The 57,671-nt window shown below is 47.9% G+C and carries 55 protein-coding genes, 1 other RNA gene and 2 other annotated features (2 of these 58 running past the window's edge); of the genes, 45 read left to right on the forward strand and 11 right to left on the reverse strand.

Annotation, left to right across the window (positions count from 1 at the left end):
- Positions 1-292, forward strand: partial view of a helix-turn-helix domain-containing protein gene (locus EKM71_RS04115; protein WP_125573392.1) — the final stretch only. It extends 569 nt beyond the left edge of the window; the window shows 292 of its 861 coding nt (coding positions 570-861); the start codon falls outside the window, past its left edge; its stop codon occupies positions 290-292.
- Positions 293-352: 60 nt separating this feature from the next.
- Here EKM71_RS04115 and EKM71_RS04120 read toward each other — a convergent pair whose 3' ends face one another.
- The 5 genes from EKM71_RS04120 to EKM71_RS04140 form a co-directional block, all read right to left on the reverse strand.
- Complete coding sequence (locus tag EKM71_RS04120; RefSeq protein ID WP_125573393.1) at positions 353-832, reverse strand: universal stress protein; 480 nt, start codon at positions 830-832, stop codon at positions 353-355.
- 96 nt (positions 833-928) lie between these two features.
- A complete protein-coding gene (locus EKM71_RS04125) occupies positions 929-1,216 on the reverse strand; it encodes a hypothetical protein (RefSeq protein WP_125573394.1) in 288 nt (95 codons plus the stop codon).
- Between the two features lie 68 nt (positions 1,217-1,284).
- Positions 1,285-1,475, reverse strand: a non-coding RNA gene (ssrS, locus tag EKM71_RS04130) — 6S RNA.
- A gap of 37 nt (positions 1,476-1,512) precedes the next feature.
- Positions 1,513-2,763 (reverse strand): replication-associated recombination protein A, encoded by a 1,251-nt coding sequence (locus EKM71_RS04135; RefSeq protein ID WP_125573459.1) that lies wholly within the window; start codon positions 2,761-2,763, stop codon positions 1,513-1,515.
- A 44-nt stretch (positions 2,764-2,807) separates the two neighbouring features.
- Positions 2,808-3,266, reverse strand: coding sequence for a YueI family protein (locus tag EKM71_RS04140; RefSeq protein ID WP_125573395.1), 459 nt, complete (start codon positions 3,264-3,266; stop codon positions 2,808-2,810).
- Between the two features lie 74 nt (positions 3,267-3,340).
- Between EKM71_RS04140 and EKM71_RS04145 the strand changes: the two genes are divergently transcribed.
- Genes EKM71_RS04145 through EKM71_RS04155 form a run of 3 tightly spaced genes read left to right on the forward strand, consistent with a single transcriptional unit; the run spans position 3,341 to position 5,413 of the window.
- Complete coding sequence (locus EKM71_RS04145; RefSeq protein WP_125573460.1) at positions 3,341-3,940, forward strand: DUF1054 family protein; 600 nt, start codon at positions 3,341-3,343, stop codon at positions 3,938-3,940.
- Between the two features lie 46 nt (positions 3,941-3,986).
- Entirely contained in the window at positions 3,987-5,042 is a 1,056-nt protein-coding gene (locus EKM71_RS04150; RefSeq protein WP_125573396.1) for an AI-2E family transporter, read from the forward strand.
- Between the two features lie 23 nt (positions 5,043-5,065).
- Entirely contained in the window at positions 5,066-5,413 is a 348-nt protein-coding gene (locus tag EKM71_RS04155; protein WP_125573397.1) for a hypothetical protein, read from the forward strand.
- A gap of 107 nt (positions 5,414-5,520) precedes the next feature.
- On the opposite strand, the gene EKM71_RS04160 is transcribed toward EKM71_RS04155, so the two are convergent.
- Positions 5,521-6,480, reverse strand: a complete 960-nt coding sequence (locus tag EKM71_RS04160) for a hypothetical protein (protein ID WP_125573398.1) — start codon at positions 6,478-6,480, stop codon at positions 5,521-5,523.
- Between the two features lie 361 nt (positions 6,481-6,841).
- On the opposite strand from EKM71_RS04160, the gene EKM71_RS04165 reads away from it, so the two are divergent.
- Complete coding sequence (locus tag EKM71_RS04165) at positions 6,842-7,213, forward strand: hypothetical protein (protein ID WP_125573399.1); 372 nt, start codon at positions 6,842-6,844, stop codon at positions 7,211-7,213.
- Positions 7,214-7,339: 126 nt separating this feature from the next.
- Here EKM71_RS04165 and rpsD read toward each other — a convergent pair whose 3' ends face one another.
- Entirely contained in the window at positions 7,340-7,945 is a 606-nt protein-coding gene (gene rpsD, locus EKM71_RS04170; protein ID WP_057878082.1) for a 30S ribosomal protein S4, read from the reverse strand.
- 198 nt (positions 7,946-8,143) lie between these two features.
- Complete coding sequence (locus tag EKM71_RS04175; protein ID WP_125573400.1) at positions 8,144-8,614, reverse strand: GAF domain-containing protein; 471 nt, start codon at positions 8,612-8,614, stop codon at positions 8,144-8,146.
- Between the two features lie 186 nt (positions 8,615-8,800).
- Here EKM71_RS04175 and ezrA point away from each other — a divergent pair, with 186 nt between their 5' ends.
- The 3 genes from ezrA (at position 8,801) to thiI (ending at position 13,102) form a co-directional block, all read left to right on the forward strand.
- Entirely contained in the window at positions 8,801-10,534 is a 1,734-nt protein-coding gene (gene ezrA / locus EKM71_RS04180) for a septation ring formation regulator EzrA (RefSeq protein WP_125573461.1), read from the forward strand.
- A 185-nt stretch (positions 10,535-10,719) separates the two neighbouring features.
- On the forward strand, positions 10,720-11,865 hold the full coding sequence (locus EKM71_RS04185) for a cysteine desulfurase family protein (protein ID WP_125573401.1): 1,146 nt from the start codon (positions 10,720-10,722) through the stop codon (positions 11,863-11,865).
- Positions 11,866-11,884: 19 nt separating this feature from the next.
- Entirely contained in the window at positions 11,885-13,102 is a 1,218-nt protein-coding gene (thiI, locus tag EKM71_RS04190; protein ID WP_125573402.1) for a tRNA uracil 4-sulfurtransferase ThiI, read from the forward strand.
- 98 nt (positions 13,103-13,200) lie between these two features.
- Here the strand turns inward: thiI and EKM71_RS04195 are convergent, their stop codons facing one another.
- Together EKM71_RS04195 and EKM71_RS04200 are read right to left on the reverse strand one after the other, a co-directional pair.
- Positions 13,201-14,187 (reverse strand): D-2-hydroxyacid dehydrogenase, encoded by a 987-nt coding sequence (locus EKM71_RS04195; protein ID WP_191986170.1) that lies wholly within the window; start codon positions 14,185-14,187, stop codon positions 13,201-13,203.
- A 159-nt stretch (positions 14,188-14,346) separates the two neighbouring features.
- On the reverse strand, positions 14,347-14,802 hold the full coding sequence (locus tag EKM71_RS04200) for a TetR/AcrR family transcriptional regulator (RefSeq protein WP_263853561.1): 456 nt from the start codon (positions 14,800-14,802) through the stop codon (positions 14,347-14,349).
- A 561-nt stretch (positions 14,803-15,363) separates the two neighbouring features.
- On the opposite strand from EKM71_RS04200, the gene EKM71_RS04210 reads away from it, so the two are divergent.
- The 36 genes from EKM71_RS04210 (at position 15,364) to trxA (ending at position 56,404) form a co-directional block, all read left to right on the forward strand.
- Positions 15,364-15,873 (forward strand): thiol peroxidase, encoded by a 510-nt coding sequence (locus EKM71_RS04210; RefSeq protein ID WP_057878077.1) that lies wholly within the window; start codon positions 15,364-15,366, stop codon positions 15,871-15,873.
- A gap of 23 nt (positions 15,874-15,896) precedes the next feature.
- Positions 15,897-16,110 (forward strand) — a binding site (T-box leader).
- A 65-nt stretch (positions 16,111-16,175) separates the two neighbouring features.
- Complete coding sequence (locus EKM71_RS04215) at positions 16,176-18,842, forward strand: valine--tRNA ligase (protein ID WP_125573405.1); 2,667 nt, start codon at positions 16,176-16,178, stop codon at positions 18,840-18,842.
- A 268-nt stretch (positions 18,843-19,110) separates the two neighbouring features.
- Positions 19,111-20,430: a bifunctional folylpolyglutamate synthase/dihydrofolate synthase gene (locus EKM71_RS04220; RefSeq protein ID WP_125573406.1), complete on the forward strand. Its 1,320-nt coding sequence runs from the start codon at positions 19,111-19,113 to the stop codon at positions 20,428-20,430.
- Positions 20,431-20,473: 43 nt separating this feature from the next.
- Entirely contained in the window at positions 20,474-21,139 is a 666-nt protein-coding gene (locus EKM71_RS04225; protein ID WP_125573407.1) for a JAB domain-containing protein, read from the forward strand.
- Positions 21,140-21,290: 151 nt separating this feature from the next.
- Positions 21,291-22,295, forward strand: a complete 1,005-nt coding sequence (locus tag EKM71_RS04230) for a rod shape-determining protein (RefSeq protein WP_125573408.1) — start codon at positions 21,291-21,293, stop codon at positions 22,293-22,295.
- An 85-nt stretch (positions 22,296-22,380) separates the two neighbouring features.
- A complete protein-coding gene (mreC, locus tag EKM71_RS04235) occupies positions 22,381-23,232 on the forward strand; it encodes a rod shape-determining protein MreC (protein ID WP_125573409.1) in 852 nt (283 codons plus the stop codon).
- Positions 23,233-23,244: 12 nt separating this feature from the next.
- A complete protein-coding gene (mreD, locus tag EKM71_RS04240; protein ID WP_125573410.1) occupies positions 23,245-23,766 on the forward strand; it encodes a rod shape-determining protein MreD in 522 nt (173 codons plus the stop codon).
- An 18-nt stretch (positions 23,767-23,784) separates the two neighbouring features.
- Entirely contained in the window at positions 23,785-24,456 is a 672-nt protein-coding gene (locus EKM71_RS04245) for a septum site-determining protein MinC (protein WP_125573462.1), read from the forward strand.
- 2 nt (positions 24,457-24,458) lie between these two features.
- Positions 24,459-25,265 carry a septum site-determining protein MinD gene (minD, locus tag EKM71_RS04250; protein ID WP_057878069.1) on the forward strand — a complete coding sequence of 269 codons (807 nt, stop codon included), beginning with the start codon at positions 24,459-24,461 and terminating at the stop codon, positions 25,263-25,265.
- A gap of 74 nt (positions 25,266-25,339) precedes the next feature.
- Positions 25,340-25,566, forward strand: a binding site (T-box leader).
- A 164-nt stretch (positions 25,567-25,730) separates the two neighbouring features.
- Positions 25,731-26,372 carry an amino acid ABC transporter permease gene (locus EKM71_RS04255; protein WP_125573411.1) on the forward strand — a complete coding sequence of 214 codons (642 nt, stop codon included), beginning with the start codon at positions 25,731-25,733 and terminating at the stop codon, positions 26,370-26,372.
- Positions 26,373-26,391: 19 nt separating this feature from the next.
- Positions 26,392-27,027, forward strand: coding sequence for an amino acid ABC transporter ATP-binding protein (locus EKM71_RS04260; protein ID WP_125573412.1), 636 nt, complete (start codon positions 26,392-26,394; stop codon positions 27,025-27,027).
- Between the two features lie 12 nt (positions 27,028-27,039).
- Positions 27,040-27,888: an amino acid ABC transporter substrate-binding protein gene (locus EKM71_RS04265; RefSeq protein WP_125573413.1), complete on the forward strand. Its 849-nt coding sequence runs from the start codon at positions 27,040-27,042 to the stop codon at positions 27,886-27,888.
- A gap of 176 nt (positions 27,889-28,064) precedes the next feature.
- Positions 28,065-29,345, forward strand: coding sequence for an EF-P 5-aminopentanol modification-associated protein YfmF (gene yfmF / locus EKM71_RS04270; RefSeq protein WP_125573414.1), 1,281 nt, complete (start codon positions 28,065-28,067; stop codon positions 29,343-29,345).
- Entirely contained in the window at positions 29,338-30,624 is a 1,287-nt protein-coding gene (gene yfmH, locus EKM71_RS04275) for an EF-P 5-aminopentanol modification-associated protein YfmH (RefSeq protein WP_164504720.1), read from the forward strand. The genes yfmF and yfmH overlap by 8 nt, the downstream gene beginning before the upstream one ends.
- A 112-nt stretch (positions 30,625-30,736) precedes the next feature.
- Positions 30,737-31,675, forward strand: coding sequence for a helix-turn-helix domain-containing protein (locus tag EKM71_RS04280; protein ID WP_125573416.1), 939 nt, complete (start codon positions 30,737-30,739; stop codon positions 31,673-31,675).
- Positions 31,676-31,752: 77 nt separating this feature from the next.
- Positions 31,753-32,340: a CDP-diacylglycerol--glycerol-3-phosphate 3-phosphatidyltransferase gene (gene pgsA, locus EKM71_RS04285; protein WP_125573417.1), complete on the forward strand. Its 588-nt coding sequence runs from the start codon at positions 31,753-31,755 to the stop codon at positions 32,338-32,340.
- Positions 32,341-32,456: 116 nt separating this feature from the next.
- The gene (locus EKM71_RS04290; protein ID WP_125573418.1) at positions 32,457-33,701 is read left to right on the forward strand and encodes a competence/damage-inducible protein A; all 1,245 of its coding nucleotides are present in this window, start codon (positions 32,457-32,459) and stop codon (positions 33,699-33,701) included.
- 92 nt (positions 33,702-33,793) lie between these two features.
- Positions 33,794-34,909, forward strand: coding sequence for a recombinase RecA (recA, locus tag EKM71_RS04295; protein WP_125573419.1), 1,116 nt, complete (start codon positions 33,794-33,796; stop codon positions 34,907-34,909).
- A gap of 191 nt (positions 34,910-35,100) precedes the next feature.
- Positions 35,101-36,660 carry a ribonuclease Y gene (gene rny, locus EKM71_RS04300; RefSeq protein WP_125573463.1) on the forward strand — a complete coding sequence of 520 codons (1,560 nt, stop codon included), beginning with the start codon at positions 35,101-35,103 and terminating at the stop codon, positions 36,658-36,660.
- A 216-nt stretch (positions 36,661-36,876) separates the two neighbouring features.
- Positions 36,877-37,674, forward strand: coding sequence for a TIGR00282 family metallophosphoesterase (locus EKM71_RS04305; RefSeq protein WP_125573420.1), 798 nt, complete (start codon positions 36,877-36,879; stop codon positions 37,672-37,674).
- A gap of 21 nt (positions 37,675-37,695) precedes the next feature.
- Positions 37,696-40,356: a DNA mismatch repair protein MutS gene (mutS, locus tag EKM71_RS04310; protein ID WP_125573421.1), complete on the forward strand. Its 2,661-nt coding sequence runs from the start codon at positions 37,696-37,698 to the stop codon at positions 40,354-40,356.
- A 21-nt stretch (positions 40,357-40,377) separates the two neighbouring features.
- Positions 40,378-42,378 carry a DNA mismatch repair endonuclease MutL gene (gene mutL / locus EKM71_RS04315; protein ID WP_125573422.1) on the forward strand — a complete coding sequence of 667 codons (2,001 nt, stop codon included), beginning with the start codon at positions 40,378-40,380 and terminating at the stop codon, positions 42,376-42,378.
- 75 nt (positions 42,379-42,453) lie between these two features.
- Complete coding sequence (gene ruvA, locus EKM71_RS04320; RefSeq protein WP_125573423.1) at positions 42,454-43,059, forward strand: Holliday junction branch migration protein RuvA; 606 nt, start codon at positions 42,454-42,456, stop codon at positions 43,057-43,059.
- Between the two features lie 21 nt (positions 43,060-43,080).
- Positions 43,081-44,100 carry a Holliday junction branch migration DNA helicase RuvB gene (ruvB, locus tag EKM71_RS04325; RefSeq protein ID WP_125573424.1) on the forward strand — a complete coding sequence of 340 codons (1,020 nt, stop codon included), beginning with the start codon at positions 43,081-43,083 and terminating at the stop codon, positions 44,098-44,100.
- Positions 44,101-44,208: 108 nt separating this feature from the next.
- Positions 44,209-44,628: a preprotein translocase subunit YajC gene (yajC, locus tag EKM71_RS04330; RefSeq protein WP_225417988.1), complete on the forward strand. Its 420-nt coding sequence runs from the start codon at positions 44,209-44,211 to the stop codon at positions 44,626-44,628.
- Between the two features lie 157 nt (positions 44,629-44,785).
- A complete protein-coding gene (gene dinB, locus EKM71_RS04335) occupies positions 44,786-45,901 on the forward strand; it encodes a DNA polymerase IV (protein ID WP_125573425.1) in 1,116 nt (371 codons plus the stop codon).
- Between the two features lie 97 nt (positions 45,902-45,998).
- A complete protein-coding gene (locus tag EKM71_RS04340; protein ID WP_125573426.1) occupies positions 45,999-46,964 on the forward strand; it encodes a DHH family phosphoesterase in 966 nt (321 codons plus the stop codon).
- The gene (locus tag EKM71_RS04345; protein WP_125573427.1) at positions 46,961-48,319 is read left to right on the forward strand and encodes a DEAD/DEAH box helicase; all 1,359 of its coding nucleotides are present in this window, start codon (positions 46,961-46,963) and stop codon (positions 48,317-48,319) included. The genes EKM71_RS04340 and EKM71_RS04345 overlap by 4 nt, the downstream gene beginning before the upstream one ends.
- A 495-nt stretch (positions 48,320-48,814) precedes the next feature.
- Positions 48,815-51,454 (forward strand): alanine--tRNA ligase, encoded by a 2,640-nt coding sequence (alaS, locus tag EKM71_RS04350; protein ID WP_125573428.1) that lies wholly within the window; start codon positions 48,815-48,817, stop codon positions 51,452-51,454.
- Between the two features lie 165 nt (positions 51,455-51,619).
- Positions 51,620-51,892 (forward strand): IreB family regulatory phosphoprotein, encoded by a 273-nt coding sequence (locus EKM71_RS04355; protein ID WP_024746979.1) that lies wholly within the window; start codon positions 51,620-51,622, stop codon positions 51,890-51,892.
- On the forward strand, positions 51,889-52,326 hold the full coding sequence (gene ruvX / locus EKM71_RS04360) for a Holliday junction resolvase RuvX (RefSeq protein ID WP_125573429.1): 438 nt from the start codon (positions 51,889-51,891) through the stop codon (positions 52,324-52,326). Before EKM71_RS04355 ends, ruvX begins: the two co-directional genes overlap by 4 nt.
- Before the next feature lie 8 nt (positions 52,327-52,334).
- Positions 52,335-52,646 carry a DUF1292 domain-containing protein gene (locus EKM71_RS04365; protein ID WP_057878051.1) on the forward strand — a complete coding sequence of 104 codons (312 nt, stop codon included), beginning with the start codon at positions 52,335-52,337 and terminating at the stop codon, positions 52,644-52,646.
- A gap of 143 nt (positions 52,647-52,789) precedes the next feature.
- Positions 52,790-53,047 (forward strand): cell division protein ZapA, encoded by a 258-nt coding sequence (locus tag EKM71_RS04370; protein WP_125573430.1) that lies wholly within the window; start codon positions 52,790-52,792, stop codon positions 53,045-53,047.
- A gap of 1 nt (position 53,048) precedes the next feature.
- On the forward strand, positions 53,049-53,576 hold the full coding sequence (locus EKM71_RS04375) for a CvpA family protein (RefSeq protein WP_125573465.1): 528 nt from the start codon (positions 53,049-53,051) through the stop codon (positions 53,574-53,576).
- 31 nt (positions 53,577-53,607) lie between these two features.
- On the forward strand, positions 53,608-55,971 hold the full coding sequence (locus EKM71_RS04380) for an endonuclease MutS2 (RefSeq protein ID WP_125573431.1): 2,364 nt from the start codon (positions 53,608-53,610) through the stop codon (positions 55,969-55,971).
- Between the two features lie 118 nt (positions 55,972-56,089).
- Positions 56,090-56,404 carry a thioredoxin gene (trxA, locus tag EKM71_RS04385; protein ID WP_125573432.1) on the forward strand — a complete coding sequence of 105 codons (315 nt, stop codon included), beginning with the start codon at positions 56,090-56,092 and terminating at the stop codon, positions 56,402-56,404.
- Positions 56,405-56,470: 66 nt separating this feature from the next.
- Here trxA and EKM71_RS04390 read toward each other — a convergent pair whose 3' ends face one another.
- Positions 56,471-56,986, reverse strand: coding sequence for a YslB family protein (locus tag EKM71_RS04390; RefSeq protein ID WP_125573433.1), 516 nt, complete (start codon positions 56,984-56,986; stop codon positions 56,471-56,473).
- Between the two features lie 189 nt (positions 56,987-57,175).
- Between EKM71_RS04390 and racE the strand changes: the two genes are divergently transcribed.
- On the forward strand, positions 57,176-57,671 hold the 5' portion of the coding sequence (gene racE / locus EKM71_RS04395; protein WP_125573434.1) for a glutamate racemase. 338 nt of this gene lie beyond the right edge of the window; only the first 496 of its 834 coding nucleotides appear in the window; the start codon lies at positions 57,176-57,178; its stop codon lies beyond the right edge, outside the window.

Here is a 57,671-nt window from a genome sequence, read left to right on the forward strand (position 1 = left end):
GCGACTCATCTGGGCCCGTTATCAGATTGCTCAGATGTATCTGAAGTTGGAACAGCCACAACTGGTGATTGATAACGTCGAAGCCGCTTTGCGGGCCGTTAAGCACCAAGGGTCACTGTACCTGATCGATGTCCTGTACGAAATGAAGGGGGAGGCTGAGAAGGCTCTCCTGGCAACGACTGCTTCCAAACGGAGTTTGAGTATCGCGCGGACTCTGGCACTGGTGACCCACAACGTTGCCTTGCAAGAACGGTTAACTCCTCAATTAGGAAGTACCATTATTGCTGATTAAATAGACACAAAAAAGTCGTTGCCCCGTTATGGGGCAGCGACTTTTACTGATTAATAAGGCTTATTTTTCTGGATGAGTCTTTTTGGCGGGCTGGTTATCTAAATCAGTCCGAACAACGATAACGTCGCAGACAGCCGTACGAGTAACATATTCGGTAACAGAACCAATCAAGAGACGTTCAACGGCATTTAACCCCGTTGCCCCAATCATGATCAGGTCTGTATCGTTATCCCGAGGGACATCACGGGCAATGATCGTCTTTGGCGCGCCATACTCAATCGCGTAATCGATGTTGTCTAGGCCAGCAGCCTTAGCATCGGCAACGTACTTATCAAGTGTCTTCTTCGCCGTTTCCGTGACTTGTTCAACCATGCTGGTATCAAAGCTGGAAATGTTTTGGAAAGCCCGCGTATCAACAACGTGAACGAGATGTAAATCAGCATCGTTACGCTTAGCCACAGCGACCGCTTTCTTGAAAGCTAATTCTGCTTCGTAGGAACCGTCGACTGGTACTAAAATGTGCTTATATTGTTGTAACATATTGTTCACCTCTCATTACTTTATACTCTTATCATACGTTATTTATGGCCAAATAAAAAGCAAAATGGCAGAAATTCTCGGAGAAAATGAAACCGGTTACGCTTTAGGCAACCAACGAACCATTAGAATTTGAAGAGCCAAAATGACGATAATGCCCGCTAAGAGGGCAATGATGATGAGGATCGTATTGTTCAGGGCGGTCGCTACTGCTGAGAGGATCCCAACGAGTAGAAGGATGATCCCGCCGACTTTCAGGATGTTACTGAGGACCGCGTTTTCTTCCGGATGAAAGACCAAAAATGGTCGGTTACGGTGACTATAGGCGCCCCAACCAATGCCGAGGGCCAGCACGGTGTAGCAGATCATTAAAATAGTTATGAGCACGAGGTGTTCCTCCTTTAATTTGAAAAGAAAAGGACCATTCAATGGAATGGTCCTCAAAGCTGAGCTTTGGTTGATCTAAGTGGTGCCGTTAATTGTCCAGTCATGTTGACCCGCGATGACAATGCAGGGGGGAATGTCTGTTGGAGCGTCTGACTTCCAAGTGAAAAGGCCTGCCATCTTCTCCACCATAGAACATTCCCATATATAAATTACTTGTTCGGCAACTTGTAGTGAGACAACGCGTACACCTTAGAACCACCTTGATATTAGCATATTATGGGGTGAAGTTCAATTTATCACTTTCGATTTGCCTGACGAAGGCGCTGGTATTGTTCGGCTAACTGACTTTCGAAACGGCCATTGGTCTTGGGGTGATAGTACTGTGCTGATTTGAGGCTGTCTGGTAGGTATTGTTGCTTGACCCAGTCATTAGGGAAATCATGAGGGAATTGATAACCATTCCCATGACCCAGCTTCTTAGCCCCACTGTAATGGGCATCCTTGAGGTGTTCTGGTACGGCCCCATTGTGGCCTTCCATGACATCTTCTAGGGCGCCGTCGATGGCAGCAATTCCAGAGTTGGACTTAGGAGACAAGCACAGCTCGATGACGGCGTCTGCGAGGGGAATTCGTCCCTCGGGCAGGCCCAGTTGTTGTGCGGCTTGTACGGCCTGTACGGTGCGTCCTGCGGCAGGGAGGTTAGCGAGGCCAATGTCCTCGTAAGCAATGACCATCAGTCGCCGACAGATTGACGGGAGGTCACCAGCCGCCACTAGTTGTGCCAGGTAATGTAGAGCAGCATCGGTGTCACTCCCTCGAATGGATTTCTGAAAGGCGGAAATGACGTCGTAATGGGCATCCCCGTTCTTGTCACCCACCAAGGCCTTACGTTGCAAGCAGGTCTCGGCAATCTCACGTGTCACATAAATTTGCCCGTCTTCGGCTGGGGGCGTAGATTGTGCGGCTAGTTCTAAGCCACTTAAGGCACTGCGGAGATCACCATTAGTAGCTCCAGCAATGAAGTCGAGAGCATCGGCATCAACTTGTAAAGGCAACCCGCCGAGGCCACGTTCCTTGTCGGTGATAGCCCGGTTCAAGGCCACTTTAATGTCGTCCAAAGAGAGGGGGTGAACTTCAAAAATCTGGGTTCGACTCCGGATAGCCGGGTTGATGTTGATGTAAGGATTCTCGGTGGTGGCGCCGATGAGGATGATACGACCGCTCTCTAGGTGAGGGAGTAAGAAGTCCTGCTTGGTCTTGTCTAGGCGGTGAATTTCGTCGAGTAACAGGATGACGGTCCCGCTCATCTTGGCCTCGGCCGCAACAACCTGAAGGTCTTTCTTAGTGTCCGTCGCAGCATTTAACTTGCGAAAAGCATATTTTGTGGATCCAGCGATTGCGCTGGCAATACTGGTTTTTCCTGTGCCTGGTGGGCCATAGAGAATCATAGACGACAGAAGTTTAGCCGCCACCATGCGGGCAATAATCTTGCCGGGGCCTACCAAGTCTTGTTGGCCCACGATATCTTCAAGGCGTTGAGGCCGCATACGGTAGGCTAATGGATGTTGTGCCAAAATAAAAGGTCCTTTCTTTAATGATGACCGAAGAGACGAGTAAGCCAACCCGACTTTTTTGTCGGTGGCGTGGCCTGAGTTGGTTTTGTTGGATATTTAGCAGTTAAGGTGATGGGATTCTGGTCGATCGCATGGTCACTGGCGACGACGAGACCCAGATCCGCGGCTTGATGGCCGTAGAAGTCATCTTGACGAATTGTAAATTTTAAGTTGTGTTGACCCGTGGCCTTCAGATAAGGGGCCAGGTCACTCTGGTCGATGTGGCCGTTAAAAATCACCTGCAGGTCTGGATGCGCGCTGATTTCACGCGTGAAGGTCCGAACATTCTGGGCATTGGTGACCTCAGCAATCGTCATGGCGAGGGAGACACGTTCGCGAAATGTTCCCAGGTAATGGCGTTGTTCATCGGGGTGAACCATCGGTGTGCCATAGACCGAATTCTGTAGATGTTGTTCCATTTGACTCTTCTCAGCCATGAGGATCCCTCTTTCCAAGTTAGTTCTATTAGTATAACATGGAATCAATTGAACGTTTAGAAGGGGGATTAGCGATGTACGAGGACCAAGACTTTCGCGTATTTGAGGATCAAACGTTGCCCGGACGGTTAGGAAAGATTAGAGAACAGATTGATCCGAAGTTCATGGCGACGGTGGCGGATCTCAAACCGGTTTTTGCCACACTGGCGGTGCCAATCTATGATCACGTCTCAAAACATTTACGACGGACCAAGAATCCGCCCACTGATACCTGGGTGGCTTTTAGTACGTCCAAGCGGGGCTATAAGATGTTACCGCATCTGGAGATTGGTTTCTGGGACGACCGGTTCTTTATCTGGCTAGCCGTGTTACAGGAGGCCAAGAATCGTCAGGCCTTGTTGCGCGGTCTGAAGGAAGATCTCGTCATGACATTGCCCAGTGATTTCGAATGTGGGGGCGATCATACGGACAAGAATTCCGGGGTTTCACTCACGCATGAGAATTATCAAGCATTGATGGCGACTCAGATCGATCGGCATGCTGAATGGCAGGTTGGCCGGCAATTCCATCGGGGGGATGCCTTCTTTACGTTGACACCAGAGGCGCAGGCGGCCACAATTAGAGAATGTGTGACAGCATTGCTCCCGGTGTATGACCAGTTGATTCAAATTTAATCCCACAAAGTGGGGTGTGCTTACCAAAATTAGAGGGGGATTTTTTTTGATTGCATTTTTAAAGCGGACTTGGCAAAATCCACTGACGATGACTTACATCGCCTTAGTCTTACTGATCTTTATTGCCTGGAAGGCCCAGTCGTTTCTGTCGCTGGCGTTGTTTACGGTGATTTTTATTTATCTGGGAAACGCGGCGATTGGTGGCATTGAACGGCACTTGCATCTGCATCACTTGTGGGCGACGTTGTTGGTTTATATCCTGTTCCTGGGAATTCTCGTGGCGGCATTCTCACAGATTATTCCACCACTGGTGTCGGAGGCTTCAAACCTACCGAACACGATTGATAGATTAATCGATACTTACCCCCAGCTTCAGAGCCAAGTGACCAGAATGGTGAAGAACCTCTCACAGAATGCATCGGTTATTAGCAATGGGAAGAACCTGTTGACTAGTGGAATTGGTCAGCTCTCCCGGCTGAGCTCTGGTGTGGAAACGATCCTATTGGCCTTCTTCTTTAGTTTCATTTTCAATCTGACCAAGGTTCAGCTTCAGTCGTTTGCCCATGCGTTCACACGAAGCCGTTTCGCAGGACTGTTCGTCCCAATGGGCCAACTGATTATGAAGTTTGTTCATATCTTTGGGACGGTTATCGAAACACAGTTATTGATCTGTACGATTAATACAATTTTGATGGTCCTGGGTCTGTGGGCGATCGGCATGCCTAGCCTGTTAATTCTGGGAATTATGGTTTTCTTCCTGGGGCTGATTCCGGTGGCCGGGGTATTGATCTCACTGATTCCTTTAACGATTGTGGCCTTCGTGACGGGTGGCATTATCCGCGTCATCGCTGTGCTGGTGCTGATCGTTGTGATTCACATGTTTGAATCTTACTTCCTGCATCCACGACTGATGGCCAATGCCACTAATTTACCAATTTTCGTGACCTTCATCACCCTGATTGTTAGTGAACAACTCTTTGGAACGTGGGGGTTACTGGTTGGAATGCCATTGATGGCGTTCTTCCTGGATGTCTTCGATGTTCAGTTAAAGCCTCATCGCGTGATGTCGAAAGACGCGGACATGAACTCACGAACAGAGTAGCCTTTTAGAAAGGAAGCGGCGTGATGAAAGAAAAGAAACAAGGCTGGTTTACAAAACGGTCAAAATGGCTGTGGGGTGGTCTCATTGTCCTCGCCTTAGTTGGCACCTTCACGCCATTTGTTCCGAGCAATGCAGTTCGCCTGAGCATTCTCCAACAGGGCCATCCCGTTGCGGCGTTGTTGTCGGGCCCTTGGAAGATGTCGGGGTCAGCAGTTGAAAATTACGTCGGAAGCCACAAATCGCAATACTATCAAGTCAGTGCGCGTTTCTCCAATGATAATTCGGATGTCCACGTGCTGACGGTTGATAAGGTTTCGGGATTTCATTTACTTAATCGGTATGTGGCGAAGCCAGCTACGCTGAAGAAGTAGTCGAGAAACACGATAATCGTAGGTATATAAAAAGCAGTCGCAAGCCACTTGGAGTGGGGGATGCGACTGCTTTTTTGATTCTATTTACTTGATATTCAGCATGGTGTTTAATACAGTCCCTGAATGTAATCAGTAGCTGCTTGGGTATCTTCAGGAGAAACGGCATCTGCACCGGTCACGCCCATAACTGAGCCGACATATTTCCAACCTAGATCTCTAAGGTAAAAGAAAAATTCTTGTTTACCGTTGTTAATGGTGAGATTATAACCATTACTGTCAGCATCCCGGAGCAATGCCTGAAAGACGCGGCCCATTTTAAAAGTTACACGATAGAGATAAGTTTTACCAGATTTAACCTTTTTAGTGACAACGCCCTTCACTGGTTTTGCTAAATAATAGGTTACGCTAGAACGGGTGAATTTGAATTTCTTAATCTTTGCATAACGCGTCGGTTCATATCTTGATCCCTTGGTGTGGTAAACAAGCTGGCTATCTGCGGAAATAGAAACGAAAGGTAGAGAATAACCGCTAGGATCATAGACAGGATTGTTGGACTTAACAGATAGGAAAGGAAATTGAGCCAGCGAGTTGTAAGAAAAAGCGGTTGTCCTAGTATATGGTTGTTGAGCACTACCATTTTTTTTGGACGATGGATAACTTTCATGCACATTGCCAAGCGCTTTAAAAACTAGCTTTTGATTTTTAATACTCAGAGAGGGGTTGCTAATGTAGGTGAGATTGCCCTTACCGTCGCTAGATCCAGCCACGATTGAGCCCTTGGGCAAAGTAGTTGATTTGTGTTTGTACTCATCGGTTATTTTTACTGCTTTTTTTAATTTAAAAGTTTTGTATTGACTCTGACGAAATTTGTGCGAAGCTGAATAATCAAATGTTACGTCGAAGTACGCCAATTTTCGAATATCAACCTTATGAACAAGAGTGTCGACATTTTTCCCGGTATTTACGAGCGTTGCTTTTTCGGCAGATGCGCTAGTAACACCTAAACTTCCTATAACAGCACCCAGTAACATGAACAATAGCGTGCTTTTTCTTTTTATCTTAAACAATCTAAATTCCTCCTAAATAATAGTTTCCCCTGAAACTTCCTACTGACATCAGTATAACTAAATCTGAACCCAGTTTGGCTCGCTAAATATTTGGGTGGCTAATTGGGTTCTCTAAACCTTTGTCGTTTTTTGGTACGGGGAAATAGGTCACCACTTTCTGATTATGTGATGAAGAGGCATAGACTATAGGTGTTTTCCCGAAATAGCAGAGTCTTCTAAAACTAATAGAGCCTGATTACTTTTGCTTTCAGACCTCAAAATGGCATATAGTAATATAATAAAATACACATTATACGATGATATAAGTGAGCACTAGCGCTATAATTAGACTGTTCAAACAATAGTTATGGGGGTTTATATTATGAAGAAAACATTGTTGGCGATGGCTTCGGTCCTTGTTCTGTTACCTGTTCTTGGAACGAGTACCACTGCACAAGCGGCATCATGGCATAAGGGTTCACCGAAAATCACTCGGGGAACTTGGACGGATAAAGCTAAATTTCCTAAAGGCGCGATGTATGACTCTATTCACATTAGCAAGACTAGATTTGCAATGAATGACGCTGATCCTGTATTGACCCACTTGCGGTATAAGAAGGTTGGAAAGCGAACCTATAAATTCCGCGGGTATGAACCTGAGGCAAGAAAATATGAATCTACGCCTAAGATTCACTTCACAAAGCATAACCTTAAAATGAATCAATATGGTCATTACTTACATTTGACTAAGTAGTAAAAGAGCCACTCTATCCGCAAGGGGTAGGGTGGTTCTACTTATTGGTCTTGAATAACTGCAAACAGAACAAAAAAGACTTGCCACAAGGACAAGTCTTTCCATATACCGATTAAGAACTGAATCTTACCGGTTGTAGTATTCAACGATAAGAGCATCGTCGAGTTCTGCATCTAATTCTTCACGTTGTGGCAAACGGGTAAGAGAACCTTCCAGCTTGTCAGCGTCGAATTGAACGTATTGTGGACGGCCAACAACGGCTTCCACAGCACCCTTGATAACAGCTAAGTCCTTGGACTTTTCACGAACGCTGATCACTTGACCAACTTCAACTTCATATGAAGGGATGTCCAGACGCTTGCCGTCAACAGTGATGTGACCATGGTTAACCAATTGACGAGCTTGGCGACGAGTAGTAGCCAAACCTAAACGGTAAACCATGTTGTCAAGACGACGTTCGAGTAAGATCATGAAGTTAGTACCATGGGTACCTTCAGCGATCTTGCCGGCACGCTTGAACAAGTTGTAGAATTGACGTTCAGTCATGCCGTAAGTGAACCGGAGCTTTTGCTTTTCGCGCAATTGCGTACCGTATTCAGATAACTTTTGACGACGACCTTGACCATGATCACCAGGTGCGTAAGGACGACGGTTTAATTCTTTACCAGTGCCGGAAAGGGAAACCCCTAAACGACGGGAAATACGCCAGCTTGGGCCAGTGTAACGAGACATAGATAGTTCCTCCAATAAAATATTATTTGGAGTAAAATAAGCTGTATATAAGTTTAGTATTCGTGCAGATTGCTTTGCAGGTTTCACCGTATGCAGCCGCAGGTTACTTCCTGAACCAATGTAACGGCAACAATCTGTTGACGAGCTTACCACTTATCGCTGCATTATTTTACACAAACGCCATTATACCCAGGTTAGCTAGGCTTTGTCAATGTGTTTCAGCAAAACATGGGCGAATTCCTCGAGAACTGCTTGATCATCGGTCGTGAAACGTCCCTTGATGGGGGAGTCAATGTCGAGGATACCTAACTTGGTTCCGTCGTTTGAGGTCAGTGGAACGACAATCTCAGAGTTGCTGGCCGAGTCACAGGCGATGTGACCGGCAAAGGCGTGGACGTCAGGAACCAATTGTGTTTTCTGCGTAGCTAGTGCAGTTCCACAGACCCCGTGGCCGTTTTCAATGTGGACACAGGCCACGTTGCCTTGAAAGGGACCGAGAATGAGGTCGTCGCTGGCTGGTTGGTAAAGATAAAAACCAGCCCAGTTGATGTCGGTTAGCGTTTGTTTCAAGAGAGCGGAGGCGTTGGCAAGGTTTGCCACAAAATTCGTTTCTTCATATAAAAGTGCATCGAGTTGCTCAGTAAGTAAGGGATTAATTTGATCACTCATGAAAAGGCCTCCAATTTGATAAGAATAAATAGTCGCGTATAGGCAAAAAGGTTAAGAGAATCGTGAAAACGTAGTGAAGCCTAGGCGTGACTTATGCTATAATCGAGATTAGATTAAATTGTAAGATGAACCGAGTGATTTTGCAACTCGTTAAACGTTGAAATGTGGATGAAGGATGGGGTCAATATGGTAGCTGTGCTAATTGGAATTGTCATACTGGCGATTATCGTGTATGCCGGTGTGCTGGTTTACCAGCAACGAATTCGCCGACAAGTCACGGCGTTAACCGCAAAAAAAGAAGCAATGGTGGAAATTCCACTGGAAGAAGAGCTTCGTTTAGTGGGGCAACTCAGCCTTACTGGGCAGTCGGCCGATCAATATGATCAGCTGAAGGCCGATTTTGTGGATATTAACGAAAATCGATTTGTGCGTATGGATGAACAGTTGACCCAATTAGATGCCGACTCGCGGGGGATGAACCTCCTGCAGCTTAACCAGAGATTGACTAAGGTCACCGCCTTGGTTGACCAGACCCAGGAGCTCATTCAAACGGTTCAAGGCCAGTTGACCCACTTACAAGAGGTTGACAAGCAACATCGCCAAGCAGTTAAGCAACTTGAACAAGAGTACCAAGGCTTACGGAAGACATTATTGGCCAAGAACTTTGCCTTTGGTCCTAGTATTGATGGGCTTGAAGAACAGTTGAGCCATATTGAAGATAATTTCGATACGTTCTCTCGTCTGACAGATGAGGGGGACCACGAACGGGCCGCCGATGTGTTGACTCAGTTACAAGAAGACACTGAGAATTTAAAGGCCTTAATTAAGGCCATTCCACCTGTTTATAAAGATCTGACGGTGATTTTTCCAGACCAGGTTAAGGAATTACAAGCGGGTTATGATCAATTGACCGCCCAGGATTTTAAGTTTGGTGAAACCGATGTGCCAGCCTTGATCAAGACAATTGAAGACCGGACCAAGAAAAACCTTGAGACGTTGGGCCAATTGCGTCCAGACGACGCCAAAGTCGTTAATGAGCGAATTGCCAAACAGATTGACCAAGTCTACGATGTTATGCAAACCGAAATTGATGCTAAGGATCCCGTTGAAGCCAACTTGGATAGGGTTGCCAAGTTTATTGCGCATGCCCAAAATCAAAGCCATACGCTGTTGAGTGAGTTGGACCGTTTGGGTCAGAACTACACATTGGACCATCAAGAACTGGAAACGGCACGTGAACTGAACGAGCAATTGCGGTCGATTGATGGTATCTATCAGAAGGATGTGCAAGATCTGACAGCCAAAAATGCCACGTTCTCGCAGGTGTTGGCACACCAGCAACAGCAGCAGAAAGATGTTCAACAGATTGAAGAACAACAGGGCCAAATCATGCAGAGTGTCGCTGGGTTAGCCGATGAAGAGCGGCAGGCTCGAGATACGTTACAGCAGTTTGATTTCAACTTACATAGTTTACGGCGTCAGGTCGAAAATATTAACTTACCTGGAATTCCTCAAGACTATCTGGATTACTTCTTCGTCGTTCGCGACGAGGTCGCTCAACTGGCTAACGACATGGACCAGCCTCAGATTGATATGGAGCGAATTACCAAGCAGTTGTTGATTATTCAAACGGATTTGGACACCTTACAAGAGAAGACCGACGATCTGATCGATAGTGCAGAATTAGCAGAACAGTTGCTACAATATGCCAACCGTTATCAGACTAGCCATCCCGATGTGGCTGCGGCTAGCAAAGAAGCTTCCGACTTATTCGAGACGGAACACCAATATGCTAAGGCCTTGGAAACTATCGCGACGGTATTGGATGAGGTTGAACCTGGTTCTTACAAGCGTCTCGAGGATGCTTATTACCAGAGTAAAGGCAAGACGGCCCCACATCGCGATGGCACGACCAACTAAATCATGCAGAAAGAGTTTGGGGATGACCTGAACTCTTTTTAATTGTCTAGAATTTGTCAGACTGCAATCACAGTGAAACCGCAATCACGAGGCATGGGGCTTGTGATCAGCGAATTTTGTGTTTATAATTAGAAAGAATTTCTATCGGAGTCGAACCAATAGAAAATAGAATAAGAGGGTTCAGTATGATTTATTTTGATAACAGTGCAACCACTAAGGCTGCGCCAGAAGTAGTTGATACGTATGCCAAAGTTAGTGCCAACTACTGGGGAAATCCTTCCAGTTTGCATAAGTTTGGGGAACAAGCTTTTAACCTGTTGGAACAATCTCGTCAACAGATTGCCGATCTTGTCGGAGCCAAGCTTAGTGAAATTCTGTTCACGAGTGGCGGTACCGAGGGCGACAACTGGGCGATTAAGGGAACAGCGATGGCCAAGCGTGAGTTTGGCAATCACCTGATCACCACTGAAGTTGAACATCCAGCAGTCCACAATTCCATGGAACAGTTGAAGCAACAGGGCTTCGAGGTGACTTACCTGCCCGTCGATGAGAATGGACGGGTCTCGGCTGCGGATCTGCGTGCGGCGATCAAACCAACGACGATCCTGGTTTCAACCATGGCCGTTAACAATGAAATCGGAGCGGTTCAACCACTCGACGACATTGCCGACGTCATGCGCGATTTTCCACGGATTCACTGGCACATCGATGCCGTTCAAGGGATTGGGAAGGGGTTAGCCGATAAGATCTTTAATGATCGGGTCGACTTTGTGACTTTCTCAGGGCACAAATTTCATGCACCTCGTGGTATTGGCTTTATGTATAAACGTCAGGGACGGTTATTAACACCGCTGATGGCCGGCGGGGGCCAGGAACGGAATTTGCGTTCCGGGACCGAAAACTTGCCAGCCATTGCTGCTATGGCCAAAGCCTTACGATTATTGCTTGACGGTGAAGATGAGAAGGTTAAGCGGCAACGTGAGATTCGCTTAGCGATCTTGCATCACGTTGAGGCTTTTCCTAATGTGACGATTTTCTCTAAGGACTTGCCTGTGTTTGCACCACACATTCTGTGTTTTGCGATTGCTGGTGTCCGGGGGGAAACAGTTGTGCACGCTTTTGAGGAACATGATATTTACATCTCAACGACCAGTGCTTGCTCATCAAAGAAACATGTGGAATCTAGCACGTTACAGGCCATGAAGGTCGATGATGGCATTGCCACCAGTGCTATCCGGATTTCATTAGACGAACACAACACCATGGCGGAAGCTGAAGAATTTAACCGCGTATTTGACAAACTCTATACGCAATTTGAGAAGCTAGCCTAATTACGAAAGGGGTCGCGCAATGGAATACAGTGAAATTATGGTCCGTTACGGCGAGCTGTCGACGAAGGGAAAAAATAAGAAAGACTTCATCAAGCAGCTGGGCCAAAATGTTCGCAAAGCACTTAGCGAATTTGACGGATTAGAGGTTAAAGCACAACACGACCGGTTACACGTTACATTGAATGGGGCAGATTCAAGCGCCGTCATGGAACGTCTGAGGGGTGTCTTCGGAATTGAAAACTTCTCACCTTCTGTGAAGGTTGATAAGGATCTTGATTCTATCAAAGAAGCTGCAGTGGCCATGGTCAAGGAAGTCTTCGAACCCGGGATGACGTTTAAGATCAACACGCGGCGTCAGGACAAAGAATTCAAGTACGATACTTACCAAATGAATAACATTATGGGTGACACTATTTTGGACAATGTTCCCGGAATTAGTGTTCAAATGAAACATCCTGACATCGAACTTCGCGTCGAAGTTCGAATGAATGGGGTTTACCTGTCCGGTAAGACCATTCAAGGTGCCGGGGGATTACCTGTCGGTACTGGTGGCAAGGCTGTGATGATGTTGTCTGGTGGGATTGACTCGCCGGTTGCGTCTTACTATGCCATGCGTCGTGGAGTTAAGATTGATATGGTGCACTTTTTCAGTCCACCATACACCTCTGAACAAGCTCTAGCTAAGGCCAAGGAATTGACGGCTAAGTTGGCCGGCTATTCCGGTGGTATTCAATTCATTCAGGTGCCATTCACCAAGATCCAAGAAACGATCAAGGAAAAGGTGCCCGAAGGTTATCTGATGACGGTTCAACGGCGTTTAATGCTTCGTTTGACTGTGGCCGTGGCCGAAATGCGTCATGCCAAGGGAATCTTTAACGGAGAATCTCTGGGGCAGGTCGCTTCTCAGACACTTGACAGTATGCAAGCCATCAATGACGTGACGACAATGCCCATCTTGCGGCCATTACTGTCGCTGGATAAGACGGAAATCATCAAGGTTGCCGAGGACATCGACACCTATGATCTGTCTATCTTGCCATATGAGGACTGCTGTACCATCTTCACGCCGCCATCTCCTAAGACCCGTCCGGATCTGGAGAAGACCCGGAAGTATGAGGGGTACATCGACGTTGAAGGCTTGATGAAGGAAGCTCTCGATGGAATCGTCATCTCCGAGATTCGGCCGGGGGATAACTACCTGAATCAAAACGAAGATGTTTTCGCTGAGTTACTTTAATTTAATGATAGAAAATTAAAAGAGCACCTCGTCATTATCTAAAAGATAGTAACGAGGTGCTCTTTTTCTAAGAAAGATGAGCGGGTTAGCTGCCAAATTTAATTAACGGCATGGCGACTGTGCTTACCCGCAATGATGGTTTGGGCATCATTAAGGGCAATCTCCAAGCCATTTTTAACCGCGAGTTTTGTAAAGAATGCGACATGCGGCGTGATAATCACATTTGGCATGGCGTTTAATTCTTGGAAGTCTTGTGGTGTATCCGTGTAAGGCTTTTTCTGAGTGAAGAAGGTTACCTCATTTGCTAAAGTATCAAGACCCGCACCAGCGATCTGTTTCGTCTTTAAGGCGTTGATGAGGGCGGCTGTATCGACCAATTCTCCGCGAGACATGTTAATTAAAATGGCGTTAGGCTTCATTTTCTTGAAAGCAGCTGCGTCGATCATGTTTTTAGTTGAAGGGAGAAGAGGCGTGTGTAACGAAATAATGTCGGCCTCTCTGAGGATGGTGTCTTTATCCGTATAGGTGGTGAATGGCTCCATGGCGGCATCATAAGCGGGGTCGTAAGTCAGAACCTTGGCGCCCAAAGCACTGTAAATTTGAGCGGTGGCACTGCCAATATGGCCAGCACCGATTAGGCCGACGGTGCAGTTGAAAATTTCGGTACTAATAGTACTTGCATCCCAGGTGAAATCTCCTTTTTTCATCCGATCCTGATAAATACCAACGTGCCGGAGTAAGGACATCGCCTGAGTCACACCCATTTCAGCGATGGCCCGTGGCGAATAAGAGGCTACGTTAGTCAAGGTAATGCCGTGTTGACTGGCAGCCGCAACATCTTGATTATCGACACCAACCTGACGAATGGCGATCTGTTTGATCCCAAATTTTTCAAGGGCGGCATAGACGTCAGCGGTGACCGGAACAATTCCCTTAGTTGAGACGCCGTCATAGCCCTTTGCCTGTTCGACAGTGGCGCTGCTCAGTGGCTGACTGGTCAAGTCCACTTGCACGTCATGATCTTTACCCCAAGCGCGTGCGTAGGGCTCCTCAACAGCTAATGTGCCATAACAAAGAATTTTCATCACGAAAACCTCCATTTAAATTATTAAAACGCTTTCTTCAATTGAACACCATGAGATGGGGCGCGTGCAAGTGATCAGTTAATGATTTAGCAGTTTAGGGTAATAAACAGAGGTAGCATTTGTTAAGAGAAATAACAATTAAATTGGTGACAAAAGTCGCTACAGAGGTGATCGTAAAATAGCATTGAGCATTTGACTGATTTGGGCATTACTTAACCCCCGTTGCTTGCGCTGGAAGGCATAACTATCGCTTTTTAGCATTGCGATAAGCATGTCTGTCCTGAATTGGATGGTCGTCGTTGTGGCATTGGGCAGAATGGCTTGAAGAAAGGGGGAAAAGAGCTGTGAGAGTTCGTGGTAGAGGGGGGTCTGAGTGAAGTCAATTTGAGAAGAATTCTCGATGGTACCCAGAAGACCACGATTTTCTTCACGAAAGTTGAGATAATTCGTGAGCAATACTGGCCAAGTTGAAGTGGTAGGGGTGAGCTTTTTTTGATGGCTAATAAAGGCCTGTAGGTGGTCGTAAACGAGGTCCAAACAAAGGGCCCCTTTGTTTGGATAATTGCGATATAAAGTGCCTGGCCCTAACTCGGCAGCAGCGGAGATATCCTTCATACTGACTTGTTCCACGCCGTTTTGTTGAAATAGTTGGGCGGCGGGGCTTCTCTTTATCTAGGCGTCTTAACTAGTCAGTTAAAGGTGGCTACGGCTATAGCAGCAGTAACAACCTCATTGTTTGTCGCACTCCCAGCTCTGTTTTTCGTTTTTTTGACACAAGTTCGAATCCATAATGTTCGTTTTAAGTTGGGAAAATATTTAATTTTTGCTGCATTGCCGGGGATTATCGGTGGCACAGCAGTTTCTAAATTAATTTCAACATGTTTTTATGATTGGTTGGTGGTATCTTGGTCGTCATGGGGGGACCATAGTTTTGGTAAAGTATTTTGGGATGAAATTACTGATTTAGTTAGCGGTCAATCGATGATGATGACCGTTGAAATTTCAATAACGAAGTTAATAGTCGTCAATAGGGCTGATCACGTTTGTTTTAGAAAAAGACTAATCATGAGTTTTTCGTGATTTTATATCAAAACGCTTGTCTTTGCCCCCCTAGTTGCGGGATAATTAAAGCAGATATCGGTTCTACCGATAAACATCTTGAAGGGGTTGATCTGCGTGGAAGTTACACGGCTCGGCAATACATTTTCTCTCTCCGGCACGCTGCCAGAAGTAGGGGATCAGTTACCAAAGTTTAAAGTTTTTGATCAGAAAGATGTCAAGGTTAAAACGGCAAATTTGATTGGTAAAGTGACATTGATCAGTGTTGTTCCGGACCTTGAGACGCCGGTTTGCACATTGCAAACGCGGAAGTTCACACAGCAGGCGGACCACTATCCAGCTGCACGGTTTGCGACGATTTCAAATAACTCGATTGCGCAACAGACTGGCTGGTGTGCCGCACAAGGCGTCGAAAACGTCGACCTGTTATCCGATGAAGAGCTTTCCTTCGGATACGAAATGGGTCTATATGTGCCTAACCTGGGTAACTTGGCTCGGTCAATTTGGATCATCGACGAGACAGGTAAGATCGTTTACCGTCAGATCGTGACTGAACAATCTGACGAGCCTAACTATCTGGAGGCCATCGAGGCTTTGGAAAAATTAGTTCCACGAGTTGATCTTTAGGTCAAAATTGAGTAGACTAATTAAAAATAGCTAGGAACAAGTCAGTAGCGTTTGAGGGACTGTACAGAGAGCCGGGGGTGCTGGAATCCGGTCAGTCGTGAAACGTGAACGTAGCTTGTGAGCTGATGATCTGAACTAGAGTAGGGTCATTCCGGAGCACTCTCCGTTAACAAAGAAGTTAAGTGGGGCATAAACGCCCAATTTAGGTGGTACCGCGAAGAACTCTTCGTCCTAATTTTAGGATGGAGAGTTTTTTTGTGTCACCGACGCGTAGCTTAAGCACAAGAAAGGATATGATTCTGATGGCAGACAAACAAGTTGATATGCCAACCAAGTATGACCCAACCGCCGTCGAAGCCGGTCGTTACCAGACTTGGCTCGATGAAGATGTTTTTAAACCTAGTGGGGATAAGAAAGCTAAGCCTTACTCGATTGTTTTACCACCACCAAATGTTACCGGGAAGCTGCATTTAGGCCATGCCTGGGACACGACGTTACAAGACATGATCATCCGGCAGAAGCGGATGCAAGGTTTCGATACCCTCTGGCTTCCAGGGATGGACCACGCCGGAATCGCCACGCAAGCCAAGGTTGAAGCACGTTTACGTGAACAAGGGATTACCCGTTACGATCTCGGTCGTGAAAAGTTCGTCGACAAGGTTTGGGAATGGAAGGACGAGTACGCCGCAACTATCCACAAGCAATGGGCCAAGATGGGGTTGTCTATGGACTACTCTCGTGAACGCTTTACGCTTGATGATGGCTTATCCGACGCCGTTAAGAAGGTCTTTGTTACCCTGTATAAGAAGGGGCTAATTTACCGTGGCGAATACATTATCAATTGGGATCCACAAGCTCGGACGGCCTTGTCCGATATTGAAGTTATCCACAAGGATGACAAGGGAGCCTTCTACCACGTTAAATACCCATTTGCTAATCCAGATGACACATTTAACGGCAAGCACTATATCGAAATTGCCACAACTCGTCCTGAAACCATGATGGGGGACACGGCCGTTGCCGTTAACCCGGATGACGATCGGTACAAGGACTTGGTTGGCAAGAAGGTTATCTTGCCACTGGCTAACCGTGAGATTCCAATTATTGCCGACCAATACGTCGACATTAACTTTGGGACGGGGATGGTGAAGATTACACCAGCCCATGACCCTAACGACTTCTTAGTTGGAAATCGTCACAATCTTGAACGAATCAATACCATGAACGAAGACGCTTCGATGAACGACCGCGCTGGTAAGTATTCTGGCATGGACCGTTTCGACGCCCGTAAGGCTATGGTTGCTGATTTGGATGAACAAGGCCTATTGATCAAGGTTGATCCAATTGTTCATTCCGTTGGACATTCTGAACGGACAGGGGTTCAAGTCGAAGCTAGGCTCTCTACGCAATGGTTTGTGAAGATGAAACCATTGGCAGAAGAAGCAATTAAGAATCAAGAAGGGGACAATGCAGTTGATTTTGTTCCTAAACGATTCGAAAATACTTTCACGCAATGGATGGAGAATGTCCACGATTGGGTCATTTCACGTCAGCTTTGGTGGGGACACCGAATTCCAGCTTGGTATAACAAGAAGACTGGTGAGGTTTACGTAGATGAAGAAGCCCCTAAGGACATCGAAAACTGGGAACAAGATCCTGATGTCTTGGATACCTGGTTCTCCAGTGCTCTGTGGCCATTCTCCACGATGGGCTGGCCTAATGAGGACAGTGCTGATTTCAAGCGCTACTTCCCAACAGATACCCTGGTTACGGGTTATGACATCATCTTTTTCTGGGTTTCCCGGATGATTTTCCAAAGTCTCGAATTTACCGGTAAACGACCGTTCAAACATGTTCTGTTACATGGATTGATTCGGGCCGAAGACGGTCGCAAGATGAGTAAGTCTCTTGGTAACGGGATCGATCCAATGGACGTCATCGACAAGTATGGTGCTGATGCCTTACGTTGGTTCTTGTCCACGGGGTCAACGGCCGGTCAAGACGTGCGCTTCAGTTATGACAAGATGGACTCCGCTTGGAACTTCATCAACAAGATCTGGAACGCCAGTCGGTTTGTGATCATGAACTTGGGTGAAAACACCAAGCCAGTCGTTCCCGCAGCTGACAAGTGGGATCTGACCGACAAGTGGATTCTAAGCCGCTTGAACGACACCGTTAAGCACGTTACTGAAATGTTTGACAAGTTCGACTTTGGTGAAGCCGGTCGTTCCCTGTACAACTTTATCTGGAACGACTTCTGTGACTGGTATATTGAAATGAGTAAGGAAGTCTTGAATGGCGACGATGAAGCCGCTAAGGCAACCAAGCAAGATCTATTGGCCTACGTTTTAGACCAAACTTTGCGCTTACTCCAACCAATTATGCCATTCGTGACCGAGGCCATCTGGCAAGCGATGCCACATGACGGCAAGTCCTTAGTGACGGCCGCTTACCCAGTGGATCACCCAGAATTTAATAATGCCAAGGCCGAAAGTGATATGACTAGTCTGATCGATTTGATCAAGGCCGTTCGGAACATTCGGGCCGAAGCCAATGCCCCAATGTCCACGCCAATCGACTTGCAGGTCAAGACCAGCAATGCCAACTTACAGAGTGTCTTCGAAGGCAACCGCGACTTTATCGACCGGTTTGTTCACCCGAAGGACTTTGAAATTGGCGCTGATTTGACCGCACCTAAGCTGGCCATGACGGCTGTGATTACGGATGCCGAGGTTTCCGTACCATTAGCTGAATTGGTTGACTTGAATGATGAAGCGGCACGTTTGGACAAGGAAGTTGCTAAGTTTACTGCCGAAGTTCAGCGGGCAACCAAGAAGTTAGGTAATGAACGTTTCGTTGCTAACGCACCAGAAGATGTGGTTAACGCTGAACGTGACAAGCAAGCTGATAACGAAAAGAAGTTAGCTGCTACGCAACAACGTTTGGCCGACATCAAGGCGCAACTTTAAACTTAAATCATGTGAGACTGAAACTTGGTCTTAGTAAATCACCATCTCCGTTTGGAGATGGTGATTTTTAATGGTTTAGTCCATACTAGGACTAACGAAAAATGGCGATGATTTGATGTGGTTTGAGAGAAAACCTTAATCTTTCTTCAGAAATTTGACAGGTTCCGAACGGTTAGACCGTTTTCTCGGTCGTGGTAGCACAATTGCGGTCCACTTCGTAAAAAATCTGCTACACTAAGAAATAGTGATTTAGCGGGAGGTTTTCATTTTGTTAAAAACGTATGACGAAGCCTTAGCGTTCATCCACGGTCGAGACCGTTTCAAGAAAAAGCCGACGCTTGACCGGATGCGGGAGTTCATGCACATCTTGGGTGATCCACAAGAAAAGTTAGAAATGATTCACGTTGCCGGGACCAATGGTAAGGGGTCTACGGTAGCTTACTTACGAGATTTATTCATGGCTGAGGGCCAGACCGTGGGGACATTTACCTCACCATTCATCACCCGCTTTAATGAGCGGATCAGTACGGATGGTCAGCCGATTCCTGACGATGATTTGTTAGCCATGGTCAATCAGATTCAGCCAGTTGTGGCTCAACTGGACCAGAAGTTAGGGGCCGAGGGACCCACCGAGTTCGAAATCGACACGGCTCTCATGTTTTGTTACTTTGCTAGTCATCCCGTGGGTATCGTGATTGTAGAAGTCGGGCTGGGTGGCCTGTATGACTCAACGAATATCATCACACCGGCTGTGTCAGTCATCACCACGATTGGAATGGATCACATGAAGATTTTAGGTGACACCATCCCCAAGATTGCGACGCAAAAAGCCGGGATCATTAAGCCTGGCGTTCCAGTGGTCTGTGGCCGTTTGACGCCGGATGGTCTGGCTGTGATGGACCAGACGGCAACCCGTCAACACACTGATGTGCGGGCCTTGGGTCGTGACTTTACCGTTAAGAACCAACCAGAGGATGGATGGGGTGAACGCTTCGACTACCATTGGGATGATCAGCATTGGCGTCACTTGAAAATCGATTTACTAGGAGAATATCAGATCGACAATGCGGCCACGGCGTTGACGGCATTTACCATCTATCATCAGTTGCGGCACCTACCGATGCGCTTAGTGGATATTCGTGAAGGCTTGCGGCATACTGCTTGGCCAGGGCGTTTCGAACGGCTGAATACGGAACCTTTAATTGCAATCGACGGGGCACATAATGAGCCAGCGATGCTTGAGTTGGCTCACCTGTTGCGCCAACATTTCAAGCAACATGAGAGTTACATCATTTTGGCGGTATTGGCGGATAAGCAGTACGAGAAGATGGTTCAGACCCTACTCACAGTGCCTAACGTGCATATTGTCGTGACACAATTCCAAGGACCTGGAAAGCGTGCTGCGGCCACACCGCAGGCCTTAGAAGATGCCGTGTCCTCGCACAAACGAATCACGATGGCGCCCGATTGGCCAAGTGCCCTGAAGGATGTCTTGTCGAGTATTTCCGCCGATGATCTGGTACTTTTGACGGGGTCACTCTACTTCATTTCGGAAGTTCGACACTATTTTAAAGACACCGACGAATAAGCCAGCTCACTTTACGGAGTTACCCGTAAGGAGCTGAGGCGATATGCGACAAGAGCAGGTAACAAGTCAAAATGAACGGCAGTTATTGGGACGAGTGATGCGATATTTAGGATTGGTGGAGACGAGTGAGGTTGAGCGGTTCTTTCGCTACTTTCACAGCCTTGCCAATCTACGTTATGCGAGTCGCCAACAGTGTCAACAGTACGTAGCAGGCTTGTCACAACGGCGTGCCCTGCTGACGGCAATCGATCTGGGTCGTTGGGTACAACGCGCTCCGCGACCACTCTTGGGGGAAGTCTTGGCCAGTGGCCAGATGGGACAACTCCTAATGGCCGATTTACGTTACCTGCCGCAGGAGAGAGTCGACGTGTTTGTTTTGGATGCTAAGCACCGTATCCTAGAACGACAGACGGTCTTCCAGGGGACCCTGACTAGCTGTCCCGTTCATCCACGTGAGATTTTTCAAGTCGCGGTAAGGTGCGGGGCGGCCGGGGTGATTATCGCGCACAATCATCCGAGTGGGTCGGCCGAGCCATCTCCGAACGATCTGGCCTTTATGCATCGCCTGGCCGAGTGTGGAGAACTGATGGGAATTCCGGTTCTAGACGGCTTTGTTGTTGGGCTGAAAGCCTACTTTAGTTTCCGTGAGGCCGGGATTTTACCACTACCTATCACGTCAAATAAGACAGAACGTTTAAAATCTGATTAAAATCAGTTTTACCTATTTCTTTCTCGTTAAAAGTTCGGTATTCTTGTCACTGACGACGTGTTCTCACGTAGATAGGTATGTTATAATACGTCTATCAATGAATAAGACAAATAACTAAAAAATTTTGTTGACAATGAAGGGATGAAACACTGTGTTCGGATTAGGAACGAAAAATATTGGAATCGATCTTGGTACCGCCAATACGATTGTGTACGTTGACGGTAAAGGAATCGTTCTACGCGAACCTTCTGTTGTCGCCAAGAACACAAAGTCTGGGGAAATTGTGTCCGTTGGTGAAGATGCTCGGGCAATGATTGGCCGTACGCCGGCAAGTATTGTGGCCATCCGGCCAATGAAGGACGGGGTTATCGCTGATTACGATACGACCGTTGCCATGATGAAGTACTTCATCGAAAAGACTTTGGGCCGCTCAAACGGTAAGCCTTACGTTATGGTTTGTGTGCCAAGTGGTGTCACAGAAGTTGAAAAGCGAGCAGTCATTGACGCAACTCGGGTTGCCGGTGCGCGTGACGCTTACGTTATCGAAGAACCATTTGCTGCAGCAATTGGTGCCGGGTTACCCGTCATGGATCCAACTGGTAGCATGGTTGTCGATATGGGTGGTGGGACCACAGATGTTGCCACTATCTCATTAGGTGGCATTGTCTCAAGCCGCTCCATTCGAGTTGCCGGTGACAAGCTGGACGAAGCCATTGCGACTTATGTCCGGTCGAACTTCAATCTCTTGATTGGGGAACGGACCGCAGAAAAATTAAAGATGGATATTGGATCAGCTTCAGTCGAAGCTGCTGAGAAGATGGATGGGTCCACGATTCGTGGACGTGACCTGGTTACTGGGTTGCCTAAGGCCGTTGAAGTTTCGGCGGTTGATGTGGCCAAGGCCATTCAGGAACCCGTTCAAGACGTCATCACTGCAATCAAGGAAACATTGGAAGAGACATCTCCTGAAATTGCCGCTGACGTGATTGACCATGGGATCGTTTTAACCGGTGGTGGTGCTTTACTGCAAAACTTATCAGAAGTTATTGCCGATGCCACTAAGGTACCCGTTTCCATTGCCAGCGATCCTTTGGATTGTGTGGCTGCCGGGACCGGTGAATCATTAAAGAGTATCGATGTCATGAAGAAGAAATAGGGACTAGCGGGAAGGCAGCTTCCCGCTTCTTTATTGTGACGCTAGAGTGTTTTGACACAGCTAGCGAACAAGATGGAGGTCAAACATGCAGAAATTTTCTTTCAATCGGCGACTGGTGATCATCATCGTCTGCCTGATTGTTAGCTTTGCTTTGATGACGGTGTCCGTGGTGATTCGTAACAAGCGGTCTACGCCACCTTTAATTCAACAGTTCGGTAACGATATTGTTGGTTTAGCGGACCGGGTAGTGGCCCTCCCTGCCAATGGATTGAGTGGCTCAGTTAGCTCCGTTTCGGAGTTGTTGAACACCTATCAAGAAAACCAACAGTTGAAGAAGCAGGTGAGTGAGCTTGCCCAAACCAAGGTGCGAGACCAAACCTTAGCTAAAGAAAACCAACAACTTAAACAACAGGTTAAGTTAAATGATTCGTTGACGGACTACACCGCCATTTCGGCCGCCGTTATTACGCGGACGCCATCATCTTGGCAAAACCAAGTCGTCATTAACATGGGATCGTCAGCCGGCGTGCAGAAAAACATGCCGGTCATGTCGGGATCTGGTCTGATTGGCCGAGTCGCTGAGGTGAATAAGACGAATTCTAAGGTGGAATTGATTACAGATAATAATGATTCCGCTAACCGTTTTGCCGTTCAGATTACCACCAAGTCCGGAACCACAGTTAACGGCGTTCTGAGTGGCTATAGGACCGCAACGGGACAGATTACGATGAATAACATCACCACTAAAGCCAAGATTCATAAGGGCGACAAGGTCGTCACGAGTGGTCTTGGTGGCGTGACGCCTAAGGGCTTGTATGTCGGGAAAGTTGCCGAAACTGGCGGCGATGACTACGGGTTGTCAACAAAGCTATACATCACGCCAGCGACTGATCTGACTGATTTAAACATCGTCACAGTCGCTGTTACGAAGCAGTAGGGGGGCTAAGACGTGTATCGATTATCAAAGTTACGTTTTGGTTTTCCAATTGGGTTATTGATTATGCTTCTACTGGATGGCAGTGTGAGTCATATTTTCAGTAGCCAAATGTTTAACTATCCTACGGTCATGGTGAGTCACCTGGTTGTATTATGGTTAGTCACGGCCGTTCTTTACGAGGAGAATGTGACGATGCCATTGGGTCGATGGGCTATTGTTGCTGGGACCATCTTTGATCTGTACTACACGGGGATTTTTGGAGTTTACATTTTCATTTTTCCTTTACTTGTGTATGTGACCCGGATCATGGTGACCTATATTAGCCCCAACTTTCTCAGTGGACTATTAATTTACTTTATTGATATTACTTTAGTTGAGGGGCTAGGATTTTTGGCTAGTCGGGTGGTGCATATGACCGTAATCTCGGGTAGTTCATTCTTAGTGAATACCTTAGGCCCTACACTAGCTTTTAATCTCGCGTTGTATGTCATCTTATATTTCCCAATTCGTTGGGTGTATAATTGGTTAAATTAGGTGAAGGGAACGAACGCTATGCAAGCTGCCGTATTACGGGGAACGCAAAACGGCTATGATCTGGTGTTGAAACAGACCGCCAGTTTTGAGCAGATTCTGGTTGATTTGAAGGCACTATTGGAGAAACTCAAGACCGATCCCAAGGCGTTGGAGACGACCAAAGTGTCGTTGGACGTACTGACTGAAGATCGTCTCTTGACGGCCGATGAGAAAGCTCAAATTGAAGAAATGGTGGGGAATTACCCACGCTTTGAAATCCACAAGATTGCGGCAAACGTGATCACCATTGACGATGCCATTCAACTCCGCGAACGTGAGAACGTTCATCTGTTGAGTAAGGTTATCCGAAATGGGCAAGAGGTTGTCATGCAAGGGGATGTTCTCTTTTTGGGAACCATCCACGAGGGTGGCAAACTCCGGACGACGGGCAACATCTTTTCGATGGGAGACGTGTCCGGTATCTTGCAAGCCGGCTATCCCGATGATGAATCCAAACTGATTATGGGAAATCTTCAGACTGCCCAACAGGTTCGTATTGCCGAACAGTTTGACATTATCGAATCGGAACAACTGGCCGATTCACGTCAAACGATCGCGTATGTGAACGATCTTCACGTGTTGTCATACGGTAAGCTGGCGCAATTAAAGAAGATTAATCCGAAGTTATATAACCAGATTGGAGGAATTTAGTTATGGGAAAAGCAATTGTCATCACCTCTGGTAAAGGTGGGGTTGGTAAGACGACTACCAGTGCCAATATTGGAACGGCGTTAGCCTTAATGGGCAAACGGGTTTGTCTGATGGATCTGGATATCGGTCTTCGGAACCTGGACGTCGTTTTAGGTCTCGATAACCGCATCATTTATGATATTGTTGACGTCGCTGAAGGACGGGCTAAGCTCCCCCAAGCACTAGTCAAGGACAAGCGGTTTGACGACAAGCTCTACTTATTGCCAGCCGCACAAAACACCGATAAGAATGCTTTACAACCCGAACAGGTTAAAGAGATTGTCGATGAATTGAAACCAGAATATGATTATGTCCTGATCGACTGTCCAGCTGGGATTGAACAAGGTTTCATGAACGCTGTTGCTGGTGCCGATGCCGCTATCGTGGTGACGACGCCTGAAATCTCCGCTGTCCGGGATGCTGATCGGGTCGTCGGCCTGTTGGAACAACATCCACTGACCGAGGCCCCACGCCTGTTAATCAACCGGATCCGTCGGAATATGATGCAGGACGGGTCCATGATGGATATTGATGAGATTACCCATCACCTGGGTATCGAATTGTTAGGAATCATCTTTGATGATGATGCTGTGATCACGACATCTAATCAAGGAGAACCTATTGTCATGCAAACTGACAATCCTGCTTCTCAAGGATATCGAAATGTTGCGCGCCGACTTGAGGGGGAAACGGTACCATTGATGAAGATTGAAGCCGAGGCCCCAACTGGGTTCTGGCACAAGGTCAGTGGCTGGTTCCATCGCGGTTAGCATTGTAATCAACGGCTAAATTTTCAATAAAGCTTGACGGCGATTGAAAAAGATCGTAGTATGTTGTCAATGAATCAATAACGTTGAACAGAAGAGTAGGTCACCAAAGTCACAACAGAAAGCCCGGCTGATGGAAACGGGTGTCCTTGGTTAACTGAAACACATCTGTGAGTTGGTTGTCTGAATCTAGTAGGATGACCCGGGGTAGCCCGTTATCGCTGGAGTTGCTAGCAACTCGCTGAGGTTAGACCAGTGATGGTTTAACAAACAGAGGTGGAACCACGATGTGATCGTCCTCTTAGGTCTATGGACCTAAGAGGACTTTTTTATTTTTGTGGCAGCGGGCAACTCCCTGAGTCGGTGTGGCGTGAGCTCATCGAGTACATGAGGTGGAATCGCGGTCAAACGCCCTCTTGAGAGTTAATCTCAAGAGGGCGTTTTTTAGTTGAAGAGAGGATGATTGCCATGAATTATGTGAGTCAAATTTTACCATCGTTAATTTCGGGAACCGGTACGACGTTATCGATTTTCTTCTGGACGTTAATAATTTCCGTTCCCTTAGGGATTCTGGTGGGGCTAGGGATGATTACTAATTTTAAGCCCTTAACTTGGCTGATTGATGTTTACGTGTGGTTAATGCGCGGAACCCCACTATTGTTGCAACTTATCTTCGTCTTTTATGGGCTTCCCATTATTGGGATCGTGTTTCAACGTTATGATGCCGCCCTCTTCGCTTTTATCTTGAACTACACGGCCTATTTCGCGGAAATTTTCCGGGGTGGTCTGCAAGCTATCCCCGTAGGACAATACGAAAGTGCGCGAGTCTTGCGATTGACCAATTGGCAGACCTTACGCACAATTGTGATCCCTCAAGTGGTCAAAATTGTGCTTCCTTCAATTGGGAATGAAGTCATCAATTTGATTAAGGATTCTTCACTAGTCTATGTCATTGGTCTTGGCGATCTGCTACGAGCCGGGAATGTGGCCATGGCGCGAGATGTCACATTAGTCCCAATGGTGTTAGTTGCCGTCATTTACTTATTATTAACGGCGGTCTGCACAGTGGTCCTGAAACGACTCGAAAAGCATTACAGTGCCTGGCGTTAGAGAGAAAGGGTGATAACCTATGCTAGAACTTAAAAATATTACGAAAAGATTTGCCGGTAAATTAATCTTAGATGGGGTTAATTTAACCGTTAATGACGGGCAGATTCTAACCATTGTCGGGCCTTCTGGTGCCGGAAAGACGACCCTATTACGGTGTATCAGTGGCCTGGAAGAGACTGATAGTGGCGACTTCTTCTTAGACGGCCAGCCGTTCAATCCAGTAACCAACCGCAATAACGACACCGTGATTGGCGTGGTTTTCCAGGACTTTCAGCTATTTCCCAATTTGACTGTGCGCCAAAATGTGACGTTGGCCCCAACCATGGTGCTTAAGCAAACCAAGGGTGAAGCCGAAGCCACTGCACAGCGATTATTGAAGCAATTGAATCTGGATGGCAAAGCCGACCTGTACCCTTATGAATTATCTGGCGGTCAGAAGCAGCGAGTGGCTATCGTTCGGGCATTGGCCATGCGGCCTAAACTTCTGTGTTACGATGAACCTACCTCAGCACTGGATCCGGACCTACGTAAAGAAGTTGAAGAGATTATTTTAAAACTAAAGGCAGAAGGAATGACCCAGATTGTGGTCACCCACGATATCCCATTTGCGGAGTCGATTGCCGATCAGATGCTACGGGTAGAAGCGAAGAGTTAGGAGTGAGTAACCATGAGAAAAAAGTTCAGACGCTGGGCAGTGTTGCTCACGGTGCTGCTGACTCTAGGAACGACGTTGGCTGGCTGCGGTCAGTCTGCTAAACAGGCCGACACGCGAGATACCTGGTCACGGATTCAACGACGGAAAAAGGTCGTTATTGGTCTAGATGATAGCTTTGTGCCGATGGGCTTCCGTCAGAAGAGTGGAAAACTAGTCGGCTATGACATCGACTTAGCGCGTGCCGTTTTCAAACAATATGGGATCAAAGTCGATTTTCAAACCATTGATTGGTCTATGAATGCCACGGAGCTTCGCAACGGGACGATTGACTTGATTTGGAACGGGTATTCAATCACACCAGAGCGGGCTAAAAAGGTGGCTTTCTCGCGGAAGTACCTGAACAATGATCAGGTACTGGTGACGTTAAAGAAGAGTGGTATCAACAGTTTTGCTGGAATGCGGGATAAGATTCTGGGCGCACAGAGTGGCTCTTCAGGGTACAATGATATTGAGAATTACCCCAAGGTCTTTAAGAATCGGATTAAGAATCACGCTGCCGTCCAGTATGATTCCTTTACCAACGCGTTCATTGATCTGAACGCCGGTCGGATTCAAGGTCTACTCATCGACAGTACTTATGCCAATTACTACATCAAGCACCAACGTCATCCCGAAGACTTTAAGGTTACCGTGGGAAACTTCCCTAAGGAACAATTCGCGGTGGGGATGCGTAAGGGGGATGTGACCCTCCAAAGCAAGATTAATCAGGGCTTAGCTCGTGCTGCTAAAGATGGTCAACTGGCCAAGATTAACCAAAAGTGGTTCGGTGGAAATGTCGATACACCATTACTGAAAAAATAAATTGGTTTTTGAGGGTCCGGGACAGTCGTTCGGGGCCCTTTACCGTCCTTTCAGAGCTGAGTAGTGGGGATGCTTAGCCAAAACACCGTGAAAATAAAAGTGGTTGCTTGTATTTACCGATTGGTTCCCTTATCATTAAACACCGATTAGACTTTTGTCAGAGGAGGATTCTGCGCGTGCATTTTCGCATAAAAAATGGGGTAACTCTTGATTTGTTACCCACCAAACAATTTAAAACTGTCGGCATTAAAGTGGACTTTGTGGCGCCGCTTCAAGCGACGGCCATCACAGGCAGAGCTCTCTTGGCTCAGGTGCTTGAGACGAGCACGGAACAGTATCCAACACAAACGGCATTGGCTCGTGAGTTATCTCGCCTTTATGGGGCAACGTTTGGAATCAGTGTTCTAAAGCTCGGGACGAAGCATGTTATTCGATTGACCTGTTCGGTCGTTGATGAGCAATATCTGGCCAATTACGCTGATGATGCCCCTTTGTTTGAACGGGGGATGGACCTGTTAAAGCAAGTCTTATTTGCGCCGTTGTTGCCAGGCGGCAATTTTGACTCGGCAACCTTTACCCAGCAACGCCAAAACCTTTACACGGCGATCAAGTCACTGGATGACGACAAGCAGTACCTGGCTAACCGTCGTCTGCAGGAGTTGCTCTTCACAGGACAGCCAACGCAGGCAATGAATGCACTGGGAGATTTGCACGTTTTGAGTGGCCTATCAGCCATGGATATTTTAGGAACTTACCATGATATGTTAGCTAATGACGCGGTTCATGTGGCCGTGATTGGGGATGTGACTGCTGAACGCGTTCAGTCAGCTCTAGCACAGTGGCCACTAGATGACCGGATGGAACCAACCAGTGCGCCTTATTACCATTGGGATGCTCGACCACAGGTTCAGGTGGGTGATGACCTGGCGCCAGTAGTACAAGCAAAATTGAACCTTGGATACCGGTTGCCCGTCTATCGCGATGACCCTGATTTTATGGCCGCAGTCGTGTTTAATGCAGCTTTTGGGGGCAGTCCTTTGTCACTTCTCTTTACAAATGTTCGTGAGAAGGCAAGTTTGGCCTACTATGCTAGTAGCGGTTACAATCCTTTTAATGGGACACTGACGGTACAAGCAGGGATTCAAGCGGAGAATCAGGAACGGGTGGAAAAAATTATCGGAGAACAGCTGGCCGCCATGCAACGTGGCGAACTGCCGGCTACTCTGTTGGATGAGGTTAAAGCAAGTCTAATGAATGCCCGCTTGTCGGCACTCGACAGTCCGCAACGCCGATTGACCGGGTTACTCAACGTGCAATTGACGCACCTGAGCGAACCTTTGGCAACTTGGCAAGAAAAACTCAGGGCGATCACAGTTGGGGATGTGGCTCGTGTTGCTAAACACGTGACCCTACAGGCTACGTATTGCTTACATGGAGGTGACCAAAGTGTTGACTAAAGAAAGTTATGACCGTCTAGGTGAGAGTATCTATCAGACGACTCTGGCCAATGGTCTCCGTGTGGTCTTAATGCCTAAGGCAGGTTTTCACAAGACGTTTGCTATCATGACTACTGACTATGGTGCAGTAGATAATGCTTTTGTTCCAAGAGGCCAGACTGATCCTGTGCGCTTGCCGGATGGGATTGCCCACTTTTTGGAACACAAGTTGTTTGAGAAAGAAGATCACGATGCTTTTGACTTATTTGGGCAGTATGGGGCTTCGGCAAATGCTTTTACCAGCTTTACTCAAACGAGCTACCTTTTTGCGACGACGAGTCATTTGAAAGAAAATCTCGATATTCTCATGGACTTCGTGCAGCAGCCATACTTTACCGCGGCGACTGTCGATAAAGAAAAGGGAATCATTGGCCAAGAAATCAAAATGTATGATGACGACCCCGGCTGGCAAAGTTATTTTGGGATGATTGGGAATCTGTATCCTAAAGAACCTTTGCACATCGATATCGCCGGTACAGTGGCGTCAATTGCCAAGATTACAGCAGATGATCTTTACACGGCATATAACACCTTCTACCATCCTAGTAACATGAGCCTTGTGGTAGTAGGGCAACTGGATCCTGAAGAAACAGCGGGGTGGATTACTGACAATCAGGCTCACAAGACGTTTGAACCAGCCAGTCCGATTCGACGGCTTGCTAGTGAACAAGCGACGCCAGCGGATATTCCGGCTACGCAGACACGACATCTGGCTGTGACACGGCCACGAGTCAATCTGGGGTTACGTGGTTTTGACACCGTGCCAGCCGGACGTGCAGGTTTGAAGTATAGTGTTGCCATTTCGTTAATGTTTGATCTGTTATTCAATGACAGTGGGGACAATTACTTGCGTTTGTATGATGCAAACATTATTGATGATAGCTTTGGCTATGACTTCCAGGTTCAACGAGGAGCACACTTTGCCCAATTGACCGGTGATACCGACCAGCCCGAAAAGTTCGCGCAAGAGTTGACGGCTATTTTGCAAGATGCATCAGCCCAATTAGAGGCTGCTAAACCGCAATTTGTATTAGTCAAGCAAGAGGCGATTGGTCGGCTTGTCGGCGCCATGAATTCAGTGGAAGCCATTGCCAATCAGTATGACGGCCCACTCTTCTCTGGTGCCACCATTTTTGATGAACTGGCCATTCTGGAAGAGTTGACGTTTACTGATTTGCGAGAAGCTTCTGAAGCCTTTTTGTCAGCTAGCCAACAGACGGTTCATACCATCCTGCCTTAAGGGGAGATTAAGAAACGGTTAAATCCAGATTTATCGACCCTCTGGCTAAAAATGCGTCAGTGCCTATGCTATACTGCTAATAGAGAAATTTTGAACAGGTGGAGAGTTTATAATGAGTGAAAATAAAATAACTTTGGGGAAAACGTTGCGTGACGCCCGGATTGCTAAGGGCTTTACCTTAGACGATTTGCAGCAAACGACGAAGATTCAAAAGCGTTACCTCATCGCAATTGAAGACCAAAATTTTGATGAATTACCGGGGGACTTTTACGTTCGGGCATTTATCAAGCAGTACGCAGACATGGTGGATCTGGACGGCGGCGAGTTGTTGAAGCAATTCGATAGCACATTGCCAAGCACCCAGACCCAAGAATATGTCGATAAAGTTAACGAGAATAATCCAGAAACCCGCTCACAACAACGTAAGGTAGACGACCGTTACGTGAAATTACGGCGGACGGTTCCAGTGATTGGTATTGTGATCGTGGTGCTGGCAGTGCTTCTTGGAATTTGGATGGCAGCAGCCCACAGTGGTCGTTCAACGAAGAAAGATAATGTCGACAGTAGTTCTGTTAGCGTTTCTGGCAGTTCCGAGAAGAAGACGAGTAGCTCGGCTAAGAGCAAATCATCTTCCAAGAAGGCTTCCACCAAGAAGGTGACGAAGACGCCCGTGTTTAAGCAATTAAGCACGACGACTTCTGGGTCAACTTGGCAGGTTAAGAACGTTTCCACTAAGCCTCAGTTGAAGCTCTCAGCTTCTTCCAGTGCTTGGATGTCGGTTAGTGTTGCTGGTTCGACGATTTGGCAGGGAACGTTGTCAGCTTCAACGTCACACAGCATGCGAATTCCTAGCTCTGCAACCAGTGTGACTTTCAACTTCGGAAATGCCCCAGCAACCAAGGTTAAGGTTGATGGCGAGGCCTTCCATTTTAACTCTGCGACGAGTACCAGCGCTGCTTCTAGCACGTCTGCTTCAACATCGACGGACACGACGAGTTCCAGCACGACAACTTCATCGCAGGTCCAAACAGTTACTCTAGAATTTAAATAAAGTAGAAGCGGGTCGGTCCGTGGCGGCCGACACGCTTTTTTAATGATAAGTTTCGGTATTTGAAGGAGGAAATTTCTGTGAACGTCCCAAATCGTTTGACCATTATTCGGATTATCTTAATCCCTGTTTTCTTGCTGTTATTGGTACTCCCATTGGATTGGGGGACGGTGACTTGGCTGGGAACTGCGATTCCGGTCACCCAAATATTGGGCGCCTTAGTATTTGCTGTGGCTTCTATTACGGATTTCTTGGATGGTCAAATTGCCCGGCGTCAGCACCTGGTCACTAACTTTGGTAAGTTTGCTGATCCTTTAGCTGACAAAATGATTGTCATGACTGCCTTCATTCTCTTGGTGGCCATGGGAAAGGTTCCAGCCTGGGGTGTTGCGATTATCGTTTGCCGAGAATTAGCCGTGACTGGTTTACGTCTGATCGTCGTGGAAACTGGTGGCCGTGTCTTGGCTGCTGCTTGGCCTGGGAAGATTAAGACGACCACACAAATGGTGGGGATTATTCTCCTCTTACTCAACAACATTGGATTTGGGACGATCAACGTGCCAATGGCCCTGATCTTCTTCTACATTTGCCTTTTCTTCACCATTTACTCTGGTATCGATTATTTTGTACAAAACAAGCAGGTCTTCGCGGAATCTTCCGCTGAATAGGCTGGTGAGCCCCCGTGAATTATTAGCGGGGGTTCTTGTGTCTAAAAAAAGATGAATTGGCCCGAATAAACGGGGCCGTTTTACGGAGTTAACTAGGTCAGCATCGGAGGGATAGTATGCAGGCAGAAATTATTGCAGTGGGCACAGAAATCTTATTGGGACAGGTCGTTGATACAAATTCGGCATTTATCGCACGTGGCCTGGCATCAGCCGGAATTGAGGTTTATTACCATTCACTGGTGGGCGATAACGCTAATCGGTTAACCAACGTGGTTACTCAGGCCCGGTCTCGTAGTGATCTGGTCGTGATCAGTGGTGGGTTAGGACCAACTAAAGACGATCTGACCAAGCAGACCGTTGCACATCTCTTGGGAGTTAAATTAGTCGAAGACGAGACGGCGATGGCGAAAATTCACCAGCACTTTCTGACAACGGGCCAGAAATTGACCCCTAACAATCGCTTACAGGCGCTTTACCCAGATGGTAGCCTCCCATTGAAGAATCAAACTGGAATGGCTGTGGGTGCCTTCTATCGGGCGCCTACGGGAGCGGATGTCATGTTGCTTCCTGGACCACCCAGCGAAATGGAACTCATGTTTCGTGAGGAAGCCCTACCAGTGCTCAAGCATGCCTATCAACGAGAAGAATATCTGGTCTCGAAGGTTCTTCGCTTCTTTGGTATCGGGGAGTCTCAGTTGGTCACGACTCTAGGTGATCTGATTGCCAAACAAACTAATCCGACGATTGCCCCGTATGCCAAGGTAAATGAGGTGACTCTCCGATTGACGGCGACGGCTAATAGTGAGACCAGGGCAAGCGATCTGATTGATGGTCTGGTAACCTTGATTCGACAACGTGTTGGGGATTATCTTTACGGCTATGGTGACGATAACAGTCTGGCCAATGTGGTGGTTCATGGTCTGATTGACCGCAAGTTGACCATTACTGCGGCTGAGAGTCTGACTGCTGGCGAATTTCAGAGTACACTGGGCGATATCGCTGGCGTTTCGGCGGTGTTCCCGGGGGGCTTCGTGACCTATGCGAATGAAGCCAAACGTGCTCTTTTAGACATTCCCAATGCGATTATTGACACCGAGGGTGTGGTCAGCGCAGCCACAGCAAAACGCATGGCCGAAGGGGCTCGCCGACGACTCGATACCGATCTAGCCTTGAGCTTCACTGGTGTTGCCGGTCCGGACACCTTGGAAGGGCAACCAGCCGGAACCGTTTGGCTAGGATTGGCCCAGCGTGGGCATGACCCACAGGCCAAATTGGTTCATCTGACGGGTAATCGTGACAAGATTCGGGCTAGAACGGTTCTACTGGGACTGGATTGGATTCGCCAAACACTTCGAATTTAATTCAGGGGAACTTTTGTTCTGTTTTTGCTTGCAATTTTAGAATTAAGCCGGTATAGTGTTACTAGAATATGAAGCACTCAAGGAGGATTCAAATGGCTGACGAACGACAAGCAGCGCTGGATAAAGCGCTGAAGAAAATTGAAAAAGACTTTGGTAAAGGATCCATCATGCGGCTAGGGGACAATACGAACATGCAGGTGGAAACCGTGCCTTCTGGATCGTTGGCCCTGGACGTGGCATTAGGTGTCGGGGGATATCCTCGTGGTCGAATCGTTGAAATTTATGGACCTGAATCTTCCGGTAAAACGACGGTGGCCTTACACGCCGTTGCCGAGGTCCAAAAACGTGGCGGTACTGCGGCTTATATCGATGCTGAAAACGCATTGGATCCTGCCTATGCCACGGCTCTGGGTGTCGATATCGATAGCCTGTTACTCTCACAGCCGGATACTGGTGAACAAGGACTGGAAATTGCTGATGCCTTGATTTCCAGTGGTGCCGTGGACATTGTGGTTGTTGACTCTGTTGCAGCCTTGGTCCCCCGTGCCGAAATCGAAGGAGAAATGGGAGACGCTCACGTGGGTCTACAAGCTCGGATGATGTCTCAAGCACTTCGTAAGCTGTCTGGTTCTATTAACAAGACGAAGACGATCGCACTCTTTATCAACCAAATTCGTGAAAAAGTTGGGGTTATGTTTGGGAACCCCGAAACCACACCTGGTGGACGGGCACTGAAGTTCTACGCGACAGTACGTTTGGAAGTTCGGCGTGCTGAACAGATCAAGGATGGCACCGATGTCATTGGTAACCGGACGCGGATCAAGGTTGTGAAGAACAAGGTGGCTTCACCATTTAAGCGGGCTGAAGTTGATATCATGTATGGCCAAGGAATCTCACAAACAGGTGAACTCTTGGACATGGCGGTTGAGAAGGATATCGTGGATAAGAGTGGGTCATGGTACTCTTATGGCGAGGATCGAATTGGTCAAGGACGTGAAAACGCCAAGCAATACCTGGCTGACCACGCCGACATGATGTCTGAAATTAACACGCGGGTTCGAAAGGCCTACGGTGTTAGTGTTGATGGTGACGAACCAGAGACACCGGCTAAAGACAAAGATCAAAAGGCCTCTAAGGACGGTAAATCGACGTCCAAGAAAGGGTCACAACAAATTGAATTAACGCCCGGCAAGCCACAAGGCAAGTAGGGATTAACCGTTCACGCTGGTGCAGAGACGCCAGCGTGATTTTTTGTGTTCCCAATCAATGAGTTTAGTTGACAGCGTTCACGGCAACCATTAAAATTAAAGTTGTGTCAGTAATCATAACAACATCTTGAAAAGTCTGATTTTAAATTAGTCATTTTTGATGATGCGGAGGTGGAATCATGAGTGGAATCATGACTGTTCCAACTATAATCCTCGCAATCATCGCTATCGTTGTTGGTGTTGTGGGCGGGTATTATTATCGTAAATCTGTCCATGAACGTAAGCTAGATGCCGCTAAGTACACTGCAAAAGGTGTGTTAGCGGAAGCGCAGAAGCAAGCTGAGACGGCTACTAAAGAGGCCTTGTTAGAGGCCAAAGAAGACAGCCACAAGTATCGGGCGGAAGTCGAAACAGAGCTGAAAGAACGTCGTGCCGAAGTTCAGAAGCAAGAGGACCGTTTGATTCAAAGAGAAGAGTCACTGGACCGGAAAGATAACTCTCTGGAAAAGCGTGAGAATTCCTTGAATCGTCGAGACAAGAAGCTCAGTGCTGAAGAACAGAATTTAGCTAAGAAACAACAACAGGCAGACTCACTGATTGAAAAACGACAGGCAGCGGTTGAAACCGTTGCGGCGTTATCCCAGGAAGATGCACGCGACCTGATTATCTCAGAGGCAAAAACCTCTCTGGCCGGGGAACGGGCAAAAATGATTCAAGAAAGTGAAGAGACGGCTCGTAAGACGGCTCAGGCTAATGCGAAGGACCTGATTGTCTCTGCCATTCAACGAAGTGCCGCTGATATGGTAACGGAAACGACCATTACTGTTGTGACGTTGCCTAATGACGACATGAAAGGCCGAATTATCGGTCGTGAAGGACGGAACATTCGGACTTTGGAAACATTAACCGGAATCGATTTAATTATCGATGATACGCCGGAAGCAGTCGTCTTGAGTGGCTTTGACCCCTTAAGGCGAGAAGTTGCCAAGATTGCATTGGAGAAGTTGATTCAAGATGGGCGGATTCATCCCGCTCGGATTGAGGAAATGGTGGCAAAAGCCAAGAAAGAACTGGACGAACGTGTCCGGGAGATTGGTGAGCAGACGACGTTTGATCTCGGGATTCACTCAATGCATCCTGAATTAATCAAGGCCGTTGGCCGCTTGAATTTCCGAATTTCTCATGGGCAAAATGCTTTGGCCCATTCAGTCGAGGTTGCCAAGATCACTGGGGTATTGGCTGCTGAATTAGGTGAGGATGTCACGTTAGCAAAACGTGCAGGATTATTACATGATATTGGCCGTGCTGCGGAACACGAGGACGACAATTCGTACATCACAACTGGAATGGAGTTGGCGAAGAAATATCGCGAAAGTTCTGTTGTTGTGAATGCTATTGCCGCTCAAGCGGACGGAACGGCTTCGCAATCTGTTATTGCGGAACTGGTAGGGACTGCCGACATTATCTCGGCTACTCGACCAGGTGCACGATCAGACACATTAGAGAGCTACATTCACCGCTTAGACAAACTGGAAACCATCGCCAATGCATTTGACGGTGTGGATCATAGTTTTGCCATTCAAGCGGGACGTGAAGTTCGCGTCATCGTGCGGCCAGAGAAGATTTCCGATACAGATGCCGTTGTCTTGGCACGAGACATCAAGAAACAAATTGAAGGCGACCTGGATTACCCAGGTCACGTCAAAGTTTCCGTCATCCGGGAAGTCCGGTCAGTTGAATATGCGAAATAAGTCAGAGAAGCTAGGCCGATTATGGTCCTAGCTTTTTTACGTCATTAGGGCTTAATCCATGGTAAAATAGACCGTATGCAATTGACAGGATTGAATGGTTGGAATCACGCTTGGTGTTGCCAGCTATGTCATTTCAACCAATTGAATTAAATGAAAAAGATGATCGGGCAGACCGATCAATGAGGACCCACGAGGGTCGTAGATAGGGGAACGAAGATGCGTATTCTTTTTGTTGGTGACGTTGTTGGAAATATCGGTGTGGACATGATTCACGAGTACCTACCGCAATTAAAACGGGATTTAAAGCCTCAGGTCACCATCGTCAATGGGGAAAATTCAACTCCAGTTGGTCGTGGTATCAGTCAAAGTATTTACAAGCAGCTTTTAAAGGACGGAGCCGATGTCGTCACCATGGGGAACCATACGTGGGATAACGCCGAACTCTATGACTTTATTGGAGGCGCCAATCGCCTGGTTCGGCCCGCCAACTTTCCTGGTGACAACACACCGGGACAAGGCTGGACGAAGGTTAAGGTTAACCAACAAGTCTTAGCGGTGGTCAACATGCAAGGACGGGTCTTTATGAATCCCATGGATGATCCTTTCGCGATGATGAAGGATCTCCTTCCTGAACTGGATACCGACTTTGTCTTTGTCGACTTCCATGCTGAGACGACCAGTGAAAAGCGGGCTTTCGCTATGCGTTACGACGGTCAGCTCTCTGCCGTAGTTGGCACCCATACCCACGTTCAGACTAGTGACGCTCAAGTATTACGGCATGGGACGGCCTTCTTGACGGAAGTTGGGATGACCGGTCCGGCCGATAGTGTCCTCGGAATGCAAGCTGACAGCGTGATCGAACGCTTTGAAAACCAACGACCAACGCGCTATACCGTTCAAGAAAAGGGTGCGGGACTCTTATCCGGTTGTGTCATTGACTTAAACGATAAGACCGGTCACGCCTCACGGATTCGACCGATCTTAATCAGTCCACAACATCCGTACCAAAGTTAGAGTTACTGAAAGGATGAACCAATTTTCATGACGAAAACGACGCCCATGATGGCCCAATATCAGAAAATTAAAGATCAGTACCCGGATGCCTTCTTGTTTTATCGGCTCGGGGACTTTTATGAAATGTTTAACGAGGATGCAGTGAAGGGGTCTCAGATCTTGGAGCTCACCTTGACGACTAGAAGTCACAGTGCCAAGAATCCGATTCCAATGTGTGGCGTGCCTCACAAGGCGGTCCAGAGCTACATTGATATTCTCGTAGATCAAGGCTACAAGGTCGCTATCTGTGAACAGATGGAGGATCCTAAGTTAGCCAAGGGTATGGTGAAACGTGAGGTCATTCAGCTGGTTACACCAGGGACTCAGACCGATACCGGTGCCGCTGGTGCTAAACGGAATAATTATCTGACAGCGTTGACACTTACCAGTCCAGAAAACTTCGGGCTGGCCTATACGGATCTTTCAACAGGAGAACTCAAGGCCGCCGAAATTCAAGGTGCTGATGCCGTGGTCAACGAACTCATGGGTCTGCAGACTAAGGAAGTCGTGGTTGATGAGACGGTACCAGAGGCATTACGTAACCGATTGAAGCAGCTGGGGATGATGATTTCTAAACAGCTTGAGGTTCAAGAGAGTGCCGAACTGAGCTACGTCCAGCAGGACTTAAAGACTGATCTCCTCAAACGTGTCGTGGCGGTGTTAGTGACCTATGTCACGGTAACCCAGAAGCGGAGTCTGGCTCATTTACAACGGGCGGTGGCCTATCAGCCGGCTTCTTTCTTGAAAATGGACCATTCTTCACAGACTAATTTGGAAATTACACAAAATTTGCGAACCAAGAAAAAGTCTGGGACCTTACTCTGGTTATTGGATGAGACCAAGACGGCCATGGGTGGGCGACTGCTTAAGCAATGGCTGGATCGGCCATTGATCGACCGAAAAGCTATTGAAACCCGTCAGGCCAAAGTTGGTGTGCTCCTGGACCACTATTTTGAGCGCAGCAACCTCCAAGCCGAATTGGTTAAGGTTTATGATCTAGAACGGCTAGCCGGTCGGGTTGCTTTTGGGAGCGTCAATGGACGTGACCTGATTCAACTCCAGACGTCCTTGGAACAGGTGCCACAAATTGAACATACGATTGCGGAATTGGGTGAGAAGGTTTTTGATGAGACCTTGAAACATCTGGATCCTGTTGAAGATGTAGCCGCAGCCATTCGTGCGGCAATTGTGCCAGAACCACCATTGTCTGTAACGGATGGTGGTGTGATTCGTGATGGCTACAATGAACAGCTGGACAAGTACCGCGATGCTATGCGTCACGGTAAGAATTGGTTGGCCGAGTTGGAAGCTCATGAACGCGAAGTTACCGGAATTAATAACCTTAAGATTGGGTATAATCACGTCTTCGGGTACTATATCGAGGTCACCAAAGTTAACCTTAGTAAGCTCCCTACGGATCGTTATGAGCGGAAGCAAACGTTGACGAATGCCGAACGCTTTTCAACACCAGAATTAAAAGAAAAAGAAAGTTTGATCTTGGAGGCCGAAGAAAAATCGGTTGCCTTAGAATATCAACTCTTCACCGCCTTACGTGAAACAGTTAAGCAGGCTATCAAACGTCTGCAAAAATTGGCAGCGATCATTGCCGGCCTGGATGTTCTTCAGAGTTTTGCCGTGGTCAGTGAGGATTATCACTTTGTTAAACCCGAATTAGTTACCGGCCATGATCTCGAGATTAAGCAAGGTCGACATCCAGTGGTTGAAAAGGTCTTGGGCCGTCAATCATACGTCCCTAATGATGTTCGTATGAATGATGAGACTAATATTCTCTTAATTACCGGGCCCAACATGTCAGGGAAGAGTACCTACATGCGTCAGCTAGCCCTTACAGTAATTATGGCTCAGATGGGGTGTTTCGTACCAGCCGAGGCTGCGCAGATGCCAATCTTCGATCAGATCTTCACTCGAATTGGGGCCGCCGATGACCTGATCTCCGGTCAGAGTACCTTCATGGTGGAAATGCAGGAGGCCAATCGCGCCCTGAGTCACGCGACTGCCAACAGTCTTATTCTCTTTGATGAGATCGGGCGGGGAACTGCAACCTATGATGGCATGGCTTTGGCACAAGCCATTATCGAATATGTCCACAATCGGGTTCACGCCAAGACCCTGTTCTCAACCCACTACCATGAATTAACGGCGCTTGAGGATTCCCTAAAGCAACTTCGAAACGTTCACGTGGGGGCGGTTGAACAGGACGGTGATCTGGTCTTCTTGCATCAGATGCAACCGGGTCCGGCCGACAAATCTTACGGGATTCATGTGGCCAAATTGGCAGGAATGCCCGAACAGCTTTTGAAGCGAGCCGATGTCATCTTGACCGATCTGGAAGAATCTGCGGCGGAGAAGCCCGTCGTGGCGACACCAGCAGCGGGGACCACGACGGGACCCTCGGAGAAAACGACGCCAACGAGTGAGTTGCCGGCTACCACTGAGAAGACCGTTGAATCAGAACCAATTGATGGGGATGATCAACAGCTTTCCCTCTTTACAGACGAGCCTGAGGTCACGCCAGCTCAGGCCAAAGTGATTGATCAACTCAGTCACCTGAATCTGATGGGGATGACGCCAATGGATGTGATGAGCCAAGTCTATAAATGGCAACAAAAACTCTCGAAATAGAGATGAAAGGAAGGAACGCTAATGGCTAAGATTCATGAACTGGCTTCGGTATTAGCCGATCAGATTGCGGCGGGTGAAGTGGTTGAAAGACCCGCATCCGTAGTTAAGGAACTAGTAGAAAATGCCGTGGATGCACATAGTACGCAGATCGACATCACGGTGGAAGAGGCTGGGTTACAGCGCATTAGCGTCGTCGATGACGGGGATGGTATTGCGGACGAAGATGCCGAGATGGCTTTCAAACGCCACGCTACCAGTAAAATTACCGATCGACGAGACCTCTTTCGCATCAAGTCTCTAGGGTTCCGGGGCGAGGCTCTGCCTAGTATTGCGTCTGTCGCTGATGTTACCCTGACCACGTCGACTGGCGGAGTCGGTACCATGATTCACAATGTGGGTGGCATCATTCAAGAACATCGTGCTGCCGAAGCTCGTAAGGGAACGACGATTACTGTCAAAGATCTCTTTGGCAATGTCCCGGCACGGCTAAAGTATCTTAAGTCACCTGCGACCGAATTGGCTCGGATTACCGATATTGTGAACCGGTTGGCCCTGAGCTATCCCGAGATTGCCTTTTCTCTGGTGCACAACGGTCGGGAGCTCACACGAACTGCAGGTCGTGGTGACCTCCAGCAGGTGATTGCTGGAATCTACGGCGTACAGAGTGCTCGTAAGATGGTGGCCATCAAGGGTGACAATCCAGACTTTAAGGTGGCGGGGTATGTCAGTCTACCGGAATTGACCCGGGCCAGTCGGCAGTACATTTCAATTTTGCTCAACGGTCGGTTCATTCATAACTTCCAGTTGAGTAAGGCACTCATTGCTGGCTATGGCTCAAAACTGATGGTTGGACGCTACCCGATTGCTGTTTTGACTATCACAATGGACCCGTTGTTAGTGGACGTGAACGTTCATCCCACAAAACAAGAAGTTCGTATCAGTCAGGAACCGGATTTAATGGCCCTCATTCAAAAGACTGTATTCGATCGACTCTCACGGGAGAACTTGATTCCCGATGCCTATGGGGAATTGCCCCAGAAAAAAAGAGAAGATGACCATACGGACCAACTGATTATGGCCTTAAATGATGCCTCGACGAAGTATCCGTTGGAGTCCGCCGCCACGTCAGTGGAACGGGCCGAACCGACGCCACCAATTCAGGCGTCGCAACCAATAGTGTCAACACCAGCAGATAAGGGACCACAACCTCTACAGACGCCGGAAGAGGTGCCCGTTGAACCGGTGGTCGTTCACCAGCGTTCTGACTTTGCAACGCCAGCGCTGAAGGCCTTTGACGAGAAATATCGTCAGGAACAACCGGCGGCACCACTGGGGAATAGCCAGTCTGCAGAACAGCCAGTGGCGAGTCAACCCTTAACGGCTCCAGAACCTGATCCCAATGTTCCACGCTTTCCTAAGTTGCGGTATCTGGGACAGGTTCACGGAACTTATCTATTGGCGGAGGCTGACGAGGGACTCTACCTGATCGACCAACATGCTGCTCAAGAACGGGTTAACTACGAGCACTACCGCCAAGCCATTGGCGAGGTCAGTGACGATGAACAACGGTTACTCGTGCCGATCGTGTTGGATTATCCGACGACTGATATTTTGGACCTCAACGCTCATTTGGAAACGTTGGCTAGTGTCGGCATACGGCTGGAGTCCTTTGGACCGAATAGTTTTATTGTCCACGAACACCCGACCTGGTTCAAAGCTGGGCAAGAGGAAGATACGATTAAGGAAATGGTCGACTGGGTCTTAAAGGATGGAAAGATTTCAGTAGCAGCCTTCCGTGAAAAGACGGCGATCATGATGAGTTGTAAACGAGCCATCAAGGCCAACCACCATCTCGACGATCAGCAGGCACGCGCCTTACTGGTTAAGCTAGCAACCGCTGAGAATCCCTTCAACTGTCCTCATGGCCGACCAGTGCTGGTTCATTTTACGGATCAGGACTTACAACGTCTCTTCAAGCGAATCCAGGATCCCCACCACAGTGGTGACGACTGGGGTGAATAACCCTGCCGAATTTGCCGACAGTGTGGTACAATTTGAGAAGCAAACATATGTTTCCTAAAGGAGAAAAGACGCCTCATGTATGAATACCTTCATGGCACCATCGCGGCGGTTACCCCAACTCATGTGGTTATTGACGTGAATGGCATTGGTTACCTGGTCAATACCGCCAACCCATATCGTTATCAGGTGGGGACAGCCCCCGTGACGGTTTACGTTTATCAGGCGGTGAGCGATTCAGCTCAGACGCTGTATGGGTTCGCCGATTATGATGAAAAACAACTATTCTTGAAATTAATTAACGTTAACGGCATTGGACCTAAGAGTGCTTTGGCCATCTTGGCTAATCCCGATCACCAAGGCCTGATGCAAGCGATTCGGACGAACGATGTCAGCTTTCTCACGAAGTTTCCTGGTGTGGGGAAGAAGACAGCGGGACAGATTGTTTTGGACCTTCAGGGGAAGCTCGATGACTTGGCTGCACCAGCTAGTCAAGATCTTTTTACGCCAGAAGTGGCGGGGGATGGCAATGTCAGTCCAGAACTCAACGATGCCTTAGCGGCCCTGGCTGCTCTTGGTTATCGAGCAGCGGCAGTCAAGAAGATTACGCCTAAACTCAAACAATTTGCCGGAACCAATACCAATGATTATCTCAGTGAAGGCTTACGCCTGCTGACTAAGTAAATGTGAAAGGAGGCCGCAAATATGGCTGATGATGATGAACGATTAGTCTCACCGGAACCTGCCGATGATGGGGAAGATTCAATTGAAAAATCGCTTCGCCCTCAGACGCTGCAACAATACATCGGTCAAGACCCCATCAAGCACGAACTCCGGGTTTATATTCAGGCCGCTAAGCAACGGGAAGAGTCATTAGACCACGTCCTGTTGTATGGGCCTCCTGGATTAGGGAAGACGACCATGGCGATGGTGATTGCTAATGAGATGGGTGTACAGATTCGTACGACCAGTGGCCCAGCAATCGAGAAGCCCGGCGACCTGGTGGCTTTACTAAACGAGCTCCAACCCGGAGACATTCTCTTTATTGATGAAATTCACCGGTTGCCTAAGATTGTCGAGGAAATGTTGTACTCTGCAATGGAAGACTTCTATATTGACATCGTGGTTGGTCAGGGACCGACCGCTCATCCGGTGCATTTCCCCTTGCCACCGTTTACCTTAGTTGGGGCAACGACGCGGGCTGGCCTTTTGTCGGCACCACTGCGGGATCGATTTGGAATTGTCGAACATATGGCTTATTACCGCACTGAAGATTTGCAAGAGATCGTTCAGCGCTCGGCCGCTATCTTCAACACCACGATTGCCACGGAGGGGGCACATGAGATTGCCTTGCGTTCTCGTGGCACGCCACGGATTGCCAACCGTTTGTTAAAACGGATTCGTGATTTCGCCGAGGTTTCCCCCGATCATTCAACGATTGATGTCGCGATCGTCGATCACGCCTTGAACCTACTTCGTGTAGATTCGGCGGGGTTAGACCGTACGGATATCAAGTTATTGCGTACCATGATTGACTACTACGATGGGGGCCCGGTGGGGCTTGGAACGTTGGCCGCCAATGTGGGTGAGGAGACGGAAACCGTGGCTGCAATGTATGAACCGTATCTGCTTCAGCGTGGCTATCTGAAACGGACAGCGCGTGGGCGGGTCGTCACCGCTGCTGGTTACGAACATCTCGGAATTGAGATGCCACATCCCGACTAATAAAATAGCGGTAGTTGGTGTTTGCCGGTTCTTTTAGAAATAATTGGACGGAACCCCTGGATTCTGGTAGAGTTGTTCAATAGAGATAAAATGAAGGAGTGAACGATAGTGTTTGGAAATTTAACAGTTGCAGCTGCTAAGGGCAGTTCCTTACCAACAATTGCAATTTTAGTTGTATTCTTAGTTTTGATGTACTTTATCATGGTGCGTCCACAACAAAAGCAACAAAAGAAGCATCGCGAAATGATGAGCCAATTAAAGAAGGGTGACCACGTGGTGACCGTCGGCCGTTTACACGGGGTTATTGATGAAATTAACGACACCGACAAGACCGCTACCCTTGATTGTGATGGGATCTTCTTGACATTTGATCTTCGTGCCATTTCTGCCGTTTCTGCGCAAGGGCCACAAGCCGTTGCAGCACCTGCAGAAAAAGAAGCTGAAAAAGAAGCCCCAGTAGAATCATCAGATGCTGAAGCCAAGACGGACGATGTTGAAACGTCTGACTCTGACAGTGATGCTGAATAAGCCTATCGAACGACCCCTTTAGTTGGTGGTCGTTTTTTTTTCGTCCAAAATTTCAAAAAGGCACAAACATTTTCGTTGCCGACAAACGTATGTTTGGTTATAATTTAAGTATTAATGACGACAAGTCCGCACTAGTCTACGGGAGGAGGGACGTCAAATGAAACTGACCGATCAGCAGAAGCAACGTAAGATTATCCACGTCGACATGGATGCCTTCTATGCCTCGATTGAAGAACGCGACCACCCCGAATTCAGAGGTCACCCACTAATTATTGCCCAGGATCCCCGCAAGACCGGGGGCCGGGGCGTGGTGGCGACCGCCAACTATGTGGCACGTCAGGCGGGCGTTCACTCTGCGATGAGTGCCAGTGAGGCCCTCAAGCTGAGTCCTAAGGCAATCTTCCAGACGCCAAACTTTCCGCTATATCGACAGGTGTCGGACCAGATTCACGCTATTTTTCATGAGTATACCGATAAGATTGAGACGGTAGCCTTCGATGAAGCCTATCTTGATGTGACCGAGAATAAGCACCACCTACACTCGGCAGTTCAGGTGGCCCATGCCATTCAGACGGAGATCTTCGATCAGACGCACTTGACCTGTTCGACCGGGATCTCTTACAGTAAGTTTCTAGCCAAAGAGGCTTCAGACTTTCGTAAGCCGGTGGGGGTTAGTGTTATCATGCCCGATGAGGCCCATGATTTTCTGATGGCTTTGCCGATCGCGCGATTTCGTGGGGTGGGGAAGAAGACCGTGCCCAAGATGTACGATCTCGGAATTCACAGCGGAGCCGACCTCTATCAACGGAGTCAACTTAGTTTGATTCATGACTTTGGCAAATTCGGTTATATCCTCTATCAACGTGTTCGGGGAATTGATGACCGGCCAGTCGAGTATCAGCGGGAACGCAAGTCCATTGGTAAGGAACGTACTTATGGACCGCCGTTGACCACACTGGGTGAGGTGGAGGCGCAATTGCGATATCTCGCCAATCTGGTGGCTGAGACTATGCGTCGAAAGCAGCGTCATGGCAAAACACTTGTCTTGAAATTACGGGATAGCGAGTTCAATACCGTGACACGGCGGGTGACTCAGGCGGACTTTATCGCGAACGATGCCGATATTTACTATGAGTTGGCTTTGGGCATTTACCATGAGGTAGCCCAGTCTGATGAGGAAGTTCGCCTCCTAGGCATCACATTAACAGGACTGGCGCCGCTGGCATTTGAAAACATCACACTCCCATTATTTGACGATCACCCGGTAAAATGATCGACTTCCTTTGATATTACCCCGTAAAACTTGTATACTGAAACGCGGTATCGACGCGACTAGGTCGACAAATCGGATAGAGAATGGGTGAACATTTATGGCCATTGAAGCTGCCATCTTAGAACAAATTAAAAAATTCAAAACAATTATTATTCACCGTCATCAGCGACCAGATCCTGATTGTATCGGGGCTCAGCTGGCCTTACGGGACATTCTCCGTGCTAGTTTTCCGGAGAAGGCCATCTACGCGGTGGGCAAACACTATCCAGGATTCGACTGGATGGGGCAGGCTGACCAAGACGTGAGTGATGATGTCTATCAGGATGCGTTGGTTATTGTCGTGGATACCGCCAATCAACCACGGGTGGACGACGAACGCTGGCAGACTGGGGCTAAGGTGATTAAGATTGATCATCACCCTAATGAAGATGCTTTTGGGGATCTCCAATGGGTCCTGGATCAGGCGTCCAGCACGTCCGAAATTATTTATGATTGGTTCGCCGTTAATCGAACCGAACTGGTGATGCCAGATGATGCCGCTCGACTACTGTATGCCGGCATCGTCGGGGACACGGGACGTTTCATGTATCCTGCTACTTCGGCGAACACAATGGCCGTTGCTGGGAAACTCATGACCTATGACTTCTCCGCAACCACGGTCAACCAGGCTGAAGACGAAGTGTCACCGGCTGTGGCCAAGCTATCGGCTTACGTTTATCAGAACCTGACCATCTTGCCAAGTGGGGCGGCTTACCTGAAGCTTAGTGACGAAGTGGTGGAACCCTTCGGCCTGGGTACTGGAGACTCAACCTCTGCGGTGGTGCCACTACCTGGTAAGATCACGACAGTGGTTGCTTGGGCAATTTTTGTAGAATCAAAAGACCATACGTACCGGATTCGGTTACGGTCTAAGGGCCCATCTATCAATGGATTGGCGAAGGCTCATGGCGGTGGCGGACATGCGCTAGCCAGTGGGGCTTCAGCCAAGGACCAAGCCGAGATCGACCAAGTTATCCATGAACTCGATGAGTTAGTGGCTAACGATAAAGGAGAAAATGAATGACCGCAAATTTTAAGCAATTCAACTTGCAACCGTACTTGATGACGGCTTTGCAAAAGATTGGCTTCACCGAACCAACACCGGTGCAGGCCAAATTAATTCCCGTAATCGCTTCGGGGAAGGATGTGGTTGGCCAATCCCAAACAGGGAGTGGTAAGACCCATACCTTTTTACTGCCAATTTTTAATCAATTAACGTCAGAAAACCAGGTTCAGGCCGTGATTACCACGCCTAGCCGGGAACTGGCTTATCAGATTCACGCTGCCGCTGAACAACTAGCCGCCGAAGCCCCATTTGAAATTCGGATCGGAAACTACGTCGGGGGAACTGACAAGCAGCGTCAAGTGAACAAATTACATCATTATCAACCACAACTTGTGATCGGAACCCCTGGTCGGGTACAAGATTTAATCCAATCACAGGCCTTAGATGTCCACACCACACGTCAATTTATCGTTGATGAAGCCGATATGACGCTGGATCTTGGTTTCTTAGACCAGGTTGATAAGATTGCTAGTCGGATGCCAAGCCACCTTCAAATGATGGTGTTCTCCGCAACGATCCCACAACGATTGGATCCATTCTTGAAGAAGTACATGAATCACCCCGTTATCGAAGAAATTCCTACAGCGACAGTGATTTCATCTACGATCGATAACTGGTTAATTTCGACTAAGGGTCAAAACCGAAATCAATTGATTTATCAATTGATCACCATGGGCGAACCTTACCTGGTACTGATCTTTGCCAACACCAAAGACCGTGTAGAACAGATCCATGATTTCCTAAAGGCACAAGGCCTGAAGGTTGCGATGATTCATGGGGGCATTAAGCCACGTGAACGAAAACGGGTTATGCGTGAAGTGAAGAATCTTCAGTACCAATTCGTCGTCGCAACTGACCTGGCTGCTCGAGGAATTGATATCGAAGGAGTCTCTCATGTCATCAATGACGACGTGCCAGAGGATCTCGATTTCTTCGTCCACCGGGTTGGCCGGACAGGTCGTCAGGGGATGCCAGGAACGGCAATTACCCTATACACACCTGATGAAGAAGGTAAAATTGCCGAAATTGAAAAGATGGGCATTAAGTTTCAGCCTAAGCGGATCAGTAACGGCGAAATCGTCGACTCCTATGATCGAAACCGACGGACACAACGGCGCAAGAGTACGCAAAAACTGGATCCTTCACTGATTGGTTACGTGAAGAAAAAGAAGAAGAAGATCAAGCCTGGTTACAAGCATCAAATCAAGCAAGAAATTCATCGTCGTAAGGATCAAGAAAAGCGGGTTGCTGCCCGGCAGAGTGCCCGAAACGAACGAAAGCGGCGTAAGCGCGAGTCAGATCGTTACCAATAGAATGAATGGGTAACGAGCATGTTCGCAAATGCCTAGATCGCATAAAACAATATCTTTGAAAATGGAAACTGTGTCAGCCGTAGAGTTGGTGCCCTTGAGACTCGGGTTGGAGGTCTGATGAAAATTCGGAGGCCGCGTTTTGTCGCCCTCAGATCTTTACCAGGTTCGAAGGCGCTGGATAGAGTCAGTCCCGCCAGACAAACATATTCGCTGTCGAAGATTGACAAGGCGACGACAGCCACCTATAATTTCAAATGGACAACAATTAAATAAAACTTTGAGGATATGCCGTGTCCGATCGTCTTTCAGAAACGTTTTGGTTGCTGTGAAAAACGATTCGGTCTGATGCTGGTGCTCCCTCAGTAACATCGCGACTCAGCGTTATGAGTTTAAGAGGTAAACGATTAAAACATCGTTGCAAGTAAAGTGGTACCGCGCTTCGGCGTCTTTACAGGCAACGGTGTTTTTTATACTTTTTTTGGAGGTATTTAAGAGATGAAAGACCTAAGTAGCAGTCAAATTCGGCAGATGTACCTGGATTTCTTCCAGTCTAAGGGTCACACGATCGAACCTAGTGCATCCCTGGTTCCTAAGGATGACCCCTCGTTGTTATGGATTAACTCTGGGGTTGCAACCATGAAAAAATACTTCTCAGGGCAAGTAGTGCCTGAGAATCCACGGCTAACTTCTTCACAGAAGAGTATCCGGACTAATGATATTGAGAACGTTGGTAAGACTGCCCGTCACCATACGTTATTTGAAATGTTGGGGAACTTCTCCGTAGGGGACTACTTCAAGAAAGAAGCTATCACCTGGGCATGGGAACTCTTGACATCACCCGATTGGTTTGGTTGGGATCCAGATAAACTATATATGACTGTTTATCCTAAAGATACTGATGCCAAGGCTGACTGGGAGGCTGCTGGTGTGGCGCCTGATCACATCATCGCCGTAGAGGACAATTTTTGGGACATTGGTGAGGGGCCTTCAGGTCCTGACTCTGAGATCTTTTATGATCGAGGTGAATCCTTCAATAATTTAGCTGAGGACGATCCTGAGAACTATCCTGGTGGCGAAAATGAACGTTACCTCGAAGTGTGGAACATTGTGTTCTCACAGTTCAATCATGAGCCAGATGGCACGTATAAGCCGCTTCCTCGGAAAAATATTGATACGGGAATGGGTCTCGAACGAGTTGTTTCTATTTTCCAAAATGCCAAGACGAACTTCGAAACCGACCTATTTTTGCCAATCATCGAAAAAACTGCAGAACTCAGTGACGGTAAGAAATATGGGGCCAACCACGAGGACGATGTGTCCTTTAAGGTGATTGCCGACCATGCTCGCGCGATTACCTTTGCTATTGGCGACGGCGCATTGCCTGGTAATGAAGGTCGTGGGTACGTGATCCGTCGTCTGATTCGTCGGGCCATTGTTAATGGTCAAAAGTTGGGCATTGAAGGCGCTTTTCTGGACCAATTAGTCCCAGTTGTGGGTAAGATCATGCAGTCTTACTACCCAGACGTGCTCAAGCAAAGTGACTACATCGCTAAGGTTGTGCGTTCTGAAGAAGACCGTTTTGGTGAAACGCTGGATGGCGGATTAACGCTGTTGAATAGCTTAATTGCTGACTTGAAGAAGCAGGGAGGTAACCAGATTGCTGGTCCCGATGCTTTCAAACTCTACGATACGTACGGTTTCCCGGTTGAATTAACTGAGGAATATGCTGACGATCAAGGGATTACGGTCGATGTTGATGGCTTCAAGGCTGAAATGCAGAAACAAAAGGATCGTGCTCGTAATGCACGCGGAAAGCAGAAGGCCATGGGTCTCCAACACGATTTGTTAATCAATGTGACGACCCCTAGTGAATATGTGGGGTACACGCAATTAGCAACGACCAGTACGTTGACTGAGTTAGTTGTTGACGATCAACTGGCCGATGAAGCGACGACTGGAACAGCCGAAGCCATGTTTGACAAGACACCGTTCTATGCCGAAATGGGTGGTCAAGTGGCCGACAAGGGTGACATCTTGGATGAAGCTGGACACGTGGTTGCTCATGTTGCCGACGTGCAACACGCGCCTAACGGTCAGAACTTGCACACATTGACGGTTGTTGCTCCTCTGAAGAAGGGGGCCACTTACCAGCTCAAGGTTGACACGATTTTCCATAGCAAGGTTGAAAAGAACCATACCGCAACCCACTTGTTGGACAAGGCCTTACGAGAAGTCTTTGGCGAACATACCCAGCAAGCTGGTTCATTGGTGGAAGGGGACTACTTGCGGTTCGACTTTACCCACTTCGGTCAGGTTGATCCTGCTGACTTAGCCAAAGCCGAAGCTATCGTTAATGAGAAAATCTTCGCTGAACTTCCCGTAACGACGGTTGAAACCGATATCGAGTCTGCCAAAAAGATGGGCGCCATTGCCCTCTTCAGCGAAAAGTATGGCAAGGTTGTTCGTGTCGTCAGTGCCGGTGATTTTGTTACTGAATTCTGTGGTGGGAACCATGTGAAGAATACCAATGAAATTGGTCTGTTCAAGATTACTTCTGAATCCGGTGTTGGGGCCGGCGTACGGCGGATTGAAGCCGTGACTTCTGCAGCTGCTTACCGTTACTTACAAGGACGGAGTGAAATTTTGGACACCGTGGCTGGCGATTTAAAGGTCACTCAGGACACTGAAGTAGAACAGAAGGTCCGGAGCCTACAAGCTCAAGTTAAGGCCTTAGAACAGAAGCAAGCGGCCTTAGAAGGCAAGCTTGCTAGTCAAGAAGCCAGTGCCGTCTTCGATCATGTTGTCGAGGCTGGTAACTACAAGTTGATTAGTGGGACTGTTCAGGTGTCTAAGATGGATCAACTAAGGGCCCTAGCTGACACTTGGCGTGACCAATCACTTTCTGATGTGTTAGTATTGGGAGCCGAAGTTAATGGCAAGGCCAACTTAATTGTGGCCGTTAGTGCTGACAAGCAAAAACAGGTTAAGGCCGGCGACTTGATCAAGGCAATCTCACCTAAAATTAATGGTGGTGGGGGCGGTCGGCCAAACTTGGCTCAGGCTGGTGGTAAGAATCCAGCTGGTTTACCAGATGCGATGACGGCTGCCGAAGCTTGGTTAGCCGATCAAGCGTAGGTCATCTAACTTAAATTGTGACTTGGGGAGCAGCTCAGAAATTTTGGGCGGCTCCCTTGGTAACAGCAGTATTACGAATAGATTACATTAGGTGGCGGTCGTTGTAGTTTGCCACCTGATCGAGTAAAATTGAGACTAAGTGAGGAAGTACGGGGGTGTTTCATAGTGAGTTCATTAGACAAAACGATGTATTTTGATTTTGGCGCCAACCAGCCGAAGGACGTGCACGATACCCTGGTGACGGTTTACCAGGCACTTGAGGAGAAGGGATATAATCCCATTAATCAGATTGTCGGGTACCTACTATCAGGCGATCCTGCGTACATTCCACGTATCAATGATGCGCGGAATCTCATTCGCAAGCATGAACGCGATGAGATCATCGAAGAGTTAGTCCGGTTTTATTTGAATCAGAATGGACCGGTGAAACCATCATGAAGTTAATGGGTCTAGATGTTGGATCACGAACGGTCGGCATTGCTATTAGCGATGCCTTAGGCTGGACGGCCCAGGGGATTGAAATCATTCGGATTAATGAGGATGAAGAGATCTTTGGAATCGACCGTGTCGCAGAATTGGTCCAGGAACATGATGTCCAAGGCTTTGTGGTCGGTCTACCTAAGAATATGAATAATTCCTTGGGGCCTCGGGCCGAGGCGTCAGAGCGCTATGGTGAGATGCTGACAGAACGGTTCCATTTGCCAGTTGACTTCGAGGACGAACGATTGACAACCGTTGAAGCGGAGCGTATGTTAGTGGAACAAGCGGATACGTCTCGCCGCAAACGAAAGAAAGTAATTGATAAATTAGCAGCCGGGTTAATCCTGCAGAACTATTTAGATCGGCATGGTAAATTAACCCGAGAAAAGTGAGGTTTCGCATGAACGAAGACCAAGAACAAATCACGTTAGTTGACGAAAATGGTAATGAAGAGTTATACGATGTCCTATTTACCTTTGAATCCGATGACTTTGGTAAGTCATACATTTTGATTTACCCGTCTGGTAAGAGCGAGGATGAGGAAGTTGACATCCAAGCTTATGCTTTACCAGCCGAAGACGATCCAGCCAACCCAACCGGTGGAGATTTACAATTAATCGAATCCGACGAAGAATGGGATATGATTGAATCCGTATTGAACACTTTCCTTTCTGACGGGGAAATCAATCCCGACGCCGGCAAGAAAAACTAGTCATTAAGATCAAAAAAGGGCGGAGGACTTCCGCTCTTTTTTATTTGGCGCGAAGTGATGACCTATTGGCGGGTGAAAGGCGTGCAACGTTCCCCGGATTAATGGTAAAATGAAGCGTTATGCAAAACAGGGGGAATATCGATATGACGGAACAGACACATCGGTTTAAAGCCACAATTGCTGGAAAGACTTATACGATTGTGGGTCAAGCGACTGACGAACATATGCGTGCAGTCACGACAGTTTTGAACCAACAGTTTGAACAACTAAAGACTCTCTCACCTAAGATGAGCAAGGAAGATGCCGCCATTTTAATGGCCTTCAACGCTGTTTCAGATCAGCTGAAGATGGCAGATGAACAGACTGACAAGCCGACGGATTCCACGGAAACGGGGAATTAGGGTGGGATTGAGTCTGATTATTATCGTCCTACTGGTTCTGGGATTTCACCGGGGGTATCGCCGCGGGTTGTTGCGGCAGATTCTAAATACCATTGGTTATTTTGTGGTATGGATCGTGGCACGCCTGCTATCACGGCCACTGGCCGCCGGAATTGGAAAATTCGTCGGGGACCTCTCGTTGGATAGTTCGGCAAGTGTGGCAACTGCGAGTCAGAGCAGTTCCTTTTTCCTCAATGGCCTCGCCTTTTCGGCTATTTTGACGGTAGGATTTTTCATTGTTCATCGCATCATCGAGATGGTTAACAAGGCGACAAAACTGCCGGTTATTCACCAAGTGAATGGCTTGGGGGGTGGCCTTATTAATCTCGTGGTACGATATGTGGTGATCTTTTTAGTTTTGAATTTACTCATTCTATTACCAATGACGACATTTCAGAATAGTTATCAGGCCTCACCCGTGGCTCAGTGGATCGTCAAGGAGACCCCACTGTTATCAGAACGCCTTGTGCACTGGTGGCTCGCGGCGTGATGCCTGACTGTTCGTGAGAAAGGAACGTCTTATGAATCAAAAAACCTTAAAAATTATGGAATACGATCGGATTAAGCAGGGCTTACAGGGCTATTTAGTCTCCGCTGCCGGTCAACATGAATTAAGCCAGCTTCAACCAACGTCGGACGCCAAGACCCTGCAGATCTGGCTTGCCGAATCTAAAGATGGCGCAGATATCTATCGTTTGGAGAATGGCATTCCGTTACCTAAGCTCGATGATATTCGGCCACACCTGCATCGTTTGGCAATGGAGGCGGCGTTAAACGGCCTGGAATTGGCCCAGATCAGTCGGGTCTTGTGGACCACCGGATCTGTCGTCAAGTTCTTCCATGACTTGGCCGACAAAGAAGTTGATTTACAACGTCTGGATCGTGTTGTGAAAGAGCTCGTCACGTTGCCTGAAGTGACACGACGACTCAGGACTTCCCTGGAAGGGGACGGTCACATCACAGACGAGGCTTCGCCGGCTCTGCGTCAGATTCGCCAACACATCACGCAGACCGAGGCAGCTATCCGGAGTACCATGGATCAATACACGCGGGGCAAGGATGCTAAGTATCTAAGCGAAACCATCGTGACTATCCGTGATGATCGGTACGTGATTCCAGTGCGTGCCGAATATAAGCAACGTTTCGGGGGCATCGTGCACGATCAGAGTGCTAGTGGTCAGACACTGTTCATCGAACCACAAGCTGTTGTGGGTCTGAACAACCGGCTACGCCAGAATCAGATTGACGAACGGCATGAAGAACAGCGGATTCTAGCTGAGTTAACAGCCTTGCTGGATCCTTATCAGGCTGAGATTCTGCGAAACTCAGAAATTCTCGGACATTTTGATTTTATCAATGCCAAAGCAAAATATGCGCACCACATGAAGGCAACAGAACCTAAGCTCTCCCTGGATAATCAAGTTGATCTGCGACAGGCACGACACCCCTTGATTGATCCCCACAAGGTTGTGGCTAACGACATTACGATTGGCAAAGATTATAAGGCCATTATCGTGACGGGACCTAACACTGGTGGGAAGACAATTACTTTAAAGACGCTGGCCTTAGTGCAGTTGATGGGGCAGTCAGGGCTCTTCATCCCGGCTAACGAAAACAGTGTTATCGGGGTCTTCGATGATATCTTCGCCGATATCGGGGATGAGCAATCTATCGAACAGAGTTTGAGTACCTTCTCCGGTCATATGGAGAATATCGTGGCCATTTTGAAGCACGCTAATGAGCGAAGCCTGATCGTTGTCGATGAATTGGGAGCCGGGACTGACCCCCAGGAAGGGGCAGCCTTAGCAATTGCCATTCTCGATGAGATCGGGACACTTGGGAGTTACGTTATGGCCTCAACCCACTATCCTGAGCTAAAAGCCTACGGATATAATCGACCAGAAACAATCAATGCCAGCATGGAATTTGATGGTGACACACTTCAGCCAACGTATCACTTGCTGATTGGGATTCCTGGGCGAAGTAATGCCTTAGACATTGCGGCTAGGTTAGGGATGCCCGAGCAGATTGTCTCCGCGGCTCGTGGCCTAACCGATCAGGATAGTCAGGACTTGAATGCTATGATTAGCGACCTGACCGAACAAAAACGTCGCGTAGATGCCGATGCGGCCCAACTCAGTCAAGAGTTGAAGGATGCTGGCGAGTTACACAGCCAGTTACAACAACAGTTCGATCACTACCAGCAGCAAAAGGATCATCTGATGATTGATGCGAAGCGAGAAGCCAATCGGTTGGTTGATGAATCTCGTAAGCGGGCCAACCAGATCATTGCAGACCTCCGTAAGAAGCAGTTGGCGGCTGGTCAGAGTGTCGTAAAGGAAGACGAGTTGATTGCCGCACAGGGGGCTCTGAACGCTCTTCAACAGGACACAAAGCTTAAGAAAAATCGGGTGTTACGTCGTGAGAAAGCCAAGTTAGACTTCCACAAGGGTGACAGCGTGCTGGTCAAGTCTTACGGCCAAGTTGGGGTCCTCGTAGAACAACTCGATGATAACAATTGGGAAGTTCAGTTGGGGATCTTGAAGATGAAGATCGCTACCCGCGATATGGAAAAAGCTAAGGATCCAGCAAAGAGTGCCAAACAGCCCCGAGCTACGGTTCGACGGACAGGATCTAACGGCATGTCACCAACCTTGGATCTGCGTGGACATCGTTACGAAGAAGCCATGGCCGAGGTCGATCGCTATATTGATTCTGCTTTGTTGGCAGGTTATCCATCCGTGACGATTATTCACGGGAAGGGTACCGGGGCTTTACGTAAAGGTGTTACCGAATACTTGAAGCGCAACAATCGGATCAAAAGCTTTGGATTTTCACCGGCAAATGCTGGTGGGGATGGATCAACTGTGGTTCGTTTCAAGTAACCTACTAATTAGTTGTAAGCAACTTAGTTGTGATTTTAACTCAGTCTGTTAGACTGAGACTTGAAGTTAAGACCAGCGGCCTATTCTGACCGCCATGATGAAAAAGGGAGGCAATACGATGGTTACGGAAACAACAGATAAAACCTTCGAAAAAGATACGGCAACCGGCGTGACGCTGACAGACTTTTGGGCAACTTGGTGTGGTCCTTGTCGGATGCAATCACCAGTCGTTGAGCAGTTGGCTGAGGAAATGGATAACGTTACTTTTAACAAGATGGACGTTGATGCCAACCCGAATACACCACAATCATTTGGAATCATGAGTATTCCAACCTTATTGGTCAAAAAGGACGGCAAAGTGGTTGACTCCATTGTGGGTTACCATTCTAAAGACCAATTAAAGAAAATCTTAGATCAATATCTCGAAGCCTAATTAGAAAGGACATCACCGTTTTTACTGGTGATGTCCTTTCTTTTGGAATCAAATCAAATTTTGAAGTTAGTCTTGTGGCCCCTCAGTTGTGGGTGGCGTGAGCAAATCTAGCGGTTTCGGTGCATCAAAGTCGGGGATGAGATCGTCTGGATCAGTGTAAACATCAAAGACCACAGCTTGGTTACGCAGTTTTCGTGGTGTTTCAGTCAGCTCGGCTTCAGTGACGACGCCGAGTTGTTGTGACATCATTTCGGCAAGAAAACCAGCCTCAAGGGTGAAGTCAGCTTCGGCCCCCAGCCTAAGACGCAGACGTACGGGCTCGCCGCCAAGTTGCCAGCGGGTCATCTGTTCAGTCTGTTTTTCCAGTGATAGAGTGCCGAACCCTGCCTGATCAAAGAAAATTGCGGCGTCATTAGGATTCCCGACTGGGAACTTTCGGGCCAATGACTTCCCAGCCCAATAGCCAATAGCGCCTTGGTCATCGCCGAGAAGTTCCGGTAGTAAAGCATCGCGGAGAATAAATTGAGGAAGGTAGGCTGAACCAGTGGTATCTTCCATGACAGTTTCGTAGAGTTTTTTCACGAGAGTTGACTCCTTTTTCCGTTTAGATTCTGATTTCATTATACCTTAAAAAGGGAACCGCGCTGGACTGGAACGAAATTTAAGCCTTTTTTATCCCCCGAATCTGGATTTTAGTGGGGGTGTTGCTTGAAACCGGTTCAGAAAAAGGCGATAATATAGGTTCAAGCAATGACAAAGGAGCGTTGATTCATGCAGAATAGTCCAATTGGGTTAATGGATTCAGGAGTCGGCGGCTTAACGGTACTTAAAGAAGTACAGCGCTTGTTGCCCACCGAAGACACGGTGTTTTTGGGGGATCAGGCGCGGTTACCTTATGGCCCGAGAACGGTCGCGGAGGTCACCACATTTACCCGCCAGATCGCGCATTTTTTACAGCGGGAAGCGCATATTAAGATGCTTGTGATTGCCTGTAATACGGCCACGGCGGCAGCATTAGATACGATGCAAAATGAACTCGATATTCCCGTAGTTGGGGTGATTGCCCCGGGGGCACGGGCAGCAACTCAGGTCACTCGTAACCATCGAATCGGGGTTATTGCAACTACCGGGACGATAAAGAGTGATCAGTATCGCCAAACAATTCTAGCTAGGGATAACCGGAATACGGTGATTTCATTGGCCTGTCAGGATTTGGTAACTTTAGTAGAGGCTAACGATCTGACCTCAGAGCACGCACAACAAGTGG

This window comes from Levilactobacillus huananensis (assembly GCF_003946145.1).
GTDB classification, from domain to species: domain Bacteria; phylum Bacillota; class Bacilli; order Lactobacillales; family Lactobacillaceae; genus Levilactobacillus; species Levilactobacillus huananensis.

What these genes read in the sequence shown, in the direction of transcription:
- EKM71_RS04120 (WP_125573393.1), bottom strand. Translation starts at nt 832, where the DNA reads ATGTTACAACAATATAAGCACATTTTAGTACCAGTCGACGGTTCCTAC.
- EKM71_RS04135 (WP_125573459.1), bottom strand. Translation starts at nt 2,763, where the DNA reads ATGCGGCCTCAACGCCTTGAAGATATCGTGGGCCAACAAGACTTGGTA.
- EKM71_RS04140 (WP_125573395.1), bottom strand. Translation starts at nt 3,266, where the DNA reads ATGGCTGAGAAGAGTCAAATGGAACAACATCTACAGAATTCGGTCTAT.
- EKM71_RS04145 (WP_125573460.1), top strand. Translation starts at nt 3,341, where the DNA reads ATGTACGAGGACCAAGACTTTCGCGTATTTGAGGATCAAACGTTGCCC.
- EKM71_RS04155 (WP_125573397.1), top strand. Translation starts at nt 5,066, where the DNA reads ATGAAAGAAAAGAAACAAGGCTGGTTTACAAAACGGTCAAAATGGCTG.
- EKM71_RS04165 (WP_125573399.1), top strand. Translation starts at nt 6,842, where the DNA reads ATGAAGAAAACATTGTTGGCGATGGCTTCGGTCCTTGTTCTGTTACCT.
- rpsD (WP_057878082.1), bottom strand. Translation starts at nt 7,945, where the DNA reads ATGTCTCGTTACACTGGCCCAAGCTGGCGTATTTCCCGTCGTTTAGGG.
- EKM71_RS04175 (WP_125573400.1), bottom strand. Translation starts at nt 8,614, where the DNA reads ATGAGTGATCAAATTAATCCCTTACTTACTGAGCAACTCGATGCACTT.
- ezrA (WP_125573461.1), top strand. Translation starts at nt 8,801, where the DNA reads ATGGTAGCTGTGCTAATTGGAATTGTCATACTGGCGATTATCGTGTAT.
- EKM71_RS04185 (WP_125573401.1), top strand. Translation starts at nt 10,720, where the DNA reads ATGATTTATTTTGATAACAGTGCAACCACTAAGGCTGCGCCAGAAGTA.
- thiI (WP_125573402.1), top strand. Translation starts at nt 11,885, where the DNA reads ATGGAATACAGTGAAATTATGGTCCGTTACGGCGAGCTGTCGACGAAG.
- EKM71_RS04195 (WP_191986170.1), bottom strand. Translation starts at nt 14,187, where the DNA reads ATGAAAATTCTTTGTTATGGCACATTAGCTGTTGAGGAGCCCTACGCA.
- EKM71_RS04200 (WP_263853561.1), bottom strand. Translation starts at nt 14,802, where the DNA reads ATGAAGGATATCTCCGCTGCTGCCGAGTTAGGGCCAGGCACTTTATAT.
- EKM71_RS04215 (WP_125573405.1), top strand. Translation starts at nt 16,176, where the DNA reads ATGGCAGACAAACAAGTTGATATGCCAACCAAGTATGACCCAACCGCC.
- EKM71_RS04225 (WP_125573407.1), top strand. Translation starts at nt 20,474, where the DNA reads ATGCGACAAGAGCAGGTAACAAGTCAAAATGAACGGCAGTTATTGGGA.
- mreC (WP_125573409.1), top strand. Translation starts at nt 22,381, where the DNA reads ATGCAGAAATTTTCTTTCAATCGGCGACTGGTGATCATCATCGTCTGC.
- EKM71_RS04245 (WP_125573462.1), top strand. Translation starts at nt 23,785, where the DNA reads ATGCAAGCTGCCGTATTACGGGGAACGCAAAACGGCTATGATCTGGTG.
- minD (WP_057878069.1), top strand. Translation starts at nt 24,459, where the DNA reads ATGGGAAAAGCAATTGTCATCACCTCTGGTAAAGGTGGGGTTGGTAAG.
- EKM71_RS04255 (WP_125573411.1), top strand. Translation starts at nt 25,731, where the DNA reads ATGAATTATGTGAGTCAAATTTTACCATCGTTAATTTCGGGAACCGGT.
- EKM71_RS04260 (WP_125573412.1), top strand. Translation starts at nt 26,392, where the DNA reads ATGCTAGAACTTAAAAATATTACGAAAAGATTTGCCGGTAAATTAATC.
- EKM71_RS04265 (WP_125573413.1), top strand. Translation starts at nt 27,040, where the DNA reads ATGAGAAAAAAGTTCAGACGCTGGGCAGTGTTGCTCACGGTGCTGCTG.
- EKM71_RS04280 (WP_125573416.1), top strand. Translation starts at nt 30,737, where the DNA reads ATGAGTGAAAATAAAATAACTTTGGGGAAAACGTTGCGTGACGCCCGG.
- EKM71_RS04290 (WP_125573418.1), top strand. Translation starts at nt 32,457, where the DNA reads ATGCAGGCAGAAATTATTGCAGTGGGCACAGAAATCTTATTGGGACAG.
- recA (WP_125573419.1), top strand. Translation starts at nt 33,794, where the DNA reads ATGGCTGACGAACGACAAGCAGCGCTGGATAAAGCGCTGAAGAAAATT.
- rny (WP_125573463.1), top strand. Translation starts at nt 35,101, where the DNA reads ATGACTGTTCCAACTATAATCCTCGCAATCATCGCTATCGTTGTTGGT.
- EKM71_RS04305 (WP_125573420.1), top strand. Translation starts at nt 36,877, where the DNA reads ATGCGTATTCTTTTTGTTGGTGACGTTGTTGGAAATATCGGTGTGGAC.
- mutL (WP_125573422.1), top strand. Translation starts at nt 40,378, where the DNA reads ATGGCTAAGATTCATGAACTGGCTTCGGTATTAGCCGATCAGATTGCG.
- ruvA (WP_125573423.1), top strand. Translation starts at nt 42,454, where the DNA reads ATGTATGAATACCTTCATGGCACCATCGCGGCGGTTACCCCAACTCAT.
- ruvB (WP_125573424.1), top strand. Translation starts at nt 43,081, where the DNA reads ATGGCTGATGATGATGAACGATTAGTCTCACCGGAACCTGCCGATGAT.
- dinB (WP_125573425.1), top strand. Translation starts at nt 44,786, where the DNA reads ATGAAACTGACCGATCAGCAGAAGCAACGTAAGATTATCCACGTCGAC.
- EKM71_RS04340 (WP_125573426.1), top strand. Translation starts at nt 45,999, where the DNA reads ATGGCCATTGAAGCTGCCATCTTAGAACAAATTAAAAAATTCAAAACA.
- EKM71_RS04345 (WP_125573427.1), top strand. Translation starts at nt 46,961, where the DNA reads ATGACCGCAAATTTTAAGCAATTCAACTTGCAACCGTACTTGATGACG.
- alaS (WP_125573428.1), top strand. Translation starts at nt 48,815, where the DNA reads ATGAAAGACCTAAGTAGCAGTCAAATTCGGCAGATGTACCTGGATTTC.
- ruvX (WP_125573429.1), top strand. Translation starts at nt 51,889, where the DNA reads ATGAAGTTAATGGGTCTAGATGTTGGATCACGAACGGTCGGCATTGCT.
- EKM71_RS04365 (WP_057878051.1), top strand. Translation starts at nt 52,335, where the DNA reads ATGAACGAAGACCAAGAACAAATCACGTTAGTTGACGAAAATGGTAAT.
- EKM71_RS04370 (WP_125573430.1), top strand. Translation starts at nt 52,790, where the DNA reads ATGACGGAACAGACACATCGGTTTAAAGCCACAATTGCTGGAAAGACT.
- EKM71_RS04380 (WP_125573431.1), top strand. Translation starts at nt 53,608, where the DNA reads ATGAATCAAAAAACCTTAAAAATTATGGAATACGATCGGATTAAGCAG.
- trxA (WP_125573432.1), top strand. Translation starts at nt 56,090, where the DNA reads ATGGTTACGGAAACAACAGATAAAACCTTCGAAAAAGATACGGCAACC.